This is a genomic window from Winogradskyella vidalii (assembly GCF_013403955.1).
GTDB classification, from domain to species: Bacteria; Bacteroidota; Bacteroidia; order Flavobacteriales; family Flavobacteriaceae; genus Winogradskyella; species Winogradskyella vidalii.
Genome location: NZ_JABFDG010000010.1, coordinates 1 through 51,491, shown reverse-complemented (window position 1 = coordinate 51,491; position 51,491 = coordinate 1). Strand labels below are relative to the sequence as shown.

The window sequence follows — 51,491 nt, the reverse complement described above, 5'->3', positions numbered from 1 at the left end:
ACCGTGATTTCATCGCCTGGTACTTGGCCTAAATCATCACATTCACTCAATTGCGTTGGTTGTATGGCTACCGGTGGAAGCGCAACACCAATCTCAAAAGCGCCGATATCAAAACAAACATTACTATCATTTACTAAACGCACATAGATGGTTTGAGTATTAGTGGCGTTGGTGAAATTTTGAGGGTTTGTTATCGGGTTATTTCCTGTTAAAGCATCTGCTTCAGAAATATGATACGTTAAAGTAACATCGGTCTGACCATTTATTATTTCTGAGTCTTTAGTCGTTAAATCAAATTGAGTAATTCCATTACTATCAGTATCACAAATGATGTAATCGGTTAAATTCACTGGGACTTCAGGAGTTCCTAAAACACTAAGTGTTAAGGTTTCTGAGGTATTAAAACAACCTGTAAGAGTATTTGTTGCTCTTATATAAAGTGTTTGCTCATTGATAACAATATTAGTATATGGACTTTCAAAAGCGTTAATTCCGGAATTAGCTTCTTCTAAGGTTTCATGATACGTAATTTCTACATCTGGTTCTCCATTAGTGATCTCCACGGTTCGCAGACTTAAATCGAATGCTGCAAAACCGTCATTATCATCGTCGCAGACTTCGATTGGTTCTGGAGTTACTGGTGATGGAATCGGCTCAACTCGTAATGTCAAAAATGCGGTATTAACACAACCTGTTTCATTATTAGTTGCTTTTACAAATACGGTTTGGGGATTTGTAATATTAGTATAAGGACTCGTAATAGGGTTACTATTAGTATCGCGATCAGACGCCGTCTCAAAAAAGCTTAAACTTATTCCCGATTGACCATTTAAGATTGCATCTGTGGCAGCTTCGAGTGTAAATTCTTCAACCTCATCACCTGGATTGTTGACATCACAATGCACTAAAGGAGCCGCTTGAACTAACACAGGAATTTCATTTACAATCAATTCTAAAGTGGTTAATTTATAACAGCCTGAAATATTATCCTCTACTCTAACCCATAAGGTTTGATTAAACGCAATTGTGTTGGTATAATTTGCGACATTTACGATGGAATTAGAAGCTAAATCTGCATCTGTTTCATTGTTGTAAAACGTTACATCATATAGTGCTGGGTCTGCTAAATTTTGCAGTAGCTCTGCAATCTTAGTAGTTAAATTAAACTGCGTAAAACCATCAGCTGAACTATCATCACAAACTTCTAAAGGTTCTGGTAACTCAGTTCCCAGCTGCGGTGTTGGGTTAACGAGTAACTCAAGCGTGACAATAGAATCGCAATCCGTAAGAATAGTAGAACTTTCTACACGTGCATAAAGGGTTTGTGCATGTTGTACAATATTGTAATAAGGATTTGAATCAATGGCATTCACATTGTTTTCTGCATCGGCCATAGTTTCATGGTAACTAACCTCTAGTGTTGGGTCACCGGCTGTTATTTCATCATCTTTACTTGTTAAGTCGAAAAATCCAAAACCATCACTGTCGGGATCACAAAATTCTAATGGTGTCGGACTATTAGCTACAGGTGCTTGTGCTACAAGTAACTCTAAATTAGTGGTCGTAAAACAACCTGTACTGTTATTATCTACACGAGCGACAATAATTTGACCACTAGAAATATTAGTATACAAGCTAGGTAAAGGACTTGTTTCGGATGCCGCATCAGTTGCATTTAAATAATAAGCAATGGAATAATTAGGGTTATTCCCAGTAATTTCAGCATTTTTAAGGCTTAAATCCATTTCCGTTGAACCATCTGGCGTACCATCATCACAAACTTCTAAAGGTGTTGGTGTTGTTATTGTTGGGAGTGGATTGACTATAAGATCAAAACTCGTGGTTGTAAAACAATCGGTATTTAAATCATTTTCAGCACGTACAAATAGCGTTTGATTATTACTCGTATTGGTATATAGACTTGTTAAAGCATTTGTATTATTTTCAGCTTCTAATTCCGTTAAGTGATAACTAACCGTTATATCTGTTGCACCGTCTAAAATAATTGGGGTTTGAGCTTCCAGATTAAATGATGCTATACCATCATTGGTATTATCATCACAAGTTTGAAGATTATCTGGAGTTGTTATAATTGGCGTATCAAATACTTCCAGGTTTAGTGGCGTAATATTATAACAATCCATACCATCAACATCTACTCTAACAAAAACAGTTTGGTTGTAAGCTACTGTATTTTCAAAAGTCGATGGGTTTGTAATTGAAGGCGTTCCTGCTTCAGCTTCCGCTTCAAGACTATAATAAGAAACCTCAACGGTTAGGCTGTTTCCTGCGATAACTTCAGCTTCTGCTTGGGTTAAATCAAACATTCCAATTCCTGAGTTGTCAGCATCACAAGCAATCAAATCTGAAGGTGTATTTGCTATTGGAGCAGCAACAACCTGTAAATCTAATGTTGTAAACACTGTACATCCCAAATCGGTTTCAACACGAACAAAAATTGTTTGATTTGCAGAAGCACTATCATATGGAGACACTAGAGCATCCGATATATTTCCTGCGTCAGCTAGAGCCTGAGTTTCATAATACGTAACCGTAACATTAAGTTCATTATCCGAAATCGCTGCACTTAAATCGTCTAACTCAAAAGCTGCAGAATTTGGATTGAAACCATCATTACAGACCAATAAAGGCTCTGGATCTATAACGGTTGGTAATGGGTTAACCACAATGGTTTCCGTAATATTTAAGATTTGCTCACAGTTAGGTGGTAAAGCACTGGTTACAGAAATAATTTCAACAGTGGTATCTACTGTTAATCCAGTAAGTGTTAAAGTATAATTTCCTGTGGTATCTAAATTAAATGTTTGTTCAGCACCACTATCAACGGTATAAGTAATTGTGGCATCGGGATCGCCGGAAAATTGTAGCTCACCATCCGCTCCTTCACAAATTGGTGAATTATTAGTTAGGGTTGGTGTTGTGTTTGAATGTACTGTTATTACTACAACATCAGATATAGTTTGTGAACACACAACATTACCTGACTCATTTAAAACTTGAGCTTCTCCTAAGAGAAACGTAAAATCACTTGAAGGGGTGTCTGTAATAGTTCCTATACCTGTATCATCTAATAAAATTTCCTGAGAAGCTCCAGAATCGATAGTATAAAGTATATTGGCTCCTGGTGTACCAGTGATGGTTAATGTAAGCTCCTCCCCTTCGCACAGTTCTGTATCTGACACCGATAGTGAAGCGTCTGGAATTTCAGAAACAATTAAATCAAAATCAACTATTGAATAACATTCTGTTCCTAAAGATTTAACTTTAGCATAAATTGTTTGTGGGTTAGAGGTATTAGCATAAATACCTGGTAATTCATTTACATTATCTGTAGCATCTGCTAAATTCCCATAAAATTCAATCGTATTTAAAGGATCTGAATTAATTCCTGGTTTTAAACTATTTAAATCAAAAACGCCTATACCTGGTGTACTACTACACTGTATAACATCATTTACATCATTAACTTCTGGGGGCGCAGGAAATGCACCTGATTCTTCAGTAGCTGTGCCTGTCCACTGAATTTCAAAACCACCATCACCTACTGGCCTATCAATGACAATAAAAAAAGAATCACCAACATTAACATCTAACCAATATACATAGCCGTTACCATTTGGACCAGGTCCGGTCTGCGTTAAGGTTGTACTTCCATTAATTCCTGTGTGGTTGTTTGCTAAACCAGCTTCATTAGGGTTTGTTGTAGAACAACGAATAGGACTTCCTAAGTTTGAACAAGAACGGTTAGAACCAAAAACCCAAAAATCATAATCGACCATAATGTCTGGATCATTCGGAATTAAATCGAATCCTAATGTTCCATCTTGAACGATATTAACTTCTAACCATAATGAATTATGCTCAGAGCCACCACATGAGTTAATTTCATCCTCATCTCCAGGTCCGGTTGCATTAGATAAAAATGTGCTATTTCCACATACTACTACAGCATCAACACAATCGTTAGGCACACTCTGTGCGTTGACATGAAAAAAAAGTGTACTTAAAATAATTACTATTAAATATCTATTCATCTGAATTCTTTATCACTTACATTCCTATTACAAACAATTACTAGTTTTCCTGTATAATTAATTTGATATTTTTTTATAAAAATAGAAATTTGGCCTTCAATCATAAAACAATCCTAACCAATAATTTCCTACCTAAAATACCTAACAGCCAAGCTAATATTTAGCCCGACTGTTAGTTTGATTTAGCTATTAACTAATGTATCACGTTATGAGGTAATCTTGGGGATTTTCACAACGTGGATTTCTTCTAAATTAATCTTTAACAATTAAAAACTCTGAACGTCTGTTTTGAGCATATTCTTCCTCTGAACAATTTGCTTTACAGTCTATTTTTGGTTCTAAACTTCCGACACCTTTTGCAGATAATCTGTCTTTATCAATTCCTTTGGAAATTAAATACTGCATTGTAGACTGTGCACGACTTTCTGATAATTTTAAATTATAAGCATCACTACCTTTAGCATCTGTATGCGATCTAACTAAAATTTTCATTTCAGAATGATCTTTCATAATAGCTACAAGTCGATCTAATTCTAATGCGCCTTGGTTGGTAATATTACTTTTATCGAACTCAAAGTAGATGTTGTTTAATTTTACTTCTGTTTCTGTGATAATTTCATCAACAAGTTCTAAGGCTACATCCATATTAACATCCTCTCCTTTTGATGGTTCTACTAAAACTATAGCGGTTTCGTACCCTTCTTTTGTTACGGTGATGGTATACTTATTTTCACAATTAACGTTAAAGCTAGTCGTGCCGTTTTTAGTTGTAACCTGAGTTGCTAATTGGTTATGCTGAGCATCTGAAATAGTGACGTTGGCCCCAGATATGAATGCCTTAGTTTTAGCATCCTTAACGTTAGCAATCACTTGGAATTGACAAATAGGAATAGCCATATAAATATTATCTACACCTGATCTGTTTGAAGAAAAATAACCCACTTGTTTTGAGGTGTTCACACTAAAAGCAAAATCATCATTTTTAGTGTTCACCCCGTTTCCCAAATTTTCAGCCGTTTCATTTTTATCAATATCAAATTTAAAGACATCAAAACCACCAAATCCTTGATGACCGCTAGAAGCAAAATATAAAATATTATCTCCGCTTATATAGGGAAAACCTTCTTTACCAGAAGTATTTACTTTAGGCCCTAAATTTACAGGTTCACCATAAGTATCGCCATCTATACTTATCTTCCAGATATCTGTATCACCTATACCATTTGGCATATTAGATGCAAAATAAAGTGTTTTTCCGTCACTACTGATACTTGGGTGACTTACGGTATATTCTACACTATTTATAGGTAATGCTTGTACATCTCCCCATTTTCCTTCAAACATCGTCGCTTTATAAATACCTTGTTGTGCCACTTTAACACCGTTACTTTTTATTTTTTTAAACGTGCCATCACTATGACCATCTCTCGAAAAATAAACTGTTTTTCCATCAGCGCTAATAGTTAAAGGACCATCGTGATAAACGGTGTTTAACTCACTCACTTCTTCTGGTTCTGATAGATTGCCTTCTTCGTTTCTAACCGACTTATAAATATCTAAATACGGTTGATTGGTCCAAGCATCTTCTTTTCCTGAAGTCTTTCTTGAACTTACAAAATACAAAATATTGTCATTAGATAATACCGCTCCAAAATCACTTTGCTGAGCATCGTTAATAGCCACACCTCCTACATCAAATGATTTTGTGACATCTGCTAATTTTGGAATATAATTAGGATTTTTTAAATGCATTTTTGCACGAATATCATTGGGCATCATTTCAGAAAATTTATCCATCTGCTTATTTGCTTCGTCATAATTTCCTTGCGACTTTAAAACTTGTGCATAGCGGTAATAAGTTTCAGCATCTTGACCGTTATCTACGGCACGCTTATACCAATTAGAAGCTTCTTCTACATTAAACACATGGTAATAACTATCTGCTAGTTGTTTATAGACGTAAGCATCTGCTTTATTATCCTCAACAAGTTTTAGGTAAGCATCAATAGCATCGACGTATTGATAACCATCATAAAGTTTATCGGCTTTTTCTGTTTCTTTGTTTTGTCCGTAGCCTGCTGATACAATTAGAAACAGGCATAAAAGACTATATATTTTTTTCATTTTTTAAACGTTTAATATGTTAGAAAAATCTAGGTGAAATAGATACTTTTTTAGCGAAATTAAGATCGAACAACAACATAATTTCATGAGAGCCAGATGAATCTATATTAAGATCTGACGTTGTATAATCATAAGCATAACCAATTCTTAATTCTGGTGTTACTGCAAAATTTGCCATGACACCAACGGCATCATCTATACGGTAAGTCGCACCAACTTCAAATTTTTCATAAAATAAAAAGTTAGCTGATGCATCGAAAGATGTCGGTGCTTCAAAAGCTGATTTCACTAAAAATGAAGGTTTAAATTTTGTGTTTTCTGATAAGTCGAACACATAACCCGCTGATAAGAAATAATGTAAAACTTCTGAACCATATTCATATTGTTGGCCATTATTAGTAACGTCTAAATAGGTGCTTTTTAACATGTTTGGTACTGATAAAGACACATAATATTTGTCTGTATAATAAAACGCACCAGAACCAATATTTAAATAGGTATTGCTCGTGTTTTCACTAAACGCCTCATCACCAGCATCTGGTACATAGCCACTACCTATATCACTAAATAAACCTATGTTTTGAAAGGTTGCTCCTGCTTTTAACCCGAAAGCTAAGCGGTGTTCACCACCTAAATTTAAAGTATAAGAGAAATCGGCATACACATTATTCTCTTCAACTGGACCAATTTTATCTGAAATTACAGATAGTCCTAGTCCTACGTTTTTTCCCACAGGACTGTGTACAGAAAGTGTCGCTGTTTTTGGTGCATCGTTAATACCTACCCATTGAGAGCGGTATAATAGCCCTACGGATAAAGCCTCATTAGAGCCTGCGTAAGCGGGGTTAACGACATTCATATTATACATATACTGTGTATATTGAGGGTCTTGTTGCGCATGTGCACTCACTGCTATCATAAGTGCAAAGGCTATTGTAAAATATATTTTTTTCATCTGTATTTTATATTGCTTTTTGATTAGTAGACAGTCTGCCATTAGTTAGACTGACTGTCTTTTAATTTATGATTAGTGAGCTCTATTAATAAAGACCCATCCTGTTAATTTGCTTCCATCACTTTTTCTAAGGGTATAGAAATAAGTTCCATCTGGTAATTCATCGCCGCTATTAGACTGCCCCGACCATTGGTTAGTGTACGTTCCTTTAAAGTTGTACACTTCTCTACCATGTCTGTTGAATATGAACAATTCTGTTACTCCATGTCCTGAAAGATCAAAATCATCATTTTTACCATTACCATCTGGAGAAATACCTCTTGGAATATCTCTACAATCTAGTTGCTCAGCAGCAAATGAAGTTGTAGTAGAACAACCGCCAAACTCTACCGTAACAGTAAATTCTACTGGTAGGGTTAGGTCTGAGTTTTGATCAGCATATTCAGTAACATTAAATACTTCTGAATTTTGGCCTACAATAGTACCATTAAAATCTGTCCAAGTATATGTCACCTCATCAGCATTATAAGATTCATCCAAAGGTGAAACAGTAAGGATATATCCTTCGTCATTACACTCACCTTCGATTACCGCTTCAATTGCTCCTAAAACAGTAAAGTTAAAAGTGCTTACACTTCCGGTAATACAGTTTGAAGCGTCTTCTAGAACTTCATAAGTAATATTATAATTACCCACACTACTAGAAGCCACATTAACTTCGCCTGTTGCTGCACCAATAGTTAAACCAGATTCAGCACTAAACACACCACCTGTTGTAAACCCAGGTTCTAATTCTGGAAATACTGATGAACTATCAGCACAATACAAATCATATGCATAAGTAAATCCTGATACCGTATCATTTATTGCATCTATTTCAATTGTAGTTGTGTACGTTCCAGAGCTTATACAGTTGTCAACATCACCTTCATAAGTGTAAGTAATATCGTGAGTTCCTGCAGCAGCATCCGTTATATCAACGACTCCTGTTGTTGCATCTATTGCTAAAGTTGCAGTACTAAAAGTACCTCCACTTATAAAACCGTCAGAAAGTGTTGGCTGTATTGAACTTTCATTTAACGAACAAAATGATGCTGTACCATAATCAAAGTTAGTTTCAGGAACAATAGCACTTGTAAAAGTTATAGTTGCCGTATTATCTCCTGCTAAAGCACAAGTTTCTGAATCACCATCATAAGTATATAATACCTCGTGGTCACCTACCGTTGCAGTAGTCATATCTATTTCTCCGGTTAATTCATCTACAGTTAATGTAGTAGATGTAAACGTACCACCTAATGCAAAATCAGTTGGTAAAACGGGTAATGGATTATCTAGAGTAATAATACACGCATCTAGATAGCTAAACGTAAGCTCAGGAACAACAGTTTCATTTATAGTTACCACAATTTCTGAACGAGGACTTTCACAACCATTTTCATCGACATTAGCTACGTAATACGATGTACTACCTAATGTGTTTGTTTCTGGAGTAATTGCCGTAGCACTTCCTGTACCTCCTAACGCTTCAGTATACCATAATAAAGTATAGCCATCAGTTGGTGTAGCTGTTAAAGCTTCTGCAGTTGCATCTAAACAATATTCAACTGGCGTTTCAACTGTTGGCATATCTGAAATACCATTGTACGTTAATTCAATAGTATCTTCACAATATCTAGAACTCCATGTAAATGTATACGTTCCTGATACGGTGAAACCACTAATAGTTATTTCGTTAGCTGAAGCATCTGATATAATAACTTCTCCTGGATTAGTAGCATCAGCTTCCCAAGTTCCTACACCTTCAGCAACTAAATCTATAGAGGCAGTTTGACAATCAACTTCTTGATCTAAACTTGAAATATCAATACTGTTATTCGGAATAAAATTAACATCATCTAAAAGTGTACCGATGTTATTATTTTTTTCTTTAAACAAGAAACGTGTTATTGGTTGTCCTTCTGGAACTTCATAGCTTCCTGAATGAACTTCCCAAGCAGATGCTAAAGCAGCATGCTCAACTACAAGTTCAAATGGTCCTTCTGGAGGCCCAGCATAAAGTTCTACAATGTTTCCATCTGAACGTGACCCTAAAGCAAAATTATAGTCATACAATGTAATTTCTGACGTATCGAAATCCTTATATAATCCTCTAATCTCATCAGAATCTGGATCATTTAATAATTGTATACACTGACTACCAGAATAGGCTTCAAAGCCAAGTCCTACTAAAGAATTCCAAATAAACATGGCATTCCATGTTTCTAAATCAGTTCTCCAGCCTGGTACTATTTGCTGTTGTAAAATACTTTGAATCGCATTAAATGTCATAAGTGGTCTTTCAAAATCGCCATTAAGACCATTTAACTGACATAAATCTTCTGGTGTAGTTACACAAACATTGAAGGTTCGGGTACTAATCACAGGCGTTTGTAAACTTAATCGTAATTTATAGCTGTCGCCTACAACCAATTCAGAAGCGTAACTTGCTGTAATTGTATTGTTTTGACTACATGTAAGCTCATCTAAATCACCATTATCTAATTCGTGATATAGTGTCATGGTGATATCTGGATATAACTCATCTCCAGAAGACACATAATAGTTTCCTGTGAATCCATTAATTTCAATATAATGTACTCTTGAAGTTGCTGTAAATTCGAACCAAACATCACCTTCGTTAACCGTATTACAAGTCATGTCTTCACTAGAAACACTCGTATTTCTAAATGTAACATTGGTCGCTGCACTATTACAATATTCAGTTTCGTTAATCGGTAGTGTTAACGCGGTAGTTGCATCATCATTTCTCACAAAAGAATAAGGTCCTGACCAATAACTTTCATCATCTGCATTACATATTGCTCTTACAAAGTACTCGTAAGTAGCTGCATTTTCATCATTAAAATCTGCATCTGTTGGTGTGTAAGTATTAGTGTCTACAATGGCACCCGATTGTGGAATTGTTCCATTATCTAAAGGCTGTATTGCGACCTCCCATTGTGTTTCATCGCCACCTGCTGTCCATGAAAGAACAGATGTTTCACTTGCTGTTAAATCCGTTGGTTGCGGACAAGATTCTACACCACAAAGTGCTACATCAGTATAAAGCGTAGTTCTTGGTGTTCCGATACCTAAAGGACTTGTATAAACTGTATTACCTTCAAAATCGAGAACTTCAACTTGTGCATTAGGATATTGATCAGGAGCAGTACCTATAGAGTCCCAAAATAAAGAAAACTCAACACCAGTACATAATAAGAGTTGATATTCTAATGGTTCTGGTATTTGACCAAATGACCCACTAGGGAATTCTAGGGTTTGTTGTACTATTTCATTTTGAATGATATCAATTCCTCCACCTACGCCGTAACTATTATCACTAGTTAAAATAACCGTATAAGCACATAAGTTTTCATAGCTACATTTCGTCGTAAATTCTACAGCATTAGACCATGCTGTGGTTTCCGTTTCCCCACAAATAGCACGTACATATACATTGTATTTAGATGCTGCGATTAAATCAGTTATCGTAAATGGCGGTGTTGCTGTTTGATAAAGGTAAGCTTCGTCTACAGTTCCTGTTGGCGCTTCCATATCGTAAGGTAAAACAGCTATTTCCCATTCTGTTGCAGCAGTACCACTAACATCCCAGTTAACCTCAGCTTGTACATCTGTTACATTGGTAACAGTTACATTTGAAGCTTCTGGACAACTTGGTACATCTTCAATAATGACATTATCTACAAATAATAATTGTCCTCTATAACCTGCAGGAGATGGCTCGTAATATGGAATATGGAATGCAATATTAATATCACCCGTAATACCTTCTGGAAGATCAATTATCATTTCTTTATATTCCACGTTATTGATAAGTACTGGATCTGTTTCTGTGTCATAAAGAACCGTTGTAAACTGATCTAACTCAATTCCGTTTGTAGAGAGTAGCACTCTTAAATCTTCTGCAAAGAAACTATCATTAACCTTATAATAATAACGTAATCGTTGGTTTTCTGTAATCGTAATTAAAGGCGAAATTAACCAATCATCATTATCACCATTATACCCTGAAAATATACTTGCTGATAAATCTCCTTCATATGGACTCATTGAAATATTTGTAAACCAAGTGTCGTTATTTTGATTTCCGTCAACAATTCTCCAACAATCTCTTGAGGCTGAATCCTCTTCAAAAGTTTCAATAAACGGTGATTCAAAAGCATTACATAATGTTGTAAAGTTTACTGGTCCAAACCACATACTGTTTTCAGTATCACAGTTAGCCTGCACATAAACTTCATAAGTTGTTGCTGGTACTAAATCTGTAAAAGAATAGCTAGTCGTTGTACTGTTTCCTGTAGCATCAGTTGGCTCACCTGAACCTTCTGGTTGAATAACCACATTCCAAGCTTCTTCTTGGAAACCTGCTTGCCAAGTCATTTCTGCAGTACTACCGGTTATAGCACTTACTTCAATTCCTGAAGGTGTAGGACAAGATTGCGCTTCAACAATATTTACATTGTCTATGTTTAATATTGAAGAACCATCTTCTAAACTAAATTCAGGAGGCACTCTAAAAGCAATAAATATAGTGCCTGTAGCTTCAAAATAAATTGATTTTTCTTGATACTCTGTATTAACAAAATCAAATAATGGCACAATAGGTGAAAAACTAGCAGGATCTGTATCTGTAGTAGAAATTAAAACTTCTAATCCGAACCTTGTGTTTGGATAAAAGAATGAATACTGAGCTCTATAATCAAATTTCAGCTCATAAGTACCACCTTCTGTTACAATAGCTGGAGAGATTATCCAATCGTCATACCCTGTTGTAGGATTAAACCAACTCGTACTCCCTTGTATAGAAGGTTCATTTTCATTCATTAACCACTCTGCAGCATCAGCATTTTCATTTAGAAAACTCCAACAAAATTTTTGAGTATCTGCATCTGAATCATCAAAACTCTCAAAGAAAGGAATATCAAATGTGGCGCATTCTGTAATAAACAAGGTAGGACCAACCCATTCACTTTGCTCTTCATCATTACAATACGCTCTTACATAATACTCATATCTCGTTGCAGGATCTAAATCGGTAGCTAAATAAGGGTCATTAGTACTTGTTAATATTGCAACACTATCATCTACAGGAATACCTGAATTTTCATCTTGTATAACAACTTGCCATTGCGTTTCTATATCTCCTTGATTCCAATATAAATCTGCTGATGTTGCAGTAATATTTTCTACAGTTGGAGCTAATGGGTCTGGACATGCTGGTTTATCTTCAATAAATACATCTTCAATAGTAAAAGAATTAGCTGTTTCTATAGCATTTGGTTCAATAACCCAAGCAATGTTTACTTCTCCGGTAATCTCTATTGGAATATTTACAATTAACTCTTCATAATTGTCCCATCCTAAATCAGCAAATTCTGTTGCTGGTAATATAACAGTATCAAAATTATCAGCGCCTACACCTGTTGTTGAGACTTTTAAAGCCACAACAGCAGAGCCTTGATAAGCATTATAGTTAAACCTTACGCGTTTTTGAGTAACACCATCGAGGTTAATTCTTGGTGACACCAATATATCGTTGTTATTATTAATGTTATTAGCACTATAACTATTAATTCGCATTGCAACACCTCCAAAACTATAACTCCATGTTTCACCATCACCATTAACGTCTAAAACCGTCCAACACGCTTCTGGTTCATCATCACTTGCAGTTTCAAAATCAGCTGAATATGGTGTATCAAAAACGGCACATTGCATGGTAAATGTATAAGGAGCACTCCACTCACCTGGAACACCTCCACATATTGACCTTGCATAAAAATCGTAAGTTAAGCCAGCTTCTAACCCTGTATTTATAATATTATCAGTATTAGTACTCGTTGTAGCATCAACTGTTGTTGGTTCATCTGAACCAGTAGGCACTACTGAGTATTCCCATGAATCTCCAAATCCAACTACAGTTTCCCATGATAGGCTAACACTAGTATCAGTTAAATCATCATATGTAATACCTGTAGGAGAAGCACATGTAGAGCCTTCGATTTCTAGCTCAAAACAGATTCCTGCTTCAGGTGCTAAATCTGATGATACTACAATAATATAAGTTTCACCAGCCTCAACTAATAAATTTTGTATTTGAGCTTGTAAGTTTCCTGAACTCGTTGTTGTACCAGCTAAACAAGTTACGCCTACATCTTCACAACTTTGATATACTAATATAGAGGTATTAGAATTGAAACAATTTCCTAAAGGATTACTAGGATCGTAACCTGCAGTTGTTTGTGTAATGGTAATTAAAGCATCTTCTGTTGCTGTATAGCTTAAAAATGCTTTGTCTCCATTAAGGTAATTAGTAGTACCTGCATTTGAAATACAACTTGTTCCCGCAGTAGTATATTGTACGTCTGGATTATAATAGTTTGCTAAATTATCTGTTAATGTAAAGGCACCTTCAGCTAAAACATCTGGTACTATTATTGGACTATCACAACTAACCCCTAAAATAGGCGTCGTAAAACTGTAAGGTCCTGTCCAATCACTCTGTGTAGCATTTCCACAAAGTGCACTTAGATATACATCATAAGATGTTTCTCCTTCTAAACTTGAAAGTGCATACGAGTTTCCTGTAATTGATATACCACTTTCTGCAGGAGTTCCTCCTTCAGGAATAATTTGTATTTCAAAATCTGTGGCTGTGGGATGTGACCAACTTATATCAGCACTATTTACCGTAATATTTTCAATTACAACGTCTTCATCAATGATTTCTGCACAGCCTTCTAAAACAGACACATCATCAATAAACCATTCATCACCAGTTGCCGTAGCTCCTTCTTGTGTGTTTACTGCAACAAATGCGATGTAAATGTCTAATCCTGCAGGAATAGACTCCGGAATCACAACCACTTTTTTCTCGTAAGTGGTTTGCGAAGCTATATTTAAATTCGTTTCGGTATAAGATTGTAGTGTAATATTAAACCCATCAGCATCTGGTTGCAATGCTGTAGATAATTTAATCTGAAATTCAGTACCATGATCGATATCATCGCCTTGTTTGGTGTAAAATTGAATTTCACCATTTTCAGGAACTGAAATTTGAGGCGTAACTAAAAAGTACGTAGCCGTATTTTGATCCCCTATATTGTCTGCACTTGGATTAATAGATACAGCGTTAGTTCCTGCATTACCATCTGTAGTCGTGCTCCAATTAATCGTAGCAGAACCACTTCCAAAAACAGACCATTCTGTTGGAACTCCACCATCAAAAGATTCAGATAGTTGTGCATTACTCTTACTAGAGAACAGTAAAAACAACATTAATAATAAGGTTAAAAGCAAATTTCCTTGAAGAAACATCCGCTTTTGAGGGATTGAGCGACCTTCTTTAAAATCTCTTTTTGGAGTTAAGAGAAAGTTGGTTACAACAAATGGTAATTTTTTTTTCATTTGTAAGACTTTTATCAGTTAGAAAATATTTAAGCCTCAATTTAGACTTAAAAATGCCATCTAAATAATGATTGCCTTTCTTATTTCCTGAAAAATGACAGTCTAATAAAACAATAAAATACTGACTAACAACAATATACAAAAACAAGTGTTAAGAAATCATTAATTTTGATTTTGCTTGTGATCTTGTATCATTTTTACCGAATTTTGAAGTGATTTTATAGTTTTTCGGTTTTTAAGCTCAAAGAAAATAACGCCAATGCTTATAAAAACAACTATGATTATAGTCAATGTTAGGTAATCTGAAAAATTAGACTTAATGGTTTTTAGTTCTTCAGAATTTGATTGAAAACTTTTATCTATGGAATTACTAACAGAATTACGTTCGGACTCCTTTATCACCAATTGTGTGTTTAGAAAAAGGTCATAATTTTTTTGATAGTCCTCCCATTGATTCAGTGCTAAATAATTTTCAAATAGGCCTTTGTAGATGCCTTGCTCTAAAATAACATCACCAACACTACGAGATTGTTCTAAAGCTATTTGAAGCAAATCAATAGCTTCTTGATATCTTCCTTCTAAAGTATAAACTTCTGCGAGTCCCTTTTGACCGAAAGAGATTAAACTATTCGCTTTATATAACTTTGCTAATTCAATAGCCTTATAAAAGCTATTTTTTGCATTACCGTATTGAGACAACAAAGTGTAACAATTACCCTTATTATAATACGCAATACTCATATTTCCTCTATAGCCTTCTCTATCCACATATTGAGCAATGCCCTTATCAAAAAAGCTCAAAGCAATATCACAGTTTAAATTGTCTTTATATATAAATCCCTTTACAAGATATATATTACCTAATTCAGTAGCAACTTCTTTTTGATTAGGGTAAGCCAAGCAAAGTTGTTGGGCTTTATCTAAAACCTCTATAGATTTATCAAATATTTTTAGCTGCTGGTACAAAACACCAGATCGCAATAAAATATTAATTTTTAAAAGGGGATTATTATCTACTTGTTCTGAAAGATCAATAGCTTTTAACGTATAGTCTAATGCATTTTGATAGTCTCTTTGAGAAGTATAAGCCAAGGACACAAGCATTAATGCTTTTATTGTTGTCTGTACAGGTTGAGAAGTATCATTATAAACGGCTAAACCAAAATCAATACCTGTTTGTGGATCTTCATATACAATAGTTGTGTACGCTGTTAATAAACTATCAATGTCTTTTTTATGTAAATCATCTGCAGCGGATCTCCACACACAAATTATTAGCCCAAACAAAAGCGAAAGATATATCTGTTTTGTTCTCATTCGTTTAGGTTTGTCTTATTTTTCTCTTCGCGTTCTTGCCTCAACAAATCGATAAAAGTTACTGGAGGCATACCAATAACCGATTTAAATGTGGTTGCAAACCTACTATGCGTAGTAAACCCACACTCTGAAGCTAAATAACTGATTTTATAATTCATATAAACAGGGTCATTATTTAGCTTATCTATAATATAGTTGATTCTTAGTTTATTAATAAAAGTATTAAAATTGTCGTTGTAATGCTTATTTATAACTGCAGACAAATATTTTGTATTGGTTTCAAATTTCCCTGCTAAAACTGCTAAAGACATGTCTTTATTAAGGAATGCTTCTGATTTTTCAAAACGTTTAAGCTTAGTTAATATAGATTGCTCAGTGTCTTGAGGAATAGAAATTTCTTTTTTAGATGCTTTTTTTAAGGGTTTCGCTTTTGTGAATTTTGCTCTACTTACTTCTAAGTAGTTAATAATTTCACGTAAACGCTTCTTTTTAGCTTCACTTTTAAAAAGAATAAAAATACCTACAAGCACCACAATAAACGCTGCTAAAAGCGTCATATAAAAGTAATTTGTATACTTACGCTTTTCTATTAAAATTCGCTGTTCGTCTTGCGCTGCAAAAATGTTGTAAACACTATTTACAGATTCTTGCTCTATTAACTCTACTTTGGTATTTAGAACTAGAAACTCATTATTAAAAACTCTGTGTTGATTTTCTTGATTTGACGCCAAATAATTAATAGCTAAGTCTCTTTTAATTTGTTCTAATAAAAAAGGATTGTCTAAAATTTCAGCAAATCTTAAAGCTATAAAAAGAGTTTCTTCACTTTTTTTAAATTCTTTTTTTTGAAGTTGCAGGTAACCTAAAGCACTATAGACAGAAGCCTTTTCATAAAGGTTATTTTCTTTATTAGAGTCCGCTAATGCTATTGTTTTATCAATATATACTGAAGCCGAATCGTATATCATTAGATTGTTAAAAGCACGTGCCTTTACCAAATATAATCCCTGTTGATGATTGGCGTTTTCTGATAAAAACGTTTTATAATTTCTCTCAACTTTATAAATAGAGTCTAGAGCTTCTTTATTATGACGTCTTGCTAAGAGCAATTTAACTTCTTCTAATTTAATTAAGTTAATTAGCGAGGTTTTGCTATCCTTTGGCAATTGAATAGTCAATGCTATTGCATTATCTAAGCAGTCCTGGGCTTGTTTTTTTAAGTGTATTCTTCTTAATAGTGAGGCTTTTATAACAAGATTTTCGATTCTTGTATCTAAATTTACATCGTCTGATTGGTTATAATCATTAAATGCATAATTAATAGAATTATTATAATCTCCTTTAACTAAATACGATTGCGACAAATACAAATTTGCCACAGCACTACTTTGGTTATCTGAACTAGTTTTTAATAGGTGATTAGCAATCTTAATGGACTCATCTGGGTTGGAGTACACAAACTCTTTAGCATTTAACGTTAAATCCTCTTGTTGTGAGTACCCTTGCAAATTAAAAAGCAAGCCTAAACATAAAACAAGTTGAGATGCTTGCTTTAATACTAATAGTGTTTGAAATGATTTTTTACACAAAAGTGTTTAGCTTTTTATAATTATTAATTAATCTTATTTCATTACAAAAATCCTAGTAAATATAATAAACTTCGTAAAAAAACAATTTAACACCAATGGTATTTAGTTACTGTCACTGATGCTGATAATAAGTTCAATTAATAAACTAAGGCGGTACTTTCAAAGTATTTAAGATTAAAAAAATCAGTTTTTGACTTATGAAAAACGAAATATAATTAACCTTTTAACAAATATACCAAATAGAAGCACTTTTGCAAGTTTAGATATAACTTCACAAAACACGAGTAAATTTTTTTCATGAAATTATTATCTTTAAAATTGACCCGTAGAAATTATTTGAGAATAGAAAAGTCTATTTTAACAAGTAAATAATTAAATGCGAATAAAGACTACCAATCAAGAAAGTAGATTTTATTTTGAACTATTCATAAGCCTCCACAGGATTGTCACTATAAGCTTTAACTGGCTCTGTAACCTTGGACTGTGATTGTTGATATAAGAAAATAAAAGCTACAATAAAAAACAAAGAATAGACAAAGCCTAAATTATCATCTGGTAAGATATAATAATAAGCTAATTGTATAATTTCTGAAAACACAATAAAAATAGATCCAATTAAAAAAAGCATAGATTTATTGCTGTTTCGGTACATATAATCAATTAATGCTAATGACAATAATATCATTACTACAGCATTATATGTAAATTCTAAAACATATTCATAATAATTAAATATCCCCTCTGTTGTACCTGATATTAAGGTTACACAAAAAACATCTAAAATCACTAATATAATGATTGGAACAGTCAGTTGTTGAAAAACTTTTCTCAAATTAAATTGCCTAATTATTTTAATAATCAAGAAAGTATATGCCATAATATATATAACATTGATTCCAAAATACATAGCATCTACTTGATCTAATCCTACTTCAGGTATGAAATACGCAGCAATACTCAGTATTTGTGCGGTAGAAAAAAAGACTAGAAACCCTAAGAATAATTTAGATTTGTATTTGGTCCAACCTACATATAAACACGTAAGTAAGACTAAGATTACAGCACTTAACACCGACCCTTCTAATTCTAAAGCTAAACTTTGAAGAAAAATATAGAGTAGCGCTAAGAGCAGCAATACTACTTTTATTATTTTTTTTACTAACATTAATTTATCCCTTATTAACTTTAGCAAATATAAACATTTTTTTTACATTTGAACGATTAAATCATGCGTTTTATCGAACAAACAACTGTTTTCATGTAAGAATTTACTTCAAATTATCTAAAAATGCAGCTTCAGTAAGTATTGGGATATTCAATTTTTCTGCTTTTGTACGTTTACTTGGCCCCATTTTCTCACCTGCTACTAAATAGGTGGTTTTAGACGAAATAGATGATGACACCTTACCTCCATTATCTTCAATCAATTTTTTAAGCTCATTTCTAGAAATAGTTTCAAAGACTCCTGAAACGACAAATGTCTGTCCTTTTAGCTTATCGGTTTGTCCAACAAGTTGTTCTGCGGAAATTTCTAGTTGTACACCAAACGATTTTAAACGTTCTATAATCTGCTTGTTTTCTTCTGAATTAAAAAACTCAACCACACTTTGAGCAATACGTTCCCCTATTTCATCTACCGTCACCAAATCTAATAGTGAAGCAAACATCAACGCATCAATAGATTTATAATGTTTAGCTAATTTCTTGGCTACTGTTTCACCTACATAACGAATTCCTAAAGCAAAAAGTACACGCTCAAACTGAATTTTCTTAGAAGCCTCAATACCATTAACTAGGTTGACCGCACTTTTTTCTGCCATTCGCTCTAGTGGTATAACCTGTTCAACCGTCAATTCATATAAATCTGAATAATTGTTAATCAGACCTTCTTTTACTAATAAGGCGACTGTTTCACCTCCTAAACCATCAATATCCATCGCTTTTCTAGAGATGTAATGTTGAATTCTTCCAATCACTTGTGGTGGACAAGCCATATAATTAGGACAATAATGTTTTGCTTCGCCTTCAAGTCTAACAAGTTCTGTGTTACACTCCGGACAATGCGTTGTGTATTGTGTTGGTACAGAATCTACTGGTCGTTTAGTTAAATCGACAGCTATTATTTTAGGAATAATTTCACCTCCTTTTTCCACAAACACTTCATCCCCTTCTCTAATATCTAGTTTCTCAATTTGGTCGGCATTATGCAATGAAGCGCGTTTTACAATGGTTCCTGCCAATTGTACGGGTTCTAAATTAGCTACTGGTGTTATAGCTCCTGTTCTTCCAACCTGATAGGTAATTTCATTGAGTCGAGTAGACACTTGCTCGGCTTTAAATTTATACGCCATAGCCCAACGTGGTGCTTTAGACGTAAAACCTAGTTCGTCTTGCTGATGTAAGTTGTTCACCTTTACAACAACGCCATCAATCTCAAAAGGCAAATTGAATCTGTGTTCATCCCAATAATTAATATATTCTAAAACCTCATCGATAGAATGTACTAGTTTCGCTTCTTGAGGCACTTTGAATCCCCAGGCTCTTGCTTTTTCTAAACCGTCAAATTGTGATTCTATATTTAGATTATTACCTACAATACTATATAATAGACATTCTAAAGGGCGTTTAGCCACCTCAGCACTATCTTGTAGTTTTAAACTTCCTGATGCTGTATTTCTTGGGTTTTTATAAGGTTCTTCTTCGTTTTCAATACGTGCTTCATTCATTTTTAAGAAGCCCTCTATTGGTAAAACTATTTCGCCTCTAATATCAAAACGTTTTGGAAAGTCTCCTTTCAGTTGTAAAGGCACGGTATTAATCGTTTTTATATTTGCAGTAACTTCATCGCCTTGCACACCATCGCCTCGTGTTACTGCTCGTAATAGTTTACCGTTTTCATAAGTTAAACTGATGGAAGCACCATCGTATTTTAATTCACAGGTATAACTAACATCACCATCGACCATTTTTTTAACTCGGGTTTCCCAATCCAGCAAATCTTCTTTAGAATACGAATTATCTAAAGAATACATTCTTAAGTCGTGAACCGTTGTTTTAAAATTCTTAGTGACCGCACCTCCGACACGTTGGCTTGGTGAATTAGCATCGAAAAACTCTAGATGTGCGTCTTCTAAAGCCTGAAGCTCTTTAAGTTTTATATCAAATTCATAATCGCTTATAGTAGCTTCATCTAGAATATAATAATTGTAGTTGTGCTGACGCAGTTCTTCTCTAAGGGCTTCTATTTTTTGTTTTATTTCTTTCATAAGTTTTTAAAAAACTAGTTGTATCATAATTTAATTTCTAAGGCTTTACATCCTTTCAACATTCTGTCATTTCCGTTCAAATCCTTTAATAATTCAATCTTTTCAAATTGAGCATCAACTAATAGTTGTTTTGTTTCTTCACCGAGGTATTGGTTAATTTCAAAATAAAGCTGCCCGTTTGGTTTTAATTTTTCAATAGCAAAGTTGGTAATCGTTTTATAAAAAATCAAAGGATTATCATCGGCCACAAACAAAGCCAAATGAGGTTCGTTATCTAAAACATTAGGGGAAATCTCCTGTTTTTCTAATTCGCGTACGTATGGTGGATTAGATGTAATAACGTCAAATTCCAAATTTTCAAAAAACAAATTCCAAGTGGATTCGTTTAAAATATCGGCTTCAACAAAGTTGACTTTAACCTTATTTAATTTTGCATTGTCTTTAGCTATTTTTAAAGCGTCTTGACTTAAATCTAGCGCATAAACTTCAGCACTTGGTAAGTTTTTAGCCAAACTTATGGCTATACATCCCGAACCAGTTCCGATATCTAGAATTTTAATCGGGTTATTTTCACTAGCACTTCGACTTCGCTCCGTGCACTGTTTTATTATTAAATCAACGAGCTCTTCGGTTTCTGGGCGTGGAATCAACACATTTTCATCTACTTTAAATGGTAAGCCATAAAATTCGGTTTCGCCTAATAGATACTGAATTGGTTTTTGTTGCTTTAAGTGTTCTAAAGCTTTAAAAAAAGTTTCAGTTTCAGGCTTTGTAATGGCTAACTCTGGTTCTAAAGTCAACTGAATTCGCGGCACATCTAAATAATGTTCTGTACATAAATAGAAGAAACTATCCACTTCGTTCTCACCGTAAATAGCATCTAATTCTTTGTGAAATATGACTTGAAGTTCTTTTAATACCATAACCTACAAATCTTTAAGCATCCAAACTGTACATGAGTAATGCCCTGTGTTTCCTAAGGGTTTATCTATAGATTTAAAGCCTACTTTTTTATATAATTTCCGAGCATCATTCATATAAGGTAATGTTTCTAAATAACAGTGGTCAAATCCTGCTTGTTTTGCAAATTCTAGACACTTGTTCATCATTTTGGTTCCTAAACCTTTTCCTCGAGCTTCAGCCATAAAATACATTTTCTGCAATTCGGCTACATTCCCTTCGTGATTATCTAGAGGCGCAATCCCGGCACCACCAATAATGGCATTACCACTTTCCACAACAAAATATACTTTTTTCTTATCGCTATAGGTTTCCGTCATGCCATCTAGTGCTGCGTCTTCATAGGCTGTGCCAACTTTTGGGGCGCCCATTTCTATTAAAACATTCCGAATCGCTTTAGCAATTTTAGGATTATCCCGAACTTCAATTTCTCGAATAACAATAGTATCTTTACCCAATAAATAAATTTTTAAAAACTTTAGTATCGCTTCGATTACGCTCAGCGACCGAAATTCAAAATGATAACTCGTTTCATTTCAAAATCCAAAACCAAAAATACATATAAAAACAATTTTATGTTCAAAAGGCTTATAATGTTTTCCTTTACTTTTACACTTCTTTTTAACTGCTCGTTTACCCAAAAACCCGAATTTGTTAGATTAGATAATATCGACGTTATAGATTCAAATTCTAAATATATCACGCTTAAAGCGGACGCCTTATTTCTGAATAAAAATGATGTTGGTGGCACATTAAAAACTGATGAACTTAAAGTCTATATTAACGATTTGGAATTGGCTTCTGTGATTTCAGATGAATTTGATGTTCCTAAACGCGAGCGATTCACCATTCCGCTAACCGTGAGGGTTGCCATAGAAGACATTACAGACAATAACAACCTTGGCAGTCTTTTGGGAAGTTTATTGACTCAAAGCCTAAAAGTGCACTTTAAAGGTGATATAAAATATAAAATTATGGGCTATGCTTCTACTTATTCCGTAAACGAAATTAAAGATGTGAAAATAAAATTCTAAAATTGACCACACACGAAACTTACATAAAACGCTGTTTGCAGATTGCTAAAAATGGTTTAGGAAGTACCAGACCAAATCCTATGGTTGGTGCCGTAATTGTGCATAATAATAAAATAATCAGCGAAGGCTTTACAAGTACATACGGCGGCAACCATGCTGAAGTCAATGCTATAAATGCCGTAGAAGACCAGTCCCTTTTAACTAAAAGCACCATATACGTAACCCTAGAACCCTGCAGTCATTATGGCAAAACGCCGCCTTGTAGCGATTTAATTATTAGACATCAGATTCCAAATGTTGTTATTGGCTGTATTGATGATAATCCTGAAGTGGCAGGAAAAGGCATTGCCAAACTTAAAGCGTCCGGTTGCAACGTAACAGTCGGTGTTTTGGAAGTCGAGTGCAAAATTCATCACCAACGTTTTTTTACATTTCACAATAAAAAACGTCCTTATATTATATTAAAATGGGCAGAAACAGCTGATGGTTTTATTGCACCTTTAACCAGAGATGAACAACAACCCGTTTGGATTACAAATCAATATTCACGCCAATTGGTGCATAAATGGCGCGCCGAAGAACAGGCTATTTTAGTAGGGACAAATACAGTAATTGAAGATAATCCAAGCTTAACCGTTAGAGACTGGACAGGAGAAAACCCGATTAGAGTGGTTTTGGATAAGTATATGAAGTTGGGTGAAAATTACAACGTTTTTGACGATGAGGCTGAAACGGTTGTCATTAGCTCAACATTGGGAGCACGAAGTTCGAAGTTTAAAAAAGAAAGCACAAAGCAAGAAATCAACAGTTTAAATATTGAATACATAGATTGGAATTTGAAAACTGCTATAGCGAAACAAATATGCGACACTTTATATCATAGAAACATCAATTCCATAATCATAGAAGGTGGCGCAAAAACATTACAAACATTTATCGATGAAGGACTGTGGGATGAAGCACGAATATTTATTGGTAAACCTGAATTTTACGAAGGTATTAAAGCACCAAAAATAGTAGGACACTTAATTTCGGAACATCATATTTTAAATGACCAACTAAAGATTTATAAACCTAAGCACTTAAGTTAGCAGGTCTAGCTTCGAAAAAATATAAAAAAAGACCACATAAATCATTCGGATGATGAAGAAAAAATTGTGTGGTCTTAAAACGATATTAAATTAATAATTAAAAAAAAACACTTCGACTGCGCTGAGTGTGACACACAATGAAGATGACTAAAATAAAAACAATAATTTTCGATTTTGGCGATGTATTTATCAACCTAGATAAATTAGGCGCTATGCAAAACGCATTAAACCTGTTTCAACTAACAGCTTTAGACAGTGACATGATAAAAACCAATGAATTATATGAAATTGGAAAAATATCGACGTCAGAATTTGTTGAATTTTATAAAACTAATTTTTCAAATATTGATGAAACACAACTGATAGACGTATGGAACAGCATCTTAAAAGATTTTCCTATTCACCGATTAGAATTCCTTCAAAATCTAGCGCAACAAAAAAAATACAAGTTAATTTTATTAAGCAATACTAATCATCTACACATCGATTCCGTTAAAGCCACCGTCCCATTCTTTGAGGATTTTAAAAAGTGTTTTGATGTCTTTTACTTATCGCAAGAGATTCACTTTAGAAAACCGAATAACGATATTTTTGAATTTGTGTTAGCTGAAAACAACCTTATAGCTAACGAATGTTTGTTTGTAGACGACACTAAAGACAACACTGATACCGCTTCTGCCATGGGCTTTCACGTCTGGAACATAGACGAGACTAAAGAAGATGTTGTTACCCTTTTTGAAACCAAAAAAGAGCTCTTTTGATATACTTACTCATTAGCATCCTCTCCTCTACAGCAATTTTTGTAGTGTTTAAGTTGTTGAAGAAATTTAACATAAACACCTTACAGGCTATTGTAGTTAATTATTTCACGGCTTGTTTTTGTGGCTACTTACTCTATAATGGCGAAATTAATCCTTCAGAAATTATCACTTCTAATTGGTTTGTTGCCGCCATAATGTTAGGATTTCTATTTATTGCTATATTTAATGTGATGGCATTAACCGCACAGAAAAACGGTCTTTCTGTAGCCTCAGTTGCCAGTAAAATGAGTGTGGTTATCCCAATAGTATTTGGAATCATCGTTTTTAATGAAAGTGTAGGCATTCAAAAAATTATCGGAATTCTTTTGGCTTTAGTTGCCATTTACCTAACCTCTTTAAAACCAAAAAGTACAGTAGCAGTAACAAAATTCATCTACTTGCCTATTATCTTATTTTTAGGATCAGGAATTATTGACACTTCAATAAATTATTTTGCACCCACCGGTGATATTCCACTTTTTTCAGGAACTATTTTTGTTATTGCAGCAACCATTGGCGTTCTACTTTTAATCGTTGCTTATTTTAAATCTAATAGCCGTTTCAATTTTAAAAGCATTCCTTTAGGCATCATTTTAGGCGTTGTAAATTATGGGTCTATTCATTTTTTGTTAATGGCACTACATCAAGAAAACACAGAAAGTTCAACCTTATTCACTATTAATCATATTGCGATTTTGGCACTCTCAACTTTGACTGGTTTATTAGTCTTTAAAGAAAAGATATCAAAGAAAAACTGGATTGGGATTCTCCTGGCCTTAATAGCAATAGCATTAGTTACGTTAGCATAAAAGCAAATTAGCTAATACTTAAACTGGATTAGCAAATATTCTTTGATATTTTACTTTTTAGTTATTTTGATAAATTCAGAATATTCATCAACTGAAAGCTTAATAATATACAAGCCATCTTCTAGATTTTTTAAATTAATAAATTTAGAATTTGATTTACTTAAAACATGTTTCCCTGATAAGTCATAAACTTCAATTTGACTTAACTGTTTTTCAAAATCAAAATTTAAAATATCATTAGTAGGGTTAGGATACACACGTAAATTATTAAAATAAGAACTTGTGTTACCTAGAAGACTAATACAATTTTCTGAAATAGTGTTCTCATTTTCTATAATTCCGTTATTATTAAAAGTTATATTATTAAATCCATTATAATTTTCAGGGTATCTAGTCGCTCTAAAAGCTCCATTTACACTAGGCTGTGTAAATTGTTCAAAATTAGAATTGTCTGATACAGGAATCATATAAACCCATACTATATTACCTGAGCTATCAACTTCAGTAATTCTTCCTTTGTCAGATTCATTAATTAAAGCATTTCCATTAGACATAATTTGTACGCCACATTTTTTACCTCCGAGCATAACTAGATTCATAATAGATCCATCCCAAGACCAGAAATAACTCTCAGGTAAAAACCGACCGGAATTTAGATGGTAAACTCCATTTTCATCATTTTGGTCTAGTATATGTACAGAAGAAGCATTTAAGTTATTTCCATAACCCAAATTGTTAAATACTGACATTTTTCCTTGATTAGGGCCTTCAGTAATCCATTTTATATCATGTTGGCTTCCTAACTTTTTATCAGCAATTGTACCATTGTCATATACTTCTGGGTTCCCCCAACGCCAAAGAAAATCTCCACCCTTTCCGTAAATCCCTCCTGAGTGTGTTGCTGCTTCAGCAGTTGTTGTACTGTGATCTATAATAAATACTTCATTTAAATTTCTTGCAGAGATTGCAATTTGATCTAAGTCTTTATTATAATCAATTCCATTTGCATGTATAGGATTAAAACCATAACCGCCATCATAATTCATATCTAATAATTGTGGATTATTAGCAACTGTTCCATAATTAGGCTTAGAGCTATCAAAATCCTGAACTAAATGATTAAAAAGTTTCCATTCCCAAACAATATTGGCAGCGTCTGAACCAACAGGTTCAATTTCTATAACTCTTTCTAATTGTAGTTTATCATCAGAATAAGAAGTGTTTATGCCTTCTGCTAACATTTCATTTTTATAATAAACATCCCTAACCATAACCAAAAAATTACCATTTGGCATTGGTGCTATGTCATGATGAATTGTAAAACCTAACGTACTATAAGAAATACTCCAAAGAATTGTATTATTCCAATCCCTTATTTCAGCATAAGCATCATTACTTTGCAACAAATTCCCATTTTCTAAAAGATAAGCATTATTACCATTTAAACCTGAGAAGTTCCATTGATTAACAACCTCCCCACAATTATTTATTAGAAACACTCTATTATCAGAAGTAGGTTTGAATAGCGTATAACCATCTGATTTAGGCTCGTTAATATCATCATAAACTAAACCAACCGTTTCTTGAGCAATGGTAGCATTCATAAAGATTAAAAATAACAGAAGTATCGTATATTTCATAAATTTCATTTTTTTACAAATATATATAAGAATCTATATTTAATAGAATCATCTGGGAATGACTTCAATCTTTCACAAAATCTAATTTACCTGTTATCCACCCCAACCGCTATAAATAATACAATAATTTAAGTTAGAACTATATTGCTCATATTAAAGAGATTCTATATTTTCGCTTATATCTATGAGTGAGGACGATTTATACAAAACAATTACAAAACCAGCGCAAGGCGAAATTTTCAAAGACAAAAACAGTAAATTTTATGGTTTTACGTTTCCTGTTTCAAATGAAGATCAAATAAAAGAACATCTAGAAGCCATAAAAAAAGAGCACTACGCTGCCAGACATTGGTGTTACGCTTTCCAGATAGGCACTGATAGCATACAATATAGAGCCAATGATGATGGCGAGCCAAGTAACTCAGCTGGAATGCCTATTTATGGACAAATACAATCTTTTGAAGTGACTAACATTCTAATTATAGTTGTTCGGTATTATGGTGGTGTAAAACTTGGTGTCGGCGGCTTAATAAACGCATACCGAACAGGAGCGCAATTAGCTTTAGAAGCCTCAAAAATTGTTGAACGTACAATTAATAAAGAATTTCAACTCAAATTTGAATATAAAAATATGAGTAAAGTGATGCGTTTGTTAAAAGAAAACAATGCCGAAATCACAAATCAGATTTTAGAATTAAATTGTTTATTAGAAATATCTGTAAGAAAAAACCACGGTTCTAAAATATTTGAAATTTTTGATCAATTCTTTGGTGTCGAAATCAAAGAATTATAACGAATAATTTTGCAGTTGGTCTAAAAGGTATTTTGGACATCGCGTAGGTCGATTCCGCTTAACATCTATAAATGCTAAAATAGTACTACCTGTTGCTAGCAAAACGTCAGATTCGTTATACAATTCATACTCAAACTCTATCGAAGCCGTCGGCATTTTTTTGAGTGTTGTTTTTACTTTAAGCACATCATCATAACGTGCTGAATTTTTGTAGTTTATAGACAGAGAAACTACAGGCAACATTATACCGTCTATTTCCATTTGGCTATAACTAAGTCCAAACTCACGTAGCCACTCCGTTCTCCCCACTTCAAAGTACACTGCGTAATTAGCGTGATACACTACGCCCATCTGGTCTGTCTCGCCATAGCGAACTCTAATTATTGTTTCGTTAATTTTCATTTATATAGGTTAGTTAAGTATTAATTTTGTATTTTTAAAATGTTTTAAACATGGGAAAAAAAATCCAAAGATTGAGTGAAAATAGATTTTTTTTTTAAGAATTTTGTTCACATATTTGTACCATTCAAAACTACTAGAGAATCCTAATTCTCTTTTTTTTTGCTAATAAAACTAACAACGAAAAATCTAACTTAACGCATGGATATCACAGCGCAATCTGTATGGGGTAATTGTCTCGCATTTATTAAAGATAATATACAACCTCAAGCCTATAAAACTTGGTTTGAACCTATAGATGCGGTTAAGCTTTCGGGTAATGCTTTAAGTATACAAGTGCCTAGTAAATTTTTCTATGAGTGGTTAGAAGAACACTACGTAAAAATCTTAAAGGTTTCCTTAACTAAGGAGTTAGGAGAAGATGCCAAATTGGTTTACGTTATTAAAATGGAAAACACCTATGGCAACAAACAACCGTTTACCGAAAAGATTCCAAGTTCTAACCGATCGGCTGTTAAGTCACAAGATGTTGATGTTCCTTTTAATAACAAAAGTCCTGAACTTAAAAATCCATTTATAATTCCCGGAATTAGAAATGTAAAGATTGAATCGCAACTCAACCCTAGTTATAGTTTCGAGAATTTCTTAGAAGGTGACTCTAACCGTTTGGCTAGAAATGCAGGTATTGCAGTTGCTAACAAACCTGGTGGAACCTCTTTTAACCCCCTATTAATTTTTGGTGGTGTTGGTTTAGGAAAAACACATTTAGCGCATGCTATTGGTGTTGATATTAAAGATAAATATCCTGAAAAAACAGTACTTTATATTTCTGCTGAAAAATTCACGCAACAATATATAGATTCAGTTAAAAAAAATAATAGAAACGACTTTATTCACTTCTATCAAATTATAGATGTGCTTATCATAGATGACGTACAATTCTTATCTGGCAAAACAGGAACACAAGATGTCTTCTTCCATATTTTTAACCACTTGCACCAAAACGGAAAACAAGTTATTTTAACAAGTGACAAAGCTCCTGTGGACATGCAAGATATTGAACAACGTTTATTATCGCGTTTTAAATGGGGACTTTCTGCTGAATTACAAACGCCTGACTTTGAAACTAGAGTATCTATTTTAAAGAACAAACTCTATAGAGATGGTGTTGAAATGCCTGAAGACATTATAGAGTATGTTGCTAAACATATTAAATCTAATGTTAGAGAACTTGAAGGGGCAATAATTTCGTTAATCGCGCAGTCGTCTTTCAACAAAAAAGAAATCACAATTAATCTTGCAAAAGATATTGTGGAGAAATTTGTTAAAAACACAAAGCGTGAAGTTTCTATCGATTACATTCAGAAAGTAGTTTCAGATTATTTTCAAATGGATGTGAATACCCTTCAATCTAAAACTCGTAAACGTCATATTGTTCAAGCACGTCAGCTCGCTATGTTTTTCGCAAAAAAATACACAAAAGCGTCATTAGCCAGTATTGGTTCTCAGATAGGGCAACGCGATCACGCAACTGTACTTCATGCTTGTAAAACTGTTGATAATCTATCTTCTACAGATAAGCAATTCAGAAAATACGTTGAAGATTTATCTAAAAAACTAGCGCTTTAATTTCACTTTATGATGACTCGTATCTTAATGGTATGTTTGGGTAACATTTGCCGCTCGCCTTTAGCACATGGCATTATGGCGTCTAAACTTTCTGAAGATTCATTTTATGTGGACTCTGCAGGAACCGCTGCTTATCATATTGGTAATTCACCAGACAAGCGTTCTATTGCTGTAGCTAAACAACATAACTTAGATATTAGCACACAAAGCGCCAGACAGTTTAAAGTCTCTGATTTTGATACGTTTGATTATATCTTCGCCATGGACCAATCTAATTATGACAATATAATTAGTCTCGCCAGAAATTCAGATGATGTAAAAAAAGTTAGCTTATTTCTAGAAGCGAATTCTAATATTCAAAATAAAAATTTACCTGACCCTTATTATGGTGACCATAGTGATTTTGAATATGTTTATGACCTAATTAATGAAACTTGCAGCATATTAGCAAAGAAGATTAACGACTAAACCGTATTAATCGCTTATTACAAAAGTCTTTTTTGTAAATTAGTCCCAAAGCCCACAATATTTTACAATTAAAACCTCGAATCATAGCGTCTTTTTTTTTTATTTAAAATAGAAAACTCATAATATTTATTCTGAACAAATCTATAATTACTTAGAATAGATTAAACAATAAATATGAAGCAGAAAAAGGACATGAATAAATAAACAGTAATGAGCACTACTAAAGGAAAATTATACCTCATACCAACTCGATTAGGCGATAATCCACCACTTGAAGTTCTACCTATTTCAATAAAAAGAACCATTGAAGATCTCGATTATTATATTGTTGAAAATGAAAAAACAGCACGTCGTTTTATAAAACGTGTGTCTCCAGGCAAATCGCAACCGTCATTGAAGCTTCAGGTTCTCAATAAATATACAACCGAAGCTGAACGTAATACTTTTTTAAACGATTGTTTAGAAGGAGTTTCAATGGGTTTACTTTCTGAGGCAGGATGTCCTGCCATTGCCGATCCTGGAGCAGATATTGTGAGCTTAGCACATCAATTAGGCATTAGAGTGATTCCTTTAGTTGGTCCCTCTTCAATTTTATTAGCCTTAATGGGTTCTGGAATGAATGGCCAAAGCTTTACGTTTAATGGGTATTTACCTATTGATAAAAGTGAGCGAAAAGCAAAGTTAAAAACCTTAGAGCGTTTGTCTTTAGAACATAATCAGGCACAAATTTTTATAGAAACACCTTATAGAAATATGAAGATGCTTGAAGATTTAGCTAATACGTTACAGCCTAATACAAGGATTTGTGTGGCTTGCGATTTAACCTTACCTACGGAATTTATAAAAACCATGACAGCAAACGATTGGAAACACAACAAAGAAGATTTTCACAAACGACCCGCAATATTCATTATTCAAAAGGACTAATTACAAGTTAAAAACACAACCGTAAGTTCTTAAGGAAGTACAAAATATTAACAGAATTAATATTTTAAACCCTTAGGACGTTTTTGAACTAGGGGTTATTGCGAATAGACCTGAAGAAAACAACAAGTTTTATAAAAACTATTTACACACTTTAAGTTTTTCACAGAAAACTGTACATACCTCATACGTTTTAATTAAAACTGTAACTGAGACTGCACTGCAACTGTAAACTTATAAGGTAACTCTTGCCTTCTTATCTGGTGTGATTATAGAAGTGTCATATCCTGAAAACTTTTTCATATAATAGCTAACAGAAGACCCATAAGCATCAGAAAGGTTGTGAGCCCCATAACTTCTCAAAAACTTCTTTACATTTCCAGGCCCAGCTAAGTGTGCTGCAGCAAGGATTCCTGATTCGGTCACCTTTACCCCTGCAATTTGCTTACCTTCAAAACGCTTAATATCTTTTCTAAGTACCCATTTATTACGCTCTGCGTTAGCTACAAAAGCTTTCTCTTGCAATTCTGGGTTATACAAAAACTGATTTGGTGTATAGATACCAATCAATTTTAAAGTTTCTGCTCCAAATTGATATTTCCCCAAATATCCTAAAGTATTCACTGTAAAATAATCACCTCTAGATTCTTTAAATGCTAAAGCTTCTTTAAAACCTTCAAAAGATTTTCCCAAATGTGGCGTGAACATACTATTGTTTTTAACCGTATAATTATCTTGAGAAACCATGGTTAAATCTTCAGAAAGATTAAAATCTAGTGTTAATCCTTCTGTTGAATAGGTATCTGGATTAAGTGTAGAATCTGGATACAGTGCCAATGCCATAAGCAAACAAACTCCAAATGGCAGTATAAAATTCTTAATGCTACTTATACTCATAACAGCTAAATTTTTATTGTGAAATCGCTAAAAAAACAGTCTCACAAAATTCGCGTGCAAATATACAACTTTTTTCTAAGAATTGTAAATCAGTCGATTAAGTGTTAAAATTTTAACTTAAAAGTAGACAGCGTGCCATTTTATCCGACCAGCGTCATTTAATTCTACGGCAGGAAAAGGGACTTTAATCACGTTAAAAACGTCAAATATGGTTTTTAAGACACTAGAATTTGTCTTAATTCGAGTTAAATCTACATCAAAACTTAAGTAATATTGACGTCTTCTATTTTGGTCTAAAAACAACGGATCATAAGCATCTCCTGTTAACATACCCTCAGCGCCATAACCAAAAGCAATATTCAACCAATGAGGTATAGTTTCTGTTTTAAAAAATGAATTGAGGTTCGCACTCAACCAATAGGTTTGTCCGTTATAATCTTTCAGAAATTCTTCAGCAAAACCATTTCCCAATTTATTGGGGCGCTGTTTTGCAAATTGTGTGCTGTGAAATGAATATTTTAAAACGATACGTTGTTCATCCCAAAGTAAGGCCTGACCAACATATAATCCGGTTCCAGAGGCATTAGCTGCCATATCTGACCAAGAAAAACCCCATTCTTCAGAAAAACCATCCAAAATTTCTACCGCTGTAAGAAATCCCAAGCCTAAAGTAGCACCGTAAATTAATTGGTCTTTTTTTGCAACGCCAGCCCAATTTAAAGTGTTGGCTCCCAACCTACCTAATTGATATGAGGAAAATACATGGCCCATTTTATCCATTTGCAACCACTCGTTACTATCGTCTAAGGTTTTAAATTTTGACCGTGGATAATCGGCATACCATAATTGATTCAACCCAATTAATGTTGTAGAAGCCAAAGCAGATTCTGTTATAATAACTGTATTTCTACGCGATATATTTAAAGAATCGCTAGGTTTTAAAAACGTATGTAACTGTGATTGTGCAAAAAGCGAACTACCAGCTAATAAGCATCCTATTATATAGCTAAAAACACATTTCACATCTTATTTATTAATCCCTTGAGACGATAAATAACGATGATACGCTCTCGCATTATTATTATGCTGCCCTAAGGTTTTAGCAAATTTATGATAACCAATACGCTTCGCATCTGCTGCAAAATATAAATAACTATGACTCTCTGGATTTAAAACCGCATTAATAGCCGATAAATCTGGCATAGCAATAGGACCTGGTGGCAACCCTAGATTTCTATATGTATTATACGGTGAGTCTATGTCTTTATGAATATTGAGTACACGTCTAATAATTGTATTTTGATATTTTGGTAATTGATAAGCCGCAAATTTCAAAGTTGGATCAGCTTGTAAGGGCATACCAATACGTAATCGATTTAAATAGACACCTGCTACTCTAGGTTGCTCATCGGCTTGTTTAGATTCTTCATGTACAATTGAGGCTAAAGTAATGACTTCATTCTGACTCAAGTTTAATTTTTCAGCTTGTGCTTTTCTGGCTGCTGTCCAAAACCGATTATACTCCTTCAGCATTTTATTTCTAAATGTCTCTGCAGAGCTATTCCAAAAAAATTCGTAGCTATTGGGCAAGTACATTCCTAAAGCTGTCGCTTTATTAAAACCATTTTCAGATAAAAAAGTCTCGTCTGTCATTGCTTGGTAAAGCGCTAAACTATCGGCTTCAATTTGTGTACTTATTCGTCCTGCTAAATCCTTTAAATTATGTTGATTATTAAATGCAATTTTCAATGGAAGATTTCTACTTCGTATGCTATTAATAATAGCATTATTATTCATGCCTTTAGTTATCGCAAATCGTCCTGCTTTTAAATTTGTAGTATATTTTTTCTGTTTAGCCAAAGCATCAAACGCTTCAATATCATATAAAAGTGGCTCTAATTGTGAGCGTACGTCTTCATAACTAGCACTTGATGGTACATAGATATAAGCAGTTTCATTATTAAACTTTGTATTAGGCGAAAACATTGTTCCGTATATGTAATAAGCAAAGCCACCACAGATTAGTAAACCAATAAGAGCAACAGCCCAAAGAATTTTTTTAAAGTACATAGTTAATTGTTAATGTGTTGTAAAAGGTATTCGTTAGCGTATGTTTTACCATCAAAACTCCAATCTTTTTTTAGACCTATTTTTTTAAAACCATTGGCCTCAAATAGCCTTAAACTTGCTAAATTATTTTCAGAAATATTAGCGTAAACTTGATGCAAATGTAAAGTTTGGAAACAATAATCTACCAATAATTTTAAAGCTTCTTTACCATAACCTTGATTTCTATTGTTTTCATTTTGAATCAAAATTCCTATACCTGCACGCTTATTTTTTATATCAAAATCAAAGACATCAATTAACCCCATGGTTTCGTTATTTAAATTACAAATAGCCAATCGTAATTGCTTAGCTTCAAAAATATCTTGTTGAGCATTCTCAAGATATTGCTTGATTAAAAATTTAGAATATGGGGTTTGTGTATCACTCAAATACCATAAACTTGTATCGTTTTCAATACTGTAGACAAACTCTAAATCCTCAGGTTCTAAGGCTCTTAAGTAAATATCTTTTCCTTTGAGACTTACCATTCAATTTCACCTTTAAAAACTTGTACAGCAGGACCAATGAGCCAAATATTATCATAGCCGTTTTCTGTAGAATTAAAAGTAACTTTAAGTTGGCCACCTTGTACTTTTAAATTTACAATATTACTGGTCGTTTTATTAGATTTATGCATCGCTAAAGCTACTGCTGTTACACCCGTTCCACATGACAGGGTTTCATCTTCTACACCACGCTCATAGGTTCTAACTTCAAAATTATCGGCAGTCAACTGCTCTACAAAATTCACATTAGTTCCCGCTTCATTATAGGGTTCACCATATCTAATTTTTGAGCCCTTAGATTTTACCTCAAGATGAGCTACATCAGTAACCATTTCAACATGATGTGGTGATCCTGTATCTAAAAACAAATGCTGATCAAACGCTTTAATTTCAGATACATCTTGCATTTGAAGGTGCACCGTTTCATTTTCAATTTTGGCTTTATGAAGACCATCAATAGCTATAAATTCGGCTTCATTTTCAATAATACCTAGAAATTTAGCAAAAGCAACAATACAGCGTCCGCCATTACCACACATCGTACTCTCGTTGCCATCAGCATTGTAATACACCATTTTAAAATCGGTGTTTTTGTCATTTTCTAACAGTATAAAACCGTCTGCGCCAATGCCAAAACGTCTGTCGCATAAGCGCTCAATCCGTTCGGTATCATTTTTGTTTATAATTTGTAAACGATTATCTACAATTACAAAATCGTTTCCGGTACCTTGATATTTATAAAATGTCATTTTCATCATAATTGATGGCAAATATAAGCATATTAGACTTTAAATTGAGTTGTTAAACGCTAGTTAAAATTGACGTTAAAAAGGCGTTAAATCAAAAAACGGATTCAATAATTTTCTAATTTTAATCGTTGAATAAAAATAACTAAACTAAAATCTGAAAAATTATGAAGAAGATTATAACCTTAGTGTTTGTTTCGGTATTAGGTGGACTTTTAACCTTAGGAGGCTATAAGTTATTTATTGAAAATGAACCTCAAAACTTGACTGTTGAGCAGTCTAATGATTACCCTGTTTTTGTGCCGACATCTACGCACAATACCGTAAATAATAGTGCTGCTTTAGCACCTAATTTTGTAGAAGCAGCTGAAAAATCTATAGACGCTGTTGTACACGTAAAGAATACTGCTATTGTAAGTTCACCAACTTCTATGCGCGACTTATTTTATGGCCGTAGTTCGCAACGTGCCCAAGTGGGTACAGGAAGTGGTGTTATTATATCACCAACGGGCTACATTGTCACTAATAATCACGTGATAAAAAATGCTAATGAAATCAGTATAACATTAAACAACAACAAAGCGTATAATGCTGAATTAATTGGTACTGATGAAGCGACTGATATTGCCTTATTAAAAATAGAAACTGATGAAGACTTACCTTTTATGGCCTTTGGTGATTCTGAAAATGCCAAAATCGGTGAATGGGTTTTAGCCGTAGGAAATCCGTTTAACTTAAATTCTACAGTTACCGCAGGTATCATTAGTGCTAAATCTAGAGATTTAACAGGTCAGCACTCACAGTCATTTATTCAAACAGATGCCGCTGTAAACCCAGGAAATTCGGGAGGTGCTCTGGTTAATACAAATGGTGATTTAATTGGTATAAACACAGCCATATCATCACAAACGGGTTCTTATATTGGCTATTCATTTGCTGTGCCAAGTAATATTGCTCGCAAAATTGTGAATGACATTATGGAATATGGTAATGTTCAAAATGGTATTCTTGGTGTAGTAGGCAATCCATTAAATAGTGCTTTAGCTGAAAAATTAGAAACTAAAACAACAGAAGGCTTTTATGTTAGCGAAGTTCAAGAAGATACTGGTGCTAAAAAAGCAGGTATAAAATCTGGAGATATTATTAAGAAAATTGACCATGTTAATATTAACCAGTTTTCTGATTTAACTGGCTATTTAAAAACTAAAAGTCCTGATGATACGGTTAACGTAACTTTATTAAGAGATGGTGACGAAGAAGTTGTATCGGTTACCTTATTAAAACCGTCTAGTTTTATTTTGCCTACAATTGGTATGATTAAGAATGCATCTAAAAAAGATTTAAAACGTTTCAATGCTGATTATGGTGTTAAGATTTCTGAATTAGATGAAAATTATAAACCCAATTGGATACGAAGTGGTGTTGAAGAAGGAAGTATTATCACCAAAATTAATGGTGAAAAAATATTAAACATTGAAGATGCCGATAATGCAATAAAAACAAGAAGTTATAATGAACAACTTCAAATTGAAATTATTAATACAAATGGCGAAAAAGTAGTTTTTAATTTTAGATAAACGAGTTCCTCAACTTATAAATTCACCCCTTCAAAGATTAAGACTTTGAAGGGGTTTTATTTTTAAATATTTGTTTTACGAAAACGTTTGAAATTTTGTTACTTTTGCGCAAAATTCAATATCAAATTCACACTAAACCAAAGAATACATGGGATTTAACGACACTTACGAAAAAGAGTTAGCGTTTCAAGCCGATCGTCGCAGAGCAACCGTAGAATTTATTAAAATTGTAAGCGATTTATGGTACGATAAATCTATAGAATTGGTCTTATTTAGAAATCAATTAATAGACCGAAATGTGAGCGAAATTTTAAACTTACATGAGTATGCAGGTAAATTTGTTCAAAAACCAATTTCTATTTTCGACTCCGTAGAAATCGCACAAGCTATTAATGCGCTCAACTTACCTCCTGCTAAGTTAGATATCGGAAAACTAACTTACGAATTTCATTTAGAAGATCAGAAATATAGTAACGCTACAGCATTTGTGTCTTCAAAATTAAGTAATGCTAAAGACAATAAAACTATTGAGCCTAAAGATGTGGTCCTTTATGGTTTTGGAAGAATAGGACGTTTAGTCGCCAGAGAATTAATGACTAAAACAGGAAAAGGAACACAGTTACGACTACGAGCTATTGTTACCAGAGGAGAAATTAATGAAACCGTTTTAGAAAAGCGCGCCTCTTTATTAAGAAACGATTCTGTACATGGTGATTTTTCAGGTATCGTTAATGTTGATGTTGAGAATTCAGCTTTAATTATAAATGGAACTACTGTAAACATCATATCAGCCAACGCCCCAGAAGATATTGATTACACACAATATCGTATAAATAACGCCCTAGTTATTGATAACACAGGTGCTTTTAGAGATAAAGACGCCTTAAAAAGACATCTAAAATCTAAAGGCGTCGATAAAGTTTTACTCACGGCGCCAGGTAAAGGAACCCCTAATATAGTACACGGTGTAAATCATTTAGAATACCATCCTGATAATATTGATATTTTTTCAGCGGCATCTTGTACAACCAATGCCATTACCCCGATTTTAAAAGCAATTGAAGATTCTTTTGGTATTAAAACAGGCCACTTAGAAACTATACACGCGTATACAAACGACCAAAATTTAGTCGATAACTTCCACAGTAAATATAGACGTGGACGTGCTGCTGCTTTAAATATGGTAATTACAGAAACTGGTGCAGGAAAAGCGGTAAGTAAGGCAATCCCTATCTTAGAAGGAAAACTAACCTCTAATGCGATAAGAGTTCCTGTTCCTAATGGCTCATTAGCTATTCTTAACTTAGAGTTAGAAAATGAAACTTCAGTAAATAGTGTAAACACTATAATTAAAAAGTACGCGCTCGAAGGAAATTTAGTTGAACAGATTAAATACGAAATGAGTGACGAACTCGTTTCAAGCGATATTATTGGTAGCTCCGCGCCTGCAATTTACGATAGCAAAGCGACCATAGTTAGAAAAGATGGTAAAAATGTAGTATTATATATATGGTACGATAATGAATATGGCTACAGTCACCAAGTTATTCGTTTAGCCAAATACATTTCTAAAGTGAGACGTTATGCTTATTATTAAGGATTTAAAAAGACTATAAGTTTGCATTTTTTTATTAAGACAACAGTTTTTTACTTTGAATTCTCCTTAAAACGGTAGAATATTACTAAAAATCCGAACATCTAAACTAAAACTTTTACCGTATATAAATAGCCTTACTAAATTAGTAAGGCTATTTGTTTAGTAATTCTTCTATGAAGTATTCATAAAATTATTATCTTGGCGTCCAATTAACTTAATCAAAACAAAATTACTTCTAAGATGAAATTCTTAACTCAAGTTGCTGTAATTCTATTAATTACACTTAGTTTTCAAAATTTAAAAGCACAAACTGCTGATGATACTGAAGAAAAATTATCACTAAACAGTGGTACTATAGATAACCAGTTTGAGTATGTAATTAAAAAGTCTGGTAGATACCAAGAATATAAAGTGGTTAAGCAAACTTGGTTGTTTACTCTAAAAGCTCATGTTTTAGATTCATTACAAGCGGTACATAAAGATTTATCAGACACTCAAGCTGTTGTTAAAACACAAGCTGAAGAAATTGAAAGTTTAAAATCAAATCTTTCAAACACAGAATCGACATTGAATGCTACCAATGACGAAAAAAATAACATCTCATTATTTGGCATTCAAACTAGTAAAGCTAGTTATAAAGTTTTAATGTGGAGTATTATAGGGGGTCTTTTAGCCTTATTATTTTTATTCATCTATAAATTTAAAGGAAGCAACTCAGCTACTCGTGAAGCTAAACACAAACTTGATGAAGTTGAAACTGAATTCGAAGAGCATAGAAGAAATGCTTTGGAGCGCGAGCAAAAAGTAAGACGTCAGTTACAAGATGAGTTAAATAAACATAAATCATAAAGTCTATTTTACAATATTTAAAAAAATCCGTAATGCTATCCATTACGGATTTTTTGTTTTTAGTAAAACTTTAAAATATTAGCTTAATATTTAACCATTTAAGTTTAATCATATGTTAAAAAATACCACTCTTCTCCTATTCACAGCTTCAACCTTATTATTTATAAATTGCCATTCAGAACAAAACAATAAAACTTCAAAAAATAGCGAAAATAAATCTGAAGCAATAACACCTAAAGTCAATTTACTAACTGATATTGAGCCTCGTTTAGAAAATGGTGATGTAAATGCGATAATTGAAATTCCAGCTGGTACCCTTGATAAATGGGAATTAAATAAAGCTACAGGAAACGTAGAATGGGAAATGGTTAACAACCAACCACGAGTTGTAAATTATATTAGTTATCCTGGAAATTACGGTATGATTCCCAAAACCTTACTTTCAAAAGAAAAAGGAGGCGATGGCGATCCGTTAGACATTCTTGTTCTTGGACCACCAGTAGAAAGAGGTCAAATACTAAAATGCAAAGTTATAGGCGTTTTGTATTTAACCGATCGTGGCGAACAAGACGATAAGTTAATTGCTGTTTCACGTCTTTCAACATTATATCGTATTAATTCTATTGAAGAATTAAATAATGAATACAATGGTGTTTCTGAAATTGTTCAATTATGGTTTACCAACTATAAAGGGCCTAATAAAATGGAATCTAAAGGTTTTGGGAGCAAAAAGGCTGCCTTAGAAATATTAACAACAGCAATTGACAAACATCAGTTAAAATAGAATTAGAAAAACATTTACACTTAATAATTTGACTAAAATCTACCTTCTAGTTTTAAAAGTGAGTGTTTTTTCACACTAATATATATATCTATTTAACAAACACTATACTTTAAATACACACAAAAAATCATTACTTTTAACTTATCTATGTATTGAGTTATTTAGTTCAAAAAACTATAAAATACACAGTCAAACTCTGAACCATGGAACAAAAGATTGCGATAGTTTATGCTTCTGTAGATGGACAAACTAAAAAGATTTGCGAAAAATTAAATACCTTATTTAAGGCTCATAAAATTAAAACAAAGCTTTGCCCTATCGCTATGTTTAAAGAAGATTTATCAGAATTTAATCTCATAATCATCGGTGCCAGTATTCGGTATGGTAAGCATCATAAAAACGTAACCGAATTCATTCAAAATAATTCTAAATCCCTTAATAAAACAACAACAGCGTTTTTCTCTGTAAATTTAGTGGCTAGAAAAGAAAACAAAAATTCGATAGACACCAATCCTTATTTAATTAAGTTTTTAAAAACAACGCATTGGAAACCTGATTTCTTGGAAGTCTTTGCCGGAAAACTAGATTATAAATCTTACACTTTTTTAGACCGCTTGATGATAAAATTAATCATGAAATTAACTGATGGACCAACAAAATCTGACGTACCAATAGAATATACAGATTGGGAAAAGGTCACTAATTTTGGTTTAAAATTAAGTACACATTTAAAAACATCAGAATAACCTCCCATTTCTATTAATTATAAAGATTAATCAATCTCTATAATTACTTATCTAAAAACCACCTCAATTATATATCTTCGCAACCTTATATATTTTCAATCATGCGCATAGATATCATCACCGTACTACCTGAACTTTTAAAAAGTCCGTTTGAAGCCTCAATTTTAAAACGTGCCATTGAAGCCGGTTTAGTTGAAGTCCACTTTCATAATTTAAGAGATTATACCACCGGAAATTACAAAGCAGTTGACGACACCCAATTTGGTGGAGGTGCTGGTATGGTAATGCTTATAGAGCCTATAGATAAATGCATCTCTAAGCTACAACAAGAGCGTAATTATGACGAAATTATCTACATGACACCAGATGGTGAGCAATTAAACCAAAGTATTGCCAACCAAACGTCTTTAAAAGAGAATATTATTATTCTTTGCGGACATTATAAAGGCGTGGATCAACGTGTACGCGATAAATTTATTACGCGCGAAATATCAATTGGTGATTATGTGCTTTCTGGAGGCGAATTAGGTGCTGCCGTATTATGTGATGCTGTGATACGTTTAATTCCTGGTGTTTTAGGTAATGAAACCTCTGCCCTAACCGATTCATTTCAAGATAATCTATTAGCACCACCAATTTACACACGACCAAGAGAATATGATGGCATGAAAGTCCCAGAAGTATTATTCAGCGGTAATTTTGCTAAAATTGAAAAATGGCGTGAAGAACAGGCGTATAAAAGAACACAAGAGCGACGACCTGACCTTTTAGAGGACTAAATTTAAAAGAATAGCAATTAAATTCTACAAGTCAATTATAAATAACTTTAAAAGCTAATTCGCGATAAAAGTCTAAACATTGAAGCAATATAACTATGGATAATTCAACTCAATTTCTTTTTTACATAGGCCAATTTATTAGTGGTTTATCAACTTTTATTGTCTTTATAGCAACAATAATTCTTTTTATAAAAAAGAGAACTTTTGCCACTTGGTTAATTTTAATCGGTTATTTTTTAGTTGTTTTAACCTATACAAGTAGCTTATTTATAAATGTTATTGCTAGCAGAGGCAGTTTTGAAGATGTATTAATGGTTCAAGGAGTTTCTAATATCATTCAGGCATTATCTTATTTTATATTTGCTGTAGGCTTAATACTATTAGCCATCACTGAGTTTTCCAAAAACAAATCAATTTCTAAATAACTGAATACGGAATTAGAGTACTAAAAATAATTCATCAAACCATTGCATATATACAAAAAAACACTAATTTTGCAAACCAATTTAGACCAACCTCTGGCGAAAATCGTGAATGTTGCTTTGAATCAACTATTATAAATAAAAGAAAATGAATTCTTTAGTAAAATTTGTACAAGACGAATTTGTAACTCGTAAAGACTTTCCAGAATTTAGTGCTGGTGATACAATCACTGTATACTACGAAATAAAAGAGGGAAGCAAAACACGTACACAGTTCTTTAAAGGTGTTGTGTTACAACGTAAAGGAAGCGGAGCTTCTGAAACATTTACTATCCGTAAAATGTCAGGAACAGTTGGTGTAGAGCGTATCTTCCCAGTTAACTTACCTGCCTTACAAAAAGTAGAAGTTAACAAACGTGGTAAAGTACGTAGAGCTAGAATTTACTACTTCAGAGGTCTTACTGGTAAAAAAGCAAGAATTAAAGAAGTTAGAAGATAATTCAAACTTATATATTACAAAAAAAAAGCCTTCTCTTTAGAAGGCTTTTTTAGTTTATAAACAATTGTTCATAAACCAAGTTAATAAAGTGTTGATATTTAAAATGTTAAAACACTAGTTATATCGACAATATTTTATTAATTTAGTAAAACATTTAACAACAGACACTGTTTGTACCGTTAATTATCGGAATTGAATTCTTTTCAATTTTTGTTAAATGTATTAAAGATTCGTTCTTTATGTATTGAGGTTGTTTTTTGAGATTGTCTAACAACTTGTTTAATCAAGTGTTTGTTAAATAGTCATGAAACTTTAGTTGTGTATCATACACTGTAGGCTGCATTTAAATAAAGTGGAAAGTTCAGAAAAGTAGTGACATCGAAAGAGTACACTAAAATGACGAGCAATGCTTTATATATTATTTCGTTATAACGAATAATACAGAAAAGCATCAAGAAAAGTAACCTAAGAAACAAAGTAATACCATGTCAATACATTTTGAAAGGTATAAAATGTTTCGATTTTTGAAACGGAAACCCAAATACCGAAAACAACAATGACTTTGTTCATTCAGTTGTGTTAGTGAAAGCTAGCGGGTTTATGTTAGTACTGTTTCTAAGAAAGCCATGTCAGCACAGATTATTCTGAGTGATATGGCTTTTTGCTTTTAAAAGGCATAAATTAATCTTCAGTCTTACAGAAATGATGATAGTCCTTTCATAGTCACTCTAATTAAAAATATAAAAAATCCAATTATAGTATAATACCATTTCTTTTGTATTCTTGTCATATGAATCTACTTATCGACCAACAAAATATAGAAAATAAAGATTATACAATTAAACCGCTTCAAAAAGCAGAATATAACGACTGTACATTTACCAATTGTAATTTTGAAAACTCGGACCTTTCAAACATCATCTTTTTAGATTGTGAATTTATGAATTGTAATTTCAGCAATGTCAATGTCATGCATACAACATTTAATGAGGTGGGTTTCAAAGACTGTAAAATTTTAGGTGTTTTATTTCAGAATTGTAACGCCTTTTTGCTTTCGTTTCATTTTTCTAATTGTATGCTTAATTTAAGTAGTTTTTATCAGCTTAAAATCAATCATACAAAGTTTTTAGATTGTATAATGAAGCAAGTAGATTTTACAGAAACAGAAGCTAAACATACTATTTTTAAGGATTGTAACTTAGAACAATCCATTTTTACAAACACAAACCTAGAGCACGCTAATCTTACTTCTGCTTTTAACTTTTCAATTAATCCTATGGCCAATCAAATTAAACAAGCGTCATTTTCAAAAGAAAATATTTCGGGCTTATTACATAACTTCAATATTAAGATAAAAGAATAAAATCATTAATTTAAGACTTATATTTTCATATTCTCAAAATTAGGGGTTGTTTACTAACAAACTTATACCTTCAAAACTATATCCTTTTCGTATATTTGTTCAGCTCAATTTCGAGCAAAATATTATTCAATTTATTTTCAAGACTTATGACAAAAACAGCAAAGATTGTTTATACAAAAACGGATGAAGCACCAGCTTTAGCAACACGATCATTTTTACCGATTGTTGAAGCATTTACAAAGTCTTCAGGTATTGTTATAGAGACAAAAGATATATCATTAGCTGCTAGAATTTTAGCCGCTTTTCCTGATTTTTTAACGGACGATCAAAAAGTAGCAGATGCTTTAGCAGAACTAGGAGAATTAGCAAAAAAACCAGAGGCTAATATTATAAAACTACCAAATATTAGTGCGTCTATTCCGCAACTAACTGCTGCGATAGAAGAGCTACAAGCTAAAGGATTTAAAATACCTGACTATCCGGAAGAACCGAAGAACGATGCGGAAAAAGAAATTAAATTACGTTATAATAAAATTAAAGGAAGTGCTGTAAACCCGGTTTTAAGAGAAGGGAATTCAGACAGACGTGCACCAAAAGCGGTTAAGAATTACGCCAAGAAAAACCCTCATAGTATGGGAGCTTGGTCTTCAGATTCTAAAACACATGTATCTACCATGTCTAAAGGCGATTTTGCACACAATGAAAAATCAGTAACTCTTAATGATGCTACAACTGTAAAAATTGTACATACAGATGCAAAAGGAAATCAAACCAATTTAAAAGAGAACTTAGATTTATTACAAGGCGAAATTATTGATGCTACTGTAATGAGCAAGAAAGCATTGCTTGAATTTTTAGAAGAGCAAGTAGAAGATGCTTTAGATAAAAGTGTATTGTTTTCATTACATATGAAAGCTACCATGATGAAAGTCTCAGATCCTATCATCTTTGGTCATGCTGTACGCGTATTCTTCAAAGATTTATTTGATAAGCACGGTAAGACATTCGAAAAAATAGGTGTAGATGTTAATAACGGCTTCGGAAACTTATTAGAAAAATTAAGTGAACTTCCAGAAGACAAACGCGATGAAATTAGAGCAGATATTCGTTACGAACTGCAACATGGCGCTGATTTAGCAATGGTAAATTCTGACCGAGGAATTACCAACCTTCACGTTCCTAGTGATGTCATTATTGATGCCTCTATGCCAGCTATGATTAGAACCTCTGGACAAATGTGGAATGCCGAAGGGAAACAACAAGATACTAAAGCCGTAATCCCAGATAGTAGCTATGCTGGTGTTTATAGTGCAACTATAGATTTCTGTAAAAAACATGGTGCTTTTGATCCAACAACAATGGGAACTGTTCCTAATGTTGGACTTATGGCTCAAAAAGCAGAAGAATATGGTTCTCACGATAAAACTTTTGAAATAGCTTCTAAAGGAAAAGTAGAGGTTATTGATGCGGATGGTAATGTTTTACTAAGCCATAAAGTTGAAGAAGGTGATATTTGGAGAATGTGCCAAGCTAAAGATGCGCCTATTCAAGACTGGGTAAAATTAGCCGTTACTAGAGCAAGAGCTTCTGAAACTCCTGCTGTTTTCTGGTTAGATAAGAAAAGAGCACATGATGCTGAATTAATTAAAAAGGTAAACACCTACCTTAAAGACCATGACACTGAAGGTTTAGATATTAGAATCATGTCTTTAGTTGAAGCTACTAGCTTTACTTTAAAACGAATTAAAGAAGGAAAAGACACAATTTCTGTAACAGGAAACGTTCTTAGAGATTATTTAACGGACTTATTCCCAATTTTAGAAGTTGGTACAAGTGCAAAAATGCTCTCCATTGTTCCATTAATGAATGGTGGTGGTTTATTTGAAACAGGTGCAGGTGGATCTGCTCCAAAGCACGTTCAACAGTTTATTTCAGAAAACCATTTACGTTGGGATTCTTTAGGAGAATTCTTAGCATTAGCAGTATCTTTAGAACACTTTGCAGGCGTTAACGATAACGAAAAGGCTAGAATTTTAGGTAAAGCCTTAGACGATGCTTCTGATAAATTATTAGAAAACAAAAAAGGACCTTCAAGAAAAGTTAACGAATTAGATAACAGAGGAAGTCATTTTTACTTAGCATTGTATTGGGCAGAAGCGCTAGCTAACCAAGATACTGATGCCGATTTAAAAGCGGAATTTTCAAAAGTTTACGATGCGCTATCCTCTCAAGAAGATGCTATTGTAAAAGAATTAATTGATTGCCAAGGGGAGTCAGTTAATATTGAAGGGTATTACTATCCTGTTGAAAATTTAATAGCTAATGCAATGCGTCCAAGTGATGCACTAAATTCAATTATTAATTCATAATTGATTATAAATAGTTTAATGTTAAAAGCTTCCTTCGGGAAGCTTTTTTTATTCTTTTAGTTTATTTTTAGTACCCTGTAACAAGTGATTATTTCAAGCGTCTAATTAAAAATACATCAATCTTTAACCCAACTCACATCACCCATAATTTATGCTACTAAATTTTAAAGGATTATTACTCTTTTTCTTATGTGCGCCACTACTATTGCAAGCGCAAGAAAGTTTTACTATTAGCGGTACAGTAGTAGATATTCAAAGTAACGAAACGCTTATTGGTGTTAACATCATTATTCCCCAACAACAAACCGGAACAGTAACTAACGAATACGGCTTCTACTCAATTACTTTACCTGCCGGAACATATGAAGTACAAGTAAGCTACCTCGGTTATAAAACCATAACAGAATCCGTTGAACTAAATACAAAGCTCACAAAAAACTATAAACTTGAAGAAAGTGCTGAAAGTTTAAGCGAAGTCGTCGTTACAGAAAACATAGAAAAAACGAATATCAAAACCCCACAAATGAGCGTCAACTCTTTATCTATAAAAACGATAAAGAATATGCCTGTGGTTTTAGGTGAAGTTGATGTGGTAAAATCTATAACACTATTACCTGGCGTTACCAATGCTGGGGAGGGGGCTTCCGGTTTTAATGTTAGAGGTGGTGCTGCAGACCAAAACCTTATACTTTTAGATGAAGCCACCATTTTTAATTCATCACACCTCTTTGGCTTCTTTTCGGTCTTTAATCCCGATGCCATTAAAGATATTAAACTCTATAAAGGCGGAATTCCTTCAAAATATGGAGGCCGTGTATCTTCTGTTTTAGATATTTATCAAAAAGAAGGCAATAGTAAATCCTTTCATATGAATGGTGGTATAGGACTAATTTCGAGTCGCTTACTGGCAGAAGGCCCAATAAAGAAAGATAAAGGTTCTTTTCTAATTGGTGGTCGAAGTAGTTATGCGCATTTATTTTTACCGCTTTTCGACTTGGATAACACGGCTTATTTTTACGACCTAAACACCAAACTGAGCTACAACATCAATGCGAACAATAATATTTACCTGTCAGGTTATTTTGGTCGAGATGTATTTAAAATTTCAGATAGTTTCGAAAATTCATTTGGAAACTCAGTGCTCAACTTTAGATGGAATCACCTTTTTTCGGAAAAGATATTCTCTAATTTATCACTCATTTATTCTGATTATTATTACGGCTTACAACTTGGCTTTGTTGGGTTCGATTGGGTTTCTGGTATAAAAAACACCAACCTTAAATACGATTTTAAACATTATATCAGTAATACCTTTAAGTTAGAATATGGTTTAAACAGTATGTATTACAAATTCAATCCAGGAGATATAAAACCCATCAATGATGAGTCTGGTATTAATCCATTTAAATTAATTGATAAATACGCCTTTGAAAATGCAATCTATATTGATGCTGAACATAAATTAAGCGATAAATTCTCGGTCAGTTATGGCGCACGCCTAAGTATGTTTCATAGAATGGGACAAGATGAATTAAATGTTTATGAAAACAATAATCCACTCATCTTTAACGAATCGATTGGCATTTATGAAAAAGCGGATCCTATTGGTACAGATACGTTTAGCAGAAGTGAAGTTATAGAGTCATTTACTAATCTAGAGCCGCGCATAGCCATGGCATATCAATTAAATGATGAGTCATCGGTGAAAGCCAGTTACAATCGCATGAGCCAATATTTACATTTACTATCAAATACAAGCTCCCCTACCCCTTTAGATGTTTGGGCTCCCAGTGGAAAATATATCAAACCTCAATTACTAGACCAAGTCGCTTTAGGTTATTTTAAAACTTTTAACAACAGTGCCTATTCTTTAGAGGTCGAAAGTTTTTATAAAACCATTAAAAACCGAATCGATTATATCGATGGTGCAGATTTAATAGCCAACGACGCTATTGAACAAATTATACTCAATGGAGAAGCCAGAGCCTATGGTTTAGAAGTGCTTTTCAGAAAAAACGAAGGTAAGTTTACAGGTTGGTTAGCCTATACGCTCTCAAAATCAGAACAACAAACTTCTGGAAGAACTGCCACTGAAACCGGAATTAATAATGGGGAATGGTACAACACACCACATGATAAAACCCACGATATTTCTGTAACAGCAAGCTATGAATTAAACAAAAAATGGTCATTTAGCTCTAATTTAATTTTTCAAACAGGCCAACCTACAACCTTTCCTAACGGTCAATATCAATATAATGACATCATTATTCCTAACTATGAAGCAAGAAACTCAAGCCGACTTCCGGCCTATCACCGTCTAGACGTAGCTGTAAATTACAATCCAAATCCCCAAAGCACCAAAAACTTTAAAGGCGAATGGGTCTTTGGTATATACAATATTTATAACCGAAAAAATGCGGCTAGTATTTCCTTTGGCGAAAACAGAAACACAGGTACCAATGAAGCTACACGATTAGCTATTTTCGGAATCGTACCGTCATTTTCTTATAATTTTAAATTCTAAATCATGAAAAATTTCATATATATCGCCTTCTTTTTAATGCTCTTTACCAATTGTGAAGACGTTATTGATGTCGACCTAAATACCGCTGAACCAAAGCTGGTCATTGAAGCTTCAATTAATTACTTTAAAAATACAACCGGAAACGAACAAAGCATCAAGCTCACTTTATCTGCGCCTTTTTTCGAAGACACTATTCCTCCTGCCAATGGCGCAACAATACAAGTCTCAGACACTGCAGGAAATACTTTTAATTTTATAGAAGCAGACAATACAGGGATTTATAATAACAGCACTTTTATTCCTGTCATAGGCGAAGTTTATACCCTAATAATTAATTATGAAGGCGAAACCTATACCGCTACAGAAACCTTAACCGCTGTGGTACCTATTGATTATGTTGAACAAAATAATGAAGGCGGATTTTCTGGTGAGGACATCGAACTCAAAGCGTATTACACTGATCCCGCAGAGATTGATAATTATTACTTTTTTGAGTTTATAAGTGATATTCCTGTCGTACCAACCTTAAATGTTTATAACGATACATTTACTGATGGTAATGAAATCTTCGGGTTTTATACCGAAGAAGATTTAGAAGCGGGAGATATCGTCACTATAAGAAACTACGGAATTTCTAGTCAGTTCTATGATTTTATGTATATCCTTTTACAACAAAGTAGCGATTCTGGTGGCGGTCCTTTTGAAACTCAACCTGCGACGATTAGAGGAAACTGTACTAACGTTACTAATCCAGGTAATTATCCCTTAGGTTACTTTAGACTATCTGAGGTCGATGAATTAATTTATACCGTAGAATAAAATAAGTTTTTGGGCATTCCCCACTTTAGGTGGGTCGCGTCATCCACTATATCTTTCTGCGAAACAAGTCCTTAAGCAATAAAACAATATATAGTAATAAGAACCGATTAGATTCTAATTAAAAGCACTAAATAACATTTCGCAAAAAGGATGCCGTTACTACCGCTAATGCAGCTTATCCGCAAAAATTATTTCTTACCTTTAAGGCATGACTTTTATAAAAACAACAGAGCAAGACTCTAACTATAATAATCTCGAAAATATGTCTATAAACGAGGTTATAAATGCTATAAATAAAGAAGATCAAACAGTTCCTCTTGCTGTAGAAAAAGCACTGTATCAAATTGAACCTCTCGTTGCACAGGTAGTTCATAAATTGAAATCTGGAGGTCGGCTCTTTTATATGGGAGCAGGTACAAGTGGGCGCTTAGGAATTTTAGATGCATCAGAATGTCCCCCTACGTTTGGTGTTCCTCAAAATTTAGTCATTGGTATAATAGCTGGTGGAGATTTGGCAATAAGAAAAGCAGTAGAAAATGCTGAAGATTCTACAACACAAGGTTGGAAAGATTTAGAAGCTTATAAAATATCAGATAAAGATGTAGTCATTGGAATTGCCGCATCAGGAACTACGCCTTATGTCATTAGCGCCTTAGAAAAATGTAACAAACAACATATTATTACTGGTTGTATTACCTGTAATAAAAACAGTCCATTATCTCAAACCGCGCAATTTCCAATTGAAGTTATTGTAGGACCCGAATTTTTAACCGGAAGTTCTAGAATGAAAGCCGGTACAGCACAAAAATTGGTTTTGAATATGATTACCACAACAACCATGATTCAATTAGGTAAAGTTAAAGGTAATAAAATGGTCGATATGCAACTCAGCAATGATAAATTAGTAAATAGAGCTATAAAGATGATTATGAACGAACTTAACATTTCAGAATCAGAAGCTACAGCATTACTACATAAACATAAAAATGTAAGAAATAGTATCAATCATGGAAGAGGAGAATAACAGCACCGATAAAGACATCTTAACAAAAGGGTTAAAACGTATGGGCATTTGCTTAGGGTTAATGTTCCTAGGACCTACATTAGTACATTTAGCTCTAGACAATAGTGAAAAACCACTTTATATCCCCTTACTTATCATAGCATTTATACTATGTATTGCTGCTATTGTATTTCTATTTTTAGGCATCAATACCATTTTAGATAGTATATTTAAGAAGAAATAGCTTATAAAGACTTGAACTGCCTTACACCATATTATATATAACTTTTAACCAAATCTTACCGCTTTATATAGTTCAAATTCTCTATACTGTTCTAAATACACAGCATAAACACCAATATCTGCAAAAGTAACTGTGACATCAAAACATCATCATCTTACAAAATTGCCTTTCTTTAATCAAGAAGATACATTATCAATTTTTAAAATCAGATAACGTTATCTATTATAACAATACCATTTTACGCTTTTAGATAAATAAGCAAATTAATAAACACAAAAAACCCTTACTAGTAATCTAGTAAGGGTTTTTAAAAAAAGGCGGTGACCTACTCT

38 protein-coding genes and 1 pseudogene are annotated in these 51,491 nt (G+C 33.4%); 22 read left to right on the top strand and 17 right to left on the bottom strand.

Annotated elements, in window-relative coordinates:
• The 10 genes and pseudogenes from HM982_RS17725 to HM982_RS17680 all read right to left on the bottom strand — a co-directional run.
• A pseudogene (locus HM982_RS17725) lies at window positions 1-4,055 on the bottom strand (hypothetical protein); the annotation flags it as partial.
• Between the two features lie 252 nt (window positions 4,056-4,307).
• Entirely contained in the window at window positions 4,308-6,179 is a 1,872-nt protein-coding gene (locus HM982_RS17720; protein ID WP_179354667.1) for an OmpA family protein, read from the bottom strand.
• Between the two features lie 19 nt (window positions 6,180-6,198).
• Window positions 6,199-7,134, bottom strand: coding sequence for a PorP/SprF family type IX secretion system membrane protein (locus HM982_RS17715; RefSeq protein WP_179354666.1), 936 nt, complete (start codon window positions 7,132-7,134; stop codon window positions 6,199-6,201).
• Window positions 7,135-7,206: 72 nt separating this feature from the next.
• A complete protein-coding gene (locus HM982_RS17710) occupies window positions 7,207-14,604 on the bottom strand; it encodes a choice-of-anchor J domain-containing protein (protein ID WP_179354665.1) in 7,398 nt (2,465 codons plus the stop codon).
• A gap of 162 nt (window positions 14,605-14,766) precedes the next feature.
• Complete coding sequence (locus HM982_RS17705; RefSeq protein ID WP_179354664.1) at window positions 14,767-15,921, bottom strand: tetratricopeptide repeat protein; 1,155 nt, start codon at window positions 15,919-15,921, stop codon at window positions 14,767-14,769.
• Window positions 15,918-17,510 carry a helix-turn-helix domain-containing protein gene (locus HM982_RS17700; protein ID WP_179354663.1) on the bottom strand — a complete coding sequence of 531 codons (1,593 nt, stop codon included), beginning with the start codon at window positions 17,508-17,510 and terminating at the stop codon, window positions 15,918-15,920. The genes HM982_RS17705 and HM982_RS17700 overlap by 4 nt, the downstream gene beginning before the upstream one ends.
• 421 nt (window positions 17,511-17,931) lie before the next feature.
• Window positions 17,932-18,675 (bottom strand): hypothetical protein, encoded by a 744-nt coding sequence (locus tag HM982_RS17695; RefSeq protein ID WP_179354662.1) that lies wholly within the window; start codon window positions 18,673-18,675, stop codon window positions 17,932-17,934.
• Between the two features lie 103 nt (window positions 18,676-18,778).
• Window positions 18,779-20,776, bottom strand: coding sequence for an NAD-dependent DNA ligase LigA (gene ligA / locus HM982_RS17690; RefSeq protein WP_179354661.1), 1,998 nt, complete (start codon window positions 20,774-20,776; stop codon window positions 18,779-18,781).
• Between the two features lie 23 nt (window positions 20,777-20,799).
• Window positions 20,800-21,699, bottom strand: coding sequence for a peptide chain release factor N(5)-glutamine methyltransferase (prmC, locus tag HM982_RS17685; protein ID WP_179354660.1), 900 nt, complete (start codon window positions 21,697-21,699; stop codon window positions 20,800-20,802).
• A gap of 3 nt (window positions 21,700-21,702) precedes the next feature.
• Window positions 21,703-22,194 (bottom strand): GNAT family N-acetyltransferase, encoded by a 492-nt coding sequence (locus tag HM982_RS17680; protein WP_246296936.1) that lies wholly within the window; start codon window positions 22,192-22,194, stop codon window positions 21,703-21,705.
• A gap of 135 nt (window positions 22,195-22,329) precedes the next feature.
• Here HM982_RS17680 and HM982_RS17675 point away from each other — a divergent pair, with 135 nt between their 5' ends.
• The 4 genes from HM982_RS17675 (at window position 22,330) to HM982_RS17660 (ending at window position 25,470) form a co-directional block, all read left to right on the top strand.
• The gene (locus HM982_RS17675) at window positions 22,330-22,770 is read left to right on the top strand and encodes an LEA type 2 family protein (protein ID WP_246296934.1); all 441 of its coding nucleotides are present in this window, start codon (window positions 22,330-22,332) and stop codon (window positions 22,768-22,770) included.
• A gap of 2 nt (window positions 22,771-22,772) precedes the next feature.
• Window positions 22,773-23,861, top strand: coding sequence for a bifunctional diaminohydroxyphosphoribosylaminopyrimidine deaminase/5-amino-6-(5-phosphoribosylamino)uracil reductase RibD (gene ribD / locus HM982_RS17670; RefSeq protein WP_179354658.1), 1,089 nt, complete (start codon window positions 22,773-22,775; stop codon window positions 23,859-23,861).
• Between the two features lie 143 nt (window positions 23,862-24,004).
• Entirely contained in the window at window positions 24,005-24,622 is a 618-nt protein-coding gene (locus tag HM982_RS17665; protein ID WP_179354657.1) for an HAD family hydrolase, read from the top strand.
• Window positions 24,619-25,470, top strand: coding sequence for an EamA family transporter (locus HM982_RS17660; RefSeq protein WP_179354656.1), 852 nt, complete (start codon window positions 24,619-24,621; stop codon window positions 25,468-25,470). Before HM982_RS17665 ends, HM982_RS17660 begins: the two co-directional genes overlap by 4 nt.
• 50 nt (window positions 25,471-25,520) lie before the next feature.
• Here HM982_RS17660 and HM982_RS17655 read toward each other — a convergent pair whose 3' ends face one another.
• Entirely contained in the window at window positions 25,521-27,110 is a 1,590-nt protein-coding gene (locus HM982_RS17655; RefSeq protein WP_179354655.1) for a T9SS type A sorting domain-containing protein, read from the bottom strand.
• A 184-nt stretch (window positions 27,111-27,294) separates the two neighbouring features.
• On the opposite strand from HM982_RS17655, the gene HM982_RS17650 reads away from it, so the two are divergent.
• Window positions 27,295-27,903, top strand: coding sequence for an IMPACT family protein (locus tag HM982_RS17650; RefSeq protein ID WP_179354654.1), 609 nt, complete (start codon window positions 27,295-27,297; stop codon window positions 27,901-27,903).
• Here HM982_RS17650 and HM982_RS17645 read toward each other — a convergent pair.
• Window positions 27,898-28,305, bottom strand: coding sequence for an acyl-CoA thioesterase (locus tag HM982_RS17645; protein ID WP_179354653.1), 408 nt, complete (start codon window positions 28,303-28,305; stop codon window positions 27,898-27,900). The two genes, HM982_RS17650 and HM982_RS17645, sit on opposite strands and share 6 nt — an antisense overlap.
• Window positions 28,306-28,503: 198 nt before the next feature.
• On the opposite strand from HM982_RS17645, the gene dnaA reads away from it, so the two are divergent.
• The 3 genes from dnaA (at window position 28,504) to HM982_RS17630 (ending at window position 31,326) form a co-directional block, all read left to right on the top strand.
• Entirely contained in the window at window positions 28,504-29,931 is a 1,428-nt protein-coding gene (gene dnaA, locus HM982_RS17640; RefSeq protein ID WP_179354652.1) for a chromosomal replication initiator protein DnaA, read from the top strand.
• Between the two features lie 12 nt (window positions 29,932-29,943).
• Entirely contained in the window at window positions 29,944-30,399 is a 456-nt protein-coding gene (locus tag HM982_RS17635) for a low molecular weight protein-tyrosine-phosphatase (protein ID WP_179354670.1), read from the top strand.
• Window positions 30,400-30,609: 210 nt separating this feature from the next.
• A complete protein-coding gene (locus HM982_RS17630) occupies window positions 30,610-31,326 on the top strand; it encodes an SAM-dependent methyltransferase (protein ID WP_179354651.1) in 717 nt (238 codons plus the stop codon).
• A gap of 231 nt (window positions 31,327-31,557) precedes the next feature.
• Here the strand turns inward: HM982_RS17630 and HM982_RS17625 are convergent, their stop codons facing one another.
• From HM982_RS17625 to dapF, 5 genes are all read right to left on the bottom strand, one after another.
• A complete protein-coding gene (locus tag HM982_RS17625) occupies window positions 31,558-32,220 on the bottom strand; it encodes a peptidoglycan-binding protein LysM (protein ID WP_179354650.1) in 663 nt (220 codons plus the stop codon).
• A 117-nt stretch (window positions 32,221-32,337) separates the two neighbouring features.
• Window positions 32,338-33,243 carry a DUF2279 domain-containing protein gene (locus HM982_RS17620; protein ID WP_317167439.1) on the bottom strand — a complete coding sequence of 302 codons (906 nt, stop codon included), beginning with the start codon at window positions 33,241-33,243 and terminating at the stop codon, window positions 32,338-32,340.
• Between the two features lie 3 nt (window positions 33,244-33,246).
• Window positions 33,247-34,290 carry an endolytic transglycosylase MltG gene (gene mltG, locus HM982_RS17615; RefSeq protein ID WP_179354649.1) on the bottom strand — a complete coding sequence of 348 codons (1,044 nt, stop codon included), beginning with the start codon at window positions 34,288-34,290 and terminating at the stop codon, window positions 33,247-33,249.
• Between the two features lie 2 nt (window positions 34,291-34,292).
• Entirely contained in the window at window positions 34,293-34,817 is a 525-nt protein-coding gene (locus HM982_RS17610) for a GNAT family N-acetyltransferase (protein WP_179354648.1), read from the bottom strand.
• Entirely contained in the window at window positions 34,811-35,590 is a 780-nt protein-coding gene (gene dapF, locus HM982_RS17605; protein WP_179354668.1) for a diaminopimelate epimerase, read from the bottom strand. The genes HM982_RS17610 and dapF overlap by 7 nt, the downstream gene beginning before the upstream one ends.
• A gap of 158 nt (window positions 35,591-35,748) precedes the next feature.
• On the opposite strand from dapF, the gene HM982_RS17600 reads away from it, so the two are divergent.
• The 14 genes from HM982_RS17600 (at window position 35,749) to HM982_RS17535 (ending at window position 51,159) form a co-directional block, all read left to right on the top strand.
• A complete protein-coding gene (locus HM982_RS17600) occupies window positions 35,749-37,158 on the top strand; it encodes a trypsin-like peptidase domain-containing protein (protein ID WP_179354647.1) in 1,410 nt (469 codons plus the stop codon).
• A 148-nt stretch (window positions 37,159-37,306) separates the two neighbouring features.
• A complete protein-coding gene (locus HM982_RS17595) occupies window positions 37,307-38,755 on the top strand; it encodes a glyceraldehyde-3-phosphate dehydrogenase (protein WP_179354646.1) in 1,449 nt (482 codons plus the stop codon).
• A 240-nt stretch (window positions 38,756-38,995) separates the two neighbouring features.
• Window positions 38,996-39,604 carry a tRNA (guanine-N1)-methyltransferase gene (locus tag HM982_RS17590; RefSeq protein WP_179354645.1) on the top strand — a complete coding sequence of 203 codons (609 nt, stop codon included), beginning with the start codon at window positions 38,996-38,998 and terminating at the stop codon, window positions 39,602-39,604.
• A 112-nt stretch (window positions 39,605-39,716) separates the two neighbouring features.
• Complete coding sequence (locus HM982_RS17585) at window positions 39,717-40,388, top strand: inorganic diphosphatase (protein ID WP_179354644.1); 672 nt, start codon at window positions 39,717-39,719, stop codon at window positions 40,386-40,388.
• A gap of 203 nt (window positions 40,389-40,591) precedes the next feature.
• Window positions 40,592-41,134 carry a menaquinone-dependent protoporphyrinogen IX dehydrogenase gene (hemG, locus tag HM982_RS17580; RefSeq protein WP_179354643.1) on the top strand — a complete coding sequence of 181 codons (543 nt, stop codon included), beginning with the start codon at window positions 40,592-40,594 and terminating at the stop codon, window positions 41,132-41,134.
• A gap of 101 nt (window positions 41,135-41,235) precedes the next feature.
• Window positions 41,236-41,913: a tRNA (guanosine(37)-N1)-methyltransferase TrmD gene (gene trmD, locus HM982_RS17575; RefSeq protein WP_179354642.1), complete on the top strand. Its 678-nt coding sequence runs from the start codon at window positions 41,236-41,238 to the stop codon at window positions 41,911-41,913.
• 95 nt (window positions 41,914-42,008) lie between these two features.
• Window positions 42,009-42,338 (top strand): hypothetical protein, encoded by a 330-nt coding sequence (locus HM982_RS17570; protein ID WP_179354641.1) that lies wholly within the window; start codon window positions 42,009-42,011, stop codon window positions 42,336-42,338.
• 145 nt (window positions 42,339-42,483) lie between these two features.
• A complete protein-coding gene (gene rplS / locus HM982_RS17565) occupies window positions 42,484-42,834 on the top strand; it encodes a 50S ribosomal protein L19 (RefSeq protein ID WP_179354640.1) in 351 nt (116 codons plus the stop codon).
• Window positions 42,835-43,624: 790 nt separating this feature from the next.
• Window positions 43,625-44,197, top strand: coding sequence for a pentapeptide repeat-containing protein (locus HM982_RS17560; RefSeq protein ID WP_179354639.1), 573 nt, complete (start codon window positions 43,625-43,627; stop codon window positions 44,195-44,197).
• 146 nt (window positions 44,198-44,343) lie between these two features.
• Window positions 44,344-46,566: an NADP-dependent isocitrate dehydrogenase gene (locus HM982_RS17555; RefSeq protein WP_179354638.1), complete on the top strand. Its 2,223-nt coding sequence runs from the start codon at window positions 44,344-44,346 to the stop codon at window positions 46,564-46,566.
• A 151-nt stretch (window positions 46,567-46,717) separates the two neighbouring features.
• Entirely contained in the window at window positions 46,718-49,093 is a 2,376-nt protein-coding gene (locus HM982_RS17550; RefSeq protein ID WP_179354637.1) for a TonB-dependent receptor, read from the top strand.
• 3 nt (window positions 49,094-49,096) lie between these two features.
• The gene (locus HM982_RS17545; RefSeq protein WP_179354636.1) at window positions 49,097-49,912 is read left to right on the top strand and encodes a DUF4249 domain-containing protein; all 816 of its coding nucleotides are present in this window, start codon (window positions 49,097-49,099) and stop codon (window positions 49,910-49,912) included.
• 208 nt (window positions 49,913-50,120) lie between these two features.
• Window positions 50,121-50,936, top strand: coding sequence for an N-acetylmuramic acid 6-phosphate etherase (gene murQ / locus HM982_RS17540; RefSeq protein WP_179354635.1), 816 nt, complete (start codon window positions 50,121-50,123; stop codon window positions 50,934-50,936).
• Window positions 50,920-51,159 carry a DUF6095 family protein gene (locus tag HM982_RS17535; protein ID WP_179354634.1) on the top strand — a complete coding sequence of 80 codons (240 nt, stop codon included), beginning with the start codon at window positions 50,920-50,922 and terminating at the stop codon, window positions 51,157-51,159. The genes murQ and HM982_RS17535 overlap by 17 nt, the downstream gene beginning before the upstream one ends.
• Window positions 51,160-51,491: the final 332 nt, after the last annotated feature.

Coding starts and splice junctions, on each gene's coding strand:
- HM982_RS17585 (WP_179354644.1), top strand. CDS start 39,717: ATGTTAAAAAATACCACTCTTCTCCTATTCACAGCTTCAACCTTATTA.
- HM982_RS17610 (WP_179354648.1), bottom strand. CDS start 34,817: ATGGTAAGTCTCAAAGGAAAAGATATTTACTTAAGAGCCTTAGAACCT.
- HM982_RS17630 (WP_179354651.1), top strand. CDS start 30,610: ATGAGCACTACTAAAGGAAAATTATACCTCATACCAACTCGATTAGGC.
- HM982_RS17695 (WP_179354662.1), bottom strand. CDS start 18,675: ATGTTAGTAAAAAAAATAATAAAAGTAGTATTGCTGCTCTTAGCGCTA.
- HM982_RS17720 (WP_179354667.1), bottom strand. CDS start 6,179: ATGAAAAAAATATATAGTCTTTTATGCCTGTTTCTAATTGTATCAGCA.
- HM982_RS17625 (WP_179354650.1), bottom strand. CDS start 32,220: ATGAGTATAAGTAGCATTAAGAATTTTATACTGCCATTTGGAGTTTGT.
- HM982_RS17570 (WP_179354641.1), top strand. CDS start 42,009: ATGGATAATTCAACTCAATTTCTTTTTTACATAGGCCAATTTATTAGT.
- dnaA (WP_179354652.1), top strand. CDS start 28,504: ATGGATATCACAGCGCAATCTGTATGGGGTAATTGTCTCGCATTTATT.
- HM982_RS17650 (WP_179354654.1), top strand. CDS start 27,295: ATGAGTGAGGACGATTTATACAAAACAATTACAAAACCAGCGCAAGGC.
- HM982_RS17600 (WP_179354647.1), top strand. CDS start 35,749: ATGAAGAAGATTATAACCTTAGTGTTTGTTTCGGTATTAGGTGGACTT.
- HM982_RS17665 (WP_179354657.1), top strand. CDS start 24,005: ATGACTAAAATAAAAACAATAATTTTCGATTTTGGCGATGTATTTATC.
- mltG (WP_179354649.1), bottom strand. CDS start 34,290: ATGTACTTTAAAAAAATTCTTTGGGCTGTTGCTCTTATTGGTTTACTA.
- HM982_RS17590 (WP_179354645.1), top strand. CDS start 38,996: ATGAAATTCTTAACTCAAGTTGCTGTAATTCTATTAATTACACTTAGT.
- murQ (WP_179354635.1), top strand. CDS start 50,121: ATGACTTTTATAAAAACAACAGAGCAAGACTCTAACTATAATAATCTC.
- HM982_RS17545 (WP_179354636.1), top strand. CDS start 49,097: ATGAAAAATTTCATATATATCGCCTTCTTTTTAATGCTCTTTACCAAT.
- dapF (WP_179354668.1), bottom strand. CDS start 35,590: ATGAAAATGACATTTTATAAATATCAAGGTACCGGAAACGATTTTGTA.
- HM982_RS17645 (WP_179354653.1), bottom strand. CDS start 28,305: ATGAAAATTAACGAAACAATAATTAGAGTTCGCTATGGCGAGACAGAC.
- HM982_RS17560 (WP_179354639.1), top strand. CDS start 43,625: ATGAATCTACTTATCGACCAACAAAATATAGAAAATAAAGATTATACA.
- HM982_RS17655 (WP_179354655.1), bottom strand. CDS start 27,110: ATGAAATATACGATACTTCTGTTATTTTTAATCTTTATGAATGCTACC.
- trmD (WP_179354642.1), top strand. CDS start 41,236: ATGCGCATAGATATCATCACCGTACTACCTGAACTTTTAAAAAGTCCG.
- HM982_RS17710 (WP_179354665.1), bottom strand. CDS start 14,604: ATGAAAAAAAAATTACCATTTGTTGTAACCAACTTTCTCTTAACTCCA.
- rplS (WP_179354640.1), top strand. CDS start 42,484: ATGAATTCTTTAGTAAAATTTGTACAAGACGAATTTGTAACTCGTAAA.
- HM982_RS17715 (WP_179354666.1), bottom strand. CDS start 7,134: ATGAAAAAAATATATTTTACAATAGCCTTTGCACTTATGATAGCAGTG.
- HM982_RS17705 (WP_179354664.1), bottom strand. CDS start 15,921: ATGAGAACAAAACAGATATATCTTTCGCTTTTGTTTGGGCTAATAATT.
- HM982_RS17635 (WP_179354670.1), top strand. CDS start 29,944: ATGACTCGTATCTTAATGGTATGTTTGGGTAACATTTGCCGCTCGCCT.
- prmC (WP_179354660.1), bottom strand. CDS start 21,699: ATGGTATTAAAAGAACTTCAAGTCATATTTCACAAAGAATTAGATGCT.
- HM982_RS17535 (WP_179354634.1), top strand. CDS start 50,920: ATGGAAGAGGAGAATAACAGCACCGATAAAGACATCTTAACAAAAGGG.
- HM982_RS17675 (WP_246296934.1), top strand. CDS start 22,330: ATGTTTTCCTTTACTTTTACACTTCTTTTTAACTGCTCGTTTACCCAA.
- HM982_RS17555 (WP_179354638.1), top strand. CDS start 44,344: ATGACAAAAACAGCAAAGATTGTTTATACAAAAACGGATGAAGCACCA.
- ligA (WP_179354661.1), bottom strand. CDS start 20,776: ATGAAAGAAATAAAACAAAAAATAGAAGCCCTTAGAGAAGAACTGCGT.
- HM982_RS17595 (WP_179354646.1), top strand. CDS start 37,307: ATGGGATTTAACGACACTTACGAAAAAGAGTTAGCGTTTCAAGCCGAT.
- hemG (WP_179354643.1), top strand. CDS start 40,592: ATGGAACAAAAGATTGCGATAGTTTATGCTTCTGTAGATGGACAAACT.
- HM982_RS17550 (WP_179354637.1), top strand. CDS start 46,718: ATGCTACTAAATTTTAAAGGATTATTACTCTTTTTCTTATGTGCGCCA.